We start from the raw sequence: 56,623 nt of genomic DNA, 5'->3' as shown, positions 1-56,623 counted from the left end.
AGCGCATGAGCGTCGCGACCATCCAGACCATCGACACCCCCGACGGCGCGTTCACGATCCTCGCCGACGACGCGCAGCGCGTGCTCGCGTCGGGGTGGACCGACGACGTGGAGCGCCTCCTCGGCCGGCTCCGGGCGGGCGACCGGCCGACGGCCGTGACCGAGGGGGTGACGGATGCCGCGGCCGCCGTCGTCGCGTACTACGACGGCGACCTCTCTGCGATCGACGACGTCCCGGTCGCGCAGCACGGCACGGCCATGCAGCTCGCGGGCTGGGACGCCCTGCGCCGGATCGAGCCGGGGCGACCGCTCACCTATGCGGAGTTCGCGACCGTCCTGGGCTCGCCCAGTGCCGTTCGGGCGGCGGCTTCGATCTGCGCGCGCAACGCACCCGCGCTGTTCGTGCCATGCCACCGCGTGCTGCGCACCGGGGGAGCGCTCGGCGGATTCGCGTGGGGGCTCGACGTGAAGCAGCGTCTGCTCGCCCGCGAGGCGGGTGTACCCGCGCTCATCGGCTGACACGCGCGCCGGTCGCCACCGCCGTCGACCTCGGGAGACAGCGGCCGCCGCCGCGCACCGCTGTCGATGGCGACCTCCGTCGGAAAACGCTTGTTGCATCCAGCGAACTCCCAGGTATAGGCTGGAGGGCTGTCGCGCTCGCCGGGCCGCGGCAGTCCCGCTCCGCTCTCACCAAGGAGGATGCCATGCACCAGGCCGCCATCGCCGCGAAGACCGTCTTCGTCCTCCGCATCGCCGGGCCGAAGCGCCTCCGCGCACAGGGGTAACAGCTCCCGTCCGCATTCCGGCGATTCCTCCGGCTCCGGCATACCGCCGCCTTCCGGAGCGTTCCCTTCACCGGGGCTCCGTCGCGCCTCGCGCACCATCCCGACCCGACGCCGGGTCATCGCACCACCTCCCACAAGGATCATGACCACCACCGCCCTCCCCGACGAGACCACTCCGTCGAAACGGTCCGAAACGTCCACCCCGAAGGCGCTCGCTCGGCTGCTGCCGTTCGCGAAGCCGGTGCTTCCGCGACTGGCGATGGGCGCGGCCAGCGCTCTCGCCGCCAGCCTGCTCGCGCTCTCCATCCCGCTCATCCTCGAGGCCATCGTCGCCGGTCCCATCGCATCCGGCGACATGAGCCAGATCATCTGGGGCTCCGCGCTCATCCTCGTCCTGGGTCTCGCTGAGGCCGTCATGGTGTGGCTGCGTCGCTGGTTCGTGCTCGGACCGGCCACCAAGGTCGAGTACGAGATCCGCCAGACGTTCTACTCCCGGCTGCAGCGGTTGCCGGTGTCGTTCCACGACAAGTGGCAGTCGGGCCAGCTGCTCAGCCGCATGATGCAGGACATCAGTATGCTGCGCCGCTGGATGGCGTTCGGCATCGTGCTGCTGGTCGTCAATGCCCTCACGATCCTGGTCGGCTCGCTGCTGATCTTCCGGTGGCACTGGCTGCTCGGCACGATCTTCCTCGTCACGAGCGCGCCGCTCTGGTACGCCGGTTATCGCTTCGAGAAGACCTACGGCTCGCTGGCGCGTCAGAGTCAGGATCAGGCCGGCGACCTCGCGACCTCGGTCGAGGAGAGCGTGCACGGCATCCGCGTGCTCAAGGCCTTCGGCCGCGGCAAGCACGCGCTGCAGAAGTTCACCCGTCAGGCTGAGACGCTGCGCGAGACCGAGCTGAGCAAGGCGCGCGCGGTCGGCTGGATCTGGTTCTGGCTCGTGCTGCTGCCCGACATCGCCTTCGCGCTGTGCCTGGGCGCGGGCGTGTACCTCACCGCGGTCGACCAGCTGTCGGCGGCCGAGCTCGTCGCGTTCTTCGCGATGGCGACGGTGCTGCGCTGGCCGATGGAGTCGATCGGCTTCCTGTTCTCCTTCACGCTCGATGCGCGGACAGCCACCGACCGCATCTTCGAGGTGTTCGACGAAGAGAACGCGATCGTCGATCCCGAGTCGCCGAGCACCATCGTCCACCCGCGGGGAGAACTCGCTTTCGAGGGTGTGCACTTCCGCTACCAGGACGCCGCCGCCCACGAGCGCGATCTGCTCGACGGCATCGACCTCGTCCTGCGGCCCGGTGAGACGATGGCCCTCGTCGGCCTGACCGGCTCGGGCAAGACCACGCTCACGACGCTCCCCGCGCGCCTGTACGACGTCACCCAGGGTCGCGTCACGCTCGACGGCGTCGATGTGCGCGACCTGACGCTCGGCGAGCTGCGCCGGCACGTCGGCATGGCCTTCGAGGACGCCACGCTCTTCTCGCAGTCGGTGCGCGACAACGTGCTGCTCGGTCGCGAGGACCTCACCCCGGGCAGCCCCGAGGCCGAGGTCGTCGTGCGTGAGGCGCTGCAGGTCGCCCAGGCCGGCTTCGTCGACGACCTGCCGGATGGCGTCGACACGGTCATCGGCGAGGAGGGCCTGTCCCTCTCCGGCGGTCAGCGCCAGCGCCTGGCGCTCGCCCGGGCGGTCGCGGCACGCCCCGCCGTGCTCGTGCTCGACGACCCCCTGTCGGCGCTCGACGTCGACACCGAGGCGCTCGTCGAGGACGCGCTCCGCGAGGTGCTGCACGCGACGACCGCCCTCGTGGTCGCCCACCGCCCGTCGACCGTCACGCTGGCCGACCGCGTCGCCCTGCTCGAAGCCGGGCGCATCACCGCGGTCGGCACGCACTCCGAGCTGCTGCGCGAGAGCGAGCACTACCGACATGTGATCTCGAGTCTCGAGGTCGAGGAAGCCCGCCTGCGGGAGAGGGAGGTGAACCTGTGAGCACCACCACCGTCACCGGAACCAGCGGTGAAGACCGCTCCGACTACACCAAGCTCGAGAGCAGGGCGATCCGCAAGCGGTCGCTGCGCCTCCTCGGCTCGCTCGTCACGCCCGTACGGCGTGATCTGTGGCTCGCCGGCGTCGTGCTCGTCGTGTCGACCATCTTCCGGGTCGCGGGTCCGGCCCTCATCGCGTACGGCATCAACCAGGCGCTGCCCACGGCCGTCGAGCAGATGAACTGGCTGCCGACGATCGGCGTCGTCGTGGTGTACCTCGTCACGGGCATGGCCGGTGCGGCGCTCATCGGCTGGTACGTCGTCGTGGCCGCCCGGCTCACTCAGGCGATCATGCTCGATCTGCGCAAGCGGATCTTCCTGCACACCCAGCGGCTCAGCCTCGAGTTCCACGAGTCGTACACCTCCGGCCGGATCATCTCGCGCCAGACGAGTGACCTCGACTCGATCCGCGAACTGCTCGACGGCGGCCTCAACGAGCTCGTGTCGGGCATCCTCTACGGCGGGTTCACGCTCATCGCCCTGCTGATGATCGACTGGCAGTCCGGCGTCATCCTCGCGGTGATGGGCATCCCGCTGTACCTCCTGATGCGCTGGTTCTACACCCGCTCGCAGGTGGTGTACCGCGAGTCCCGCGTCGTCAGCGCGAAGGTCATCGTGAAGTTCGTCGAGACCATGACGGGCATCCGCGCAGTGAAGGCGTTCCGCAAGGAGAGCCGCAACGACGAGGAGTTCGGCCAGCAGGCGAGCGACTACCGCGACGTGAACATGCGGTCGATCCGCTTGTTCGGCACGTTCGAGCCGGGCCTCATGGCGGTCGCCTCCGTCACGGTGGCTCTCGTCCTGCTGTGGGGCGCGTTCCGCGTCGTGGACGGCACGCTCCTTCTCGGCACGCTGCTGGCGGCGGTGGTCTACGTGCGCAACTTCTTCTCGCCGCTGCAGGAGGTCGCGTTCTTCCTGAACTCGTACCAGTCCGCGACGGCCGCGCTCGAGAAGGTTTCGGGCGTGCTCGAGGAGCAGCCCACGGTGCCCGACCCGGTGCAGCCGGTCGACCTGTGGAATGCGCGCGGCCACGTGCGGTTCGACGACGTGCTGTTCGGCTACTCGAACGACCGCGTCATCCTGCCGGACTTCTCGCTCGACATCCCCGCCGGCCAGACGATCGCGCTCGTCGGCACCACCGGCGCCGGCAAGTCGACCCTCGCCAAGCTCGTGTCGCGGTTCTACGACCCGACGCGCGGCTCGGTGACGCTCGACGGCGTGGACCTGCGGTCGCTGCACCCGAAGGACCTCCGCCGCGCGATCGTCATGGTCACGCAGGAGGCCTACCTGTTCAGTGGCACCGTCGCCGACAACATCGCCCTCGGCAAGCCCGATGCGACGCTCGACGAGATCCAGGCGGCGGCGCGAGCGGTCGGAGCGGATGCCTTCATCCAGGCGCTGCCCGACGGCTACGCCACCGATGTCAACAAGCGCGGTGGGCGCGTGTCGGCGGGACAGCGCCAGCTGATCTCGTTCGCGCGGGCGTTCCTCGCCGACCCCGCTGTCCTCATCCTCGACGAGGCGACCGCCTCGCTCGACATCCCGAGCGAGCGCCAGATCCAGGACGCCCTGCAGACGCTGCTTGCCGACCGCACGGCGATCATCATCGCCCACCGTCTGTCGACGGTCGCGATCGCCGATCGCGTGCTCGTCATGGAGCACGGACGGATCATCGAGGACGACGCGCCCGAGGCGCTCATCGGCGGCGACGGCCGCTTCGCCAAGCTGCACGCGGCGTGGCGCGAGTCGCTGGTCTGACGACCGCACACGGATGCCCCGGCCCGCCTTCGTGCGGCCGGGGCATCCGTCGTCTCAGTGACCCGCGGACGAGACGAAGGAGGCGAGTGGATGCCGCGGCTCGAGCTCGGCGAGGGCGAGTGCCCCGTCGATGCCCTGCCCGAGCGGCGCGACGAACCGTGCATCGTGCTGGCCGGCGCGCAGGCTGTCCTCGAAGGCGGCGCGCAGCAGCGGGGATCCGAACACGCCGCCGACCGCACACACCGCGGGGTGGTGGGTGTCGCCGACGCGGTGCAGCGCAGTCGACACGCTGAACGCCAATTCGTGCGCCGCACGTCGCAGGATGTCCTGCGACACCGCATCGCCGCGCTCGGCGAGCTGCGCCGTCGACGCGGCGAACGACGCGACGGTGCTCACACGATCGGCTGACGACTGCAGGTCGATGTACGCCTCGGACAGGTCGGGCCACCGCGCCGCAGCGACGTCACGCAGGGCGGTCGCGGGGCCGCGGCCATCGTACGCGCGCATGACGGCGTCGAGGGCCTCACGCCCGATCCAGTACCCGCTGCCGGCATCGCCCATCACGTGCCCCCAGCCGTCCACTCGAGCGACCCGGTCCGCGCCCACGGCCAGCGTGACGACTCCCGTCCCGGCCGCCACGACCGCGCCGCGGCCCGGACCCAGTGCGCCGAGGTACGACGTGGTGGAGTCGTGGGCGAGCAGCACCTCTCCGGCGCCGGCGTCGGCGACGAGCGACCGCAGGGAGGCGGCATCCGCTTCTCTCGAAGTGAGTCCCGAGACGCCGGCGGCCACGACGAGACGTTCGCCGGGCTGCCATCTCTCGACCGCCTCCCGCACGGCGGCGGCGAGCTGCGGCAGCAGCGGCTCGTGCGTGCGGATGCCCGGGAGCAGCGCGTCCTCGATCACGGACCCGGCCCGAAGCCGGAGCTTCATGCCCGTCTGCCCGGCATCGATCGCCAGTACAGTCCTCGCCGTCACTGCGCCCCTCCCGTCGCCGGATCCTCGCCCACCCTAGCGACCGAGCGACCGCGCGAAGGAGCGGAGCTGAAGGCGACGGAGCCTCGAAGGGGGAGGGGTACTCGAGGCCCCGCCGCCGGTCTCAGGAGCCCGGGCGGGCTGTGTCGCTGCTGCTGTATTCGGGTAGAGCGCGAGGGTCGATCAGAGACGGATCTCTGCGATTACTTCACCGTACTCGGTCTCGCCGACGGGAGTGAAGCCCACACGCTGGAAGAATGCCTCAGGTCCGCCTTCTCCGGCCTCGTAGATGACGGCCACGCGGTCCAGACCCCTGTTGCGCGCCTCTTCGAGGAGCTGCTCAACGGCGAAGCGCCCGACACCGCGACCCTGATCGTCGGCGTCGACGTTGATGCGCCACAGCACGGACCGGAAGTGCTCGACGGGGGAGTCGGGGTCGAAGTTCGCACTGACGAAGGCGACGACCTCGTCGCCGTCCAGCACCACGCGCTGCCACGTCGTCTGGGGGTTCACCACGGTGGCGGCGATGCCGTAGCTGACAGGAGCGAGGAACTGTTCCTGGCCGGGCTTGAGCGACAGATTGTTGACCGCCACGATCGTGGTGGCGGAGAGTTCGACGAGTCGCAGATCAGCCATACGCACAGGCTAGCCCGGATGACGCCGCCAGGCATCGTCGACCGGTCTTGTTCACGTGCGCTTTACAAAGGGATATATCTCGATGTCGAGATACTTTGCCCTTGCGATAGGCTGGAAAGACCACTGAACGGAGACGCACCCGGTGACCGATTCGACCATCATCTACACCTACACCGACGAGGCTCCGGCGCTTGCCACAGCCTCGTTCCTGCCGATTGTGAAGGCCGTCACGAGCCAGGCGGGGGTGGACGTCGAGATCCGAGACATCTCGCTCGCCGGACGCGTGCTCGCCGCCTTCCCGCAGAAGCTGACGACCGAGCAGCAGGTGGGTGACGCACTGGCCGAACTGGGCGGACTCGCGACGCTTCCCGAGGCGAACATCATCAAGCTGCCGAACATCTCGGCTTCGATCCCGCAGCTCAAGGCGGCCATCGCCGAGCTGCAGTCCCAGGGGTACGACATCCCCGACTACCCCGACGAGCCCGAGACCGTCGAGGAGAAGGACGTCCGCGCCCGCTACGACCGCATCAAGGGCTCCGCCGTCAACCCCGTGCTCCGCGAGGGCAACAGCGACCGCCGTGCCCCACTGTCGGTGAAGAACTACGCGCGCAAGCATCCGCACCGCAACAAGGCGTTCGCCGAGGGCTCCCAGACCCGTGTCGCCACGCTCGGGCACGACGACTTCAAGTCGAACGAGAAGTCCACGGTCATCCTCGCCGACGACGTGCTCTCGATCCGGCACGTCGCGGCCGACGGCACCACGACCGAGTTGAAGAGCGGCCTCAAGGTGCTGCCGGGCGAGATCATCGACGCCACCTTCCTCTCGGCCGCTGCGCTCGATGCCTTCCTCGCCGAGACGCTCGCCGCCGCGAAGGCCGACGACGTGCTCTACTCGGTGCACCTCAAGGCCACGATGATGAAGGTCAGCGACCCGATCATCTTCGGCCACGTCGTCAAGGCGTACTTCGCCGATGTGTTCGCGACGTACGGCGACACGATCGCCGAGGCGGGCCTCACCCCCAATGACGGTCTCGGTGCGATCCTCGCCGGTCTCCCGTCCGTCGAGGGCGGCGACGCCATCGCGGCCGCCATCCAGGCCGACCTCGAGCGCGGCCCCCGCCTCTCGTACGTCAACTCCGATAAGGGCATCACCAACCTCCACGTGCCGTCCGACGTCATCGTCGACGCCTCGATGCCCGCCCTCATCCGCAACGGCGGCAAGCTGTGGGGCGCCGACGGCGGCGAGGCCGACACTCTCGCGGTCATCCCCGACTCGTCCTACGCCGGCGTCTACCAGACGGTCATCGAGGACGTCATCGCCCACGGACCGCTCGACCCCGCCCGGATCGGCACGGTCCCGAACGTCGGGCTCATGGCGCAGGCGGCCGAGGAGTACGGCAGCCACGACAAGACGTTCGAGATCGCGGCGCCCGGCGTGGTGCAGGTGGTCGACAGCGCCGGCGACGTGCTGATCGAGCACGACGTCGAGGCGGGCGACATCTGGCGCGCCACGCAGACGAAGGACATCGCGGTGCGCGACTGGGTGAAGCTCGCCGTCACGCGCGCCCGCGCGACCGGCGCTCCCGCCGTGTTCTGGCTCGATGAGAGCCGCTCGCACGATGCCGCCCTCATCGCCAAGGTCGACGAGTACCTCGCAGATCACGACACCGACGGCCTCACGATCGAGATCCTCGCCCCCGCGGCGGCGACGCAGTACTCGCTCGACCGCCTGCGCAAGGGCGAAGACACCATCTCGGTCACGGGCAACGTGCTGCGCGACTACCTCACCGATCTCTTCCCGATCCTCGAGGTCGGCACGAGCGCCAAGATGCTCTCGATCGTTCCGCTGCTCGCCGGCGGCGGGCTGTTCGAGACAGGTGCCGGCGGCTCCGCGCCCAAGCACGTGCAGCAGTTGCTCGAGGAGAACTACCTGCGGTGGGACTCGCTCGGCGAGTTCTTCGCGCTCGCTGCCTCGCTCGAGCACCTCGCGACCACGACCGGAAACGTGCGCGCGCAGGTCCTCGCCGACACGCTCGACGCCGCCACCGGCACGTTCCTCGAGAACGACAAGTCACCGGGCCGTGCCCTGGGCACGATCGACAACCGCGGCAGCCACTTCTACCTGACCCTGTACTGGGCTCAGGAGCTGGCGTCGCAGAAGGCCGACCCTGCTCTCGCCGCCTCCTTCGGGCCGGTCGCCGAGGCTCTCGCGGCCCGTGAGGACGACATCGTCGCCGAGCTGATCGCCGTGCAGGGAGCGCCCGCCGACATCGGCGGCTACTACCGTCCCGACACCGCGCTGGTCGAGTCGGTCATGCGCCCGTCCAAGACGTTCAACGAGATCATCGACGCGCTCGGCTGATCAAGACGAAGAGAAGAGCGGATGCCTCGGCGCGGGGCATCCGCTCTTCTGTTCCCGGCCGCGGCCGAAACGCGTGTGATCAGGCGTGCACCCACACCTCGGTGCCGGTGACCGTCCAGTCGTAGATGAACTTCGCGTCGGCGTCCCACATGTTCACGCAGCCGTGGCTCTGCTGGAACCCGAGCGCGGAGCGGAAGGCCGAGGCGCCGTGGAAGGCGATGTCGGGAGCGAACCACGTGATCCAGGGCACATCCTCGGTGCAGTAGCTGTTGACCGCTTCCGGGTTGTAGCACAGCGCGCCCATGTCCTGGATGCGCGTGTACGCGTTCACGGTGAAATGCCCGGTCGGCGTCGGGGTGGCGTTCATGCCCGAAGAGATCGTGTAGGTGCCGATGACCTTGTCGTTCTCGTAGAGGTACGTGGTCTGCGCGCTCAGGTCGACTTCGACGCGGCGCTCGAGCGCCGTGGTCTTGAACTCGGTCTCGGTGATGGGCAGTTCGTACGCCCCGTTGCCGGCGGCGAGCTGGGCGGCGAAGTCGTCGGCGATCGTCGAGGTGTCGCCGAGCGTGCGGCCGGTGACGCCCTCCGACATCGCGCGGAGCACCTCTCCGGCGGAGTTGGTGATGACGGTGGCGTCCACCACCGCGCGGTCGACCTGCTCCGGCAGGCCGGCGACGATCTCTTCGATCGCGGCGGCGTCGGCCGAGATGTCGAAGGTGCCGCGCTCTCCGGGCGTCACCGTGAGCCACGAGGCGGCGACCTCGCGGGCGATGGGCACCGTGCGCTCGCTGCCGACGTAGAAACCCGCGGTGGTGAGGATGCCGTTGAGGCGAGCCGCGGCGGCGTCGGCGACGTACGTCGGGGTGGTCGCCTGGACGGGTGCGGAGACGGCCTCGAACTCGACGCGCGTCTCACCGGCCTCGAAGGCGTCCTGCAGCGCGGCGCGCAGCGCGGCGATGTCGATGCCCGTGCCGGGCTCGGCGGGCGTCGTCACGTACGACACCGATGAGGCGTCGTAGGCGAGGGTCGCGTCGACCGGCTCGGTGTAGAGCTCGGGGGCGGCTGCGCGCAAGACGGAGGTGGCGGTCTCGTCATCGATGCGGACGGGCGCGTCGAGGGACTCCGGGAACCACGCCGTGACGTTCCACAGCGGGTTGGCGGCGAACGCCTCGGCGACGAGGCCGCTCGCGTCGACCGAAGCGCCGAGGTCGGCGCCGGTCACCTCGGCACCGCCGCCCTCGCCCACGAGGACGATCGTGGTGTCTGCGAGGCGCTGGTTGACGACGTCGGCGGCGACGGCCTGCGGGAGGAGACCGACCTGGACTCCGGCCACAGAGGTGCCGGGTGCGATGAGCGTGACCGAGGCGATCGTGAGCGCGACGACGGCGGCACCGGCGCCGAGGCCGATCCACAGCGGCTTGCGGCTCTTCTTGGGAGCGGGCTCCATCGGCGCCCACGCATACGCGGGAGTGGACGGTCCGCCGCCCACCGGATCGGAGTGGGCGGGCGCGTCGTCGGCGATGGGGGAGACGGCCTCCGTCGGGGCGGCCGCGTCAGGGGCGACGTCGGTCGCGGCGACGGAGGCGAGCACGGTCGTCGTCTCGTCGGCGGGCTGTTCGTCGGCGGCGGCGGTCCCGTCGTGGTCGGCGCGGTCATCGGTCTCGTCCGCGACAGGATGTTCGGACTCGTCCGCGTCCGCGTCCGCGTCGGCTTCGGTCTCGTCGGCGAGGTCATCGGTCTCGTCGGCGACCGGACCCTCGGTCTCGTCGGCGTCGGCGTCGGCGTCGTCGAGATCGGTCTCGTCGATGTCGGCCGTGTCGGCGTCGGTGAGCGCGGCGTCGTCGATGACCGCGCTGTCGTCAGCCTGCGCGTTTTCGGCCCCTGACTTGGTCGCCAGATCCGTCACGTCTTCACCCCCCGGTTGTGAGCAACGTTGCCCCCATGGTAGATGACGCGCCTGTGCGGGCGGGCAACGACCTGGTCACGGTGTCACGCGCCGCGACGGCGGGTCACTCGGTCGGTGTGCACAGCTCCTGGAACCGCGCACCGGTCTCCTGGAAGCCTTCACCGAGCTCCTCGAGCTCGCCGACCTTCGAGGTGTCGCCTTCGACGATCGCCGACATGAGGTCTGCCACCTGGCCGAACATCGACTGCAGCTCGGGCAGGATCGCCTTGACCTCCGCGTTCGTCACCTGGTCGGACGCCTCGGCGAGGCTCTGCACGGCGGCGTCCATGGCCTCGACGACGGCGTCCGGGTCGTTCGGGTCCATGTTCTCGAACTGCGCCGAGGCGTCGGTCATGATGTCGTTCACGAGGTCGCAGGCCTCGGACGTGGTCTGAGTCCCGCCGTCGGAGCCACCCGACGAGGCGGGCGTGCCGGCTGCACCGCCGGAGCCGGTGCAGCCCGTGAGACCCAGGAGGGCGACGGCGGCAACGGTGAGCGCGGCGAAGCGATGGGAAAGGGGCGTCGTACGCATCGTCCCACTGTAGGTGACGGCATCCGAGCCGGGGAGGCACGCACAGCCGACTCCCTGGCAGGGGTGTAACAGTTTTGTAAACACGCCGCCCAAATACCTCTCCAGGGTTGCGGATCGTTTGTTCGTAAGGTCTACTAACAAACATGTCTGCATCGGAAGTGCAGCGCGGCTCTTCCACTCTCGAGTCGCCGCACCCTTCAGGAAACGCCACCGGGCGCGGCTTCGGCTCGCACCGGGCCCTGCGCCAGGGCGGCAAGGTGCTCCCCGAGCACGCCCGCGGCCACAACCGGTCGCTCGTGCTGCAGACTCTCTTCCACCAGGGCGCCATGAGCCGCGCCGACCTCTCCCGAGAGACCGGCCTCACCCGCGTGACGATCTCCGACCTCGTCGCCGAGCTCATCGCCGACGGGTTCGTCGCAGAGATGGGCGTGCGGGAGGCATCGGGTCCGGGCAAGCCGGCGATCCTCGTCGATCTCGACCGTGACGGTCACCGCATCGTCGGCATCGACCTCTCGGGGAGCGACACCATCATCGGCGCGGTGCTCACCCTCGACGGCGACATCGTGTTCCGCCGTGAGGTCGCACTGCCGCAGGCCGACGACGTCGTGTCGACGGTCGTCGAGCTCGCGCGCGTGCTCGTCGCCGAGTCGCACGCTCCGGTCCTCGGCATCGGCGTCGGCACCCCCGGTGTCGTCGACGACCGCGGCGTCATCCTCACCGCCCCGAACTTCGGCTGGGCGGGTTTCGACCTCGAGGGTGCCCTCCAGAGCGCGCTCGGACTCCCGGTGCTCGTCGCCAACGACGCGAACGCCGCGGTCCTCGCCGAGTACACCTTCGGCGGTGCCGGTGACGACGTGCTGCTCGTCAAGGTCGGCCGCGGTGTCGGCTCCGGCCTCCTGGCCGGCGGTCAGCCCATGCGCGGCGGCCGCTTCGCCGCGGGCGAGATCGGTCACGTCACCGTCGGCACCGACGGCGGCCCGGTCTGCGGCTGCGGCAAGGTCGGCTGCCTCGAGGCATGGCTGTCGGTCCCCTCGCTGACGTCGCGGCTGGCCGCGGCATCCGCTCCCGAAGATCGGGAAGGCATCCTGCGCGACGCGGGGGAGCGCCTCGGCATTGCGCTGGCACCCGTGGTCGGCGTGCTCGACCTGTCGGAGATCGTGCTCTCCGGCCCCATCGAACTTCTCGACGGACCCCTCGCGGAAGCGACCGTCGAGACCCTGCGCACCCGAACGCTGGCGCACGTCCACGACAGCGTCCGCGTGCGGATGACGGAGCAAGGCCAGGACATCGTCCTGCGCGGCGCGGCCGTCATGGTCCTGTCAGGACAACTCGGGGTCTCCTAGCGCAAAGGCTGCGCTGCCGGGGTCTGACTCCGGAGCCCCAGAACCAAATCCCCCCTGGATGGGTCACCCGGCCCGTCATCACCACCAAGAGAACCAAAGGAAGACACCATGAACAAGAAGCTCGGAGCCCTCGCGCTCGTCGGCGCTTCGGCTGTCGTTCTGGCCGGATGCGCGGGCGGCGGCGGCGCTGCTGCCCCCAGCGAGGCCGCGACCGGCGACCTGACCGTGTGGCTGGTCGGCACCGACACGCCGCAGACGGCCCGCGACTACCTCAAGGAGACCTTCGAGGAGGAGAACGACGGCTGGACCCTCACCATCGAGGAGAAGACCTGGGCCGACGTCTCAGACACGTACGAGGCGGCGCTGTCGTCCAATGACGCTCCGGATGTCGTCGAGGTCGGCAACACGCAGGCGATCGGCTTCGCCGACAAGGGCCTGTTCCTCGACATCTCCGACATGGAGGATGCGCTGGGCGGCGACGACCTGCTGCCGGGTCTCGTCGAGGCCGGCACCTACGACGACTCGCTGTGGGCCGCGCCGTACTACGCCGGTGGCCGCGTCGTCTTCTACACGCCTCAGATCGTCGGCGACACCCTCCCCGCCACGCTCGAGGAGTACGTCGAGAAGGGGGCGGAGCTGACCACCGCGACCGTCTCGGGCATCTACGCTCCGGGCCGTGACTGGTACAACGCGCTTCCGTACGTCTGGGCCAACGGCGGCGAGATCGCCGTCCAGGACGGCGATGTGTGGGACGCCCAGTTCGGCAGCCCCGAGAGCGTCAAGGGCCTCGAGATGCTGCAGGACGTCTACGAGAACGCCACCGTCGCCCCGGTCGACGGCAACGAGCGTCTCGGCAACATCGCCTTCTGCGCGGGCGAGGTCGGCTTCTTGTCGACCCCGGCGTGGGCGGAGGGCAACCTGACGGGCGCCTGGCCGTGGGGTGACGAGGCGGCGGGCGAAGAGGTGTCCAACGGATGCCCCGACACCTACGCGAAGGACCTCGGCGCGTTCGCGCTGCCGGGCCTCGAGGAGGGCGAGACCGCCCCGATCTTCGCCGGCGGGTCCAACGTCGCGATCGCGTTCAAGAGCGACGCGCAGACCAAGGCCAAGGCCGCGCTCGAGATCATGCTCTCCACGGGCTACCAGGAGCTGCTCGCCGAGCAGGGCCTCGTTCCGGGAATCATCTCGGCCGCGTCGGCTCTGCCCGACACGGACTCCGCCAAGGCCCAGGCCGAGGCGCTGGCGAACTCGAAGTTCACCCCGGCGAGCCCGAACTGGGGCGAGGTCGAGGCTGCGCTGATCATCCCCGACGCGCTCGTGCGCATCGCGCAGGGTGAGGACGTCCAGACCGTCGCCGACGAGCTCGACACGCAGATCGAGGACATCCTCAACAAGTAAGTGCCCCCGGAGGTGAGGGGTCCCGGTTCCGACCGGGCCGGGACCCCTTCACCCGGACCGAGCACTCGGCCAGACTCAGGTCGCGGACCTGCGCCTGACCCGGAGATCGGTCCTCTCCGCAGACATCTTTCACGCTCCGCCGGACACCTCGTCGTGCCCGGCCGCATACCCAAGAGAGGAGACGACATGAGCGACACCGCCACCGCGGTCCGGCCCGCCGAACGGCGGCGCACCGGCCCTCGCCCGCCCGTCTCACGGGAGAAGGCGCGCGCCCGCCGCGATGCGCGCAGCGCCTGGACGCTGCTCGCCCCCTCCCTGATCATCCTCGGCGTGATGGTCGCCTACCCGGCCGTGCTCATGGTCATCCAGTCGTTCACCGACTACACCGTGCGCAACAAGGTGCAGGGCACGATGCCGAACTTCGTCGGCTTCGAGAACTACCTCGACCTGTTCACGCAGTCGGACTTCCCCGCCGTGCTCATCCGCAGCCTGGCGCTCATGGTCGTCATGACCGTGCTCATCATGGTGTTCGGCGTCCTCATCGCCGTCCTGATGACCCGGCTCAGCCGTGCGTGGCGGATCGTCGTCTCCGTCGGGCTGCTGCTCGCCTGGGCCATGCCTCCGCTGACGGCGACGGTCGTGTGGGGATGGATCTTCGACACCCAGTACGGACTGGTCAACTGGGCGCTGAACACGATCACGGGAACCGACGACTGGACCAACCACCCCTGGCTGCTCAACCCGTACTCGTTCTTCTTCGTCCTCACGATCATCGTGGTGTGGCAGGGTGTGCCGTTCGTCGCCTTCACGACCTACGCCGGCCTCGGCCAGGTCCCCGCCGAGGTGCTCGAGGCCTCGTCGCTCGACGGCGCGAACGGGTGGAAGCGCTTCTGGAACATCGTGTTCCCGTACCTGCGCAGCGTGCTGACCGTGGTGCTGGTGCTGCAGATCATCTGGAATCTGCGCATCTTCACCCAGGTGTACGCGCTGCAGAGCCGAGGCGGCATCGCGCGCGAGACCAACGTGCTCGGCACCTACCTGTTCCGCCAGGGTCCCGGCGAAGTCGCATTCACCGCAGCCATCGGCGTCGTCATGGTCGTCCTGCTGCTCGTCCTCTCGTGGGGATACGTGCGCACCACCCTCAAGGAGGAGGAACTGTGAGCACCCAGGTCAGCACCGGCACTCAGCTCAGCACCGTCGGCGTCGACGAGGTGCTCGGCGAGGTCGGCAACGCGAAGACGCCGAGGCGCGGCTCGATCGACGCGCGGCGGCCGTCGCCGAAGCGCATCGTCACGCGCACGTTCCTCAACATCGCGGCTCTCATCGTCTTCGTGATGTCCGTGTTCCCCGTGTACTACATGGTGAACCTCTCGTTCACGCCGAACTCGAAGATCATCAGCCGCAACCCGAGTCTGTTCCCCTTCGACTTCACGTTCAGCAACTACCGCTCCGCGTGGGGCCGCGAGGCCGCCCCCGGGCAGACCGACTTCGCCCACGCGCTGCCGACGACGCTCATGATCACGGCCGGCGTCCTGGTGGTGACGCTGCTGTTCGCCTTCCTCGCGTCGATCGCGCTCGCCCGATTCAAGTTCCGCGGTCGCTGGACGTTCATCGTCGCCGTTCTGGTGGTGCAGATGATCCCCGGCGAGGCGATGATGTTCACGATCTACGGCATGATCGACGACTGGCGCCTGATGAACACGCTGCTGGGCCTCGGGATCGTCTACGTCGCCATGGTCGTGCCCTTCACCATCTGGACGCTGCGCGGCTTCGTCGCGGGCGTGCCTGCCGACCTGGAAGAGGCGGCGATGATCGACGGGTGCACCAAGTCGCAGGCGTTCTGGAAGGTCACCTTCCCGCTGCTCGCCCCGGGGCTGGTCGCCACGGGCATCTTCGCCTTCATCCAGGCGTGGAACGAGTTCACCATGGCCCTCCTGTTCCTGCGTGGTTACAACCTGACGCTGATGCCCTGGCTCAACGCCTTCCAGTCGTCCTCGGTCGGCGGCGCCGTCAACTGGGGCGCCGTGATGGCGGGCTCGACGATGATCGCGATCCCGGTCGTCATCTTCTTCCTCATCGTGCAGGGCCGCATGACCGGCGGTCTCGTGTCGGGGGCGGTAAAGGGCTGATGCGCGCTGTGAACCACACCCTCTCCCGCCGGGAGACGGGGCGATGAAGGTCGGGCTCGATGTCGGAGGAACCAAGACCGACGCGGTGGCGGTCGACGACTCGGGCGCGATCGCGGGTCGCGTCCGCCTGGCGACGGGATGGGGACCGGATGCCGTCACCGGCACCGTCCTCGACGCAGTGAGCGCCCTGGGGCGCGAGGCCGGCGTGGACGTCTCGGCGATCTGCTCGGTCGGCATCGGCATCCCGGGTCAGATCGAGCCGGGCACCGGACGTGTCGTGCACGCCGTGAACCTCGGCGTCGAGGAGCTCGACCTCGTCGCGGCGACCCAGTCGCGCCTCGGCGTGCCGGTCGGCGTCGAGAACGACGTCAAGGCAGCCGCACTCGGCGCGTTCGCGCTGCACGGCGGCTCGGGGTCGATGGCCTACCTCAATCTCGGCACCGGCATCGCGGCGGGCATCGTCAGCGAGGGCGTGCTGTGGCGCGGTGCGCGCGGCACGGCCGGCGAGGTCGGCCACATCTCGGTCGACCCGAACGGGCCGCTCTGCCGCTGCGGTCAGCGCGGCTGCATCGAAGCGCTCGCCGGCGGCGGTTCGATCGCCGAGCGCTGGGGCCACGCCGCGGCGCTGCCGGTGCGCGATGTGTTCGACGCCGCCGACGCCGGAGACGCCCGGGCGCGCGAGCTGCGTGCGGGCCTGGCCCGGGGCGTGGCGGCGGCCGTGCGCGTGCTCGTGCTCACCGCCGACGTCGACGCCGTCGTGCTGGGCGGCGGCGTCACGGCGCTCGGCCCACGGCTGATGGCGGATGTCGCGGCCGAGCTCGCAGCGAGTGCCGAGGCATCCCCGTTCATGCGCTCCCTGCGTCTTCAGGAGCGCGTCGAGCTGCTGCCCGCGGGTTCTCCCGCCGCCGCACTGGGCGCGGCGCTCATCGGTGCCGCCCGCGACCCGGAGGGGGCGCTCACGCGTGGCTGAGATCATCATCGTCCGAGACCCGGATGAGGCCGGCGCGATCGCCGCCGACGAGATCGTGCGCCTCATCCGCGCGAATCCGCGCGCGGTGCTCGGCCTCGCCACCGGGTCCACGCCGCTCCCCGTGTACGAAGCGCTGCGCCCGCGTGTCGCCGGCCTCGACGTCTCGCGGGTGCGCGGCTTCGCCCTCGACGAGTACGTCGGCCTCGACCCCGCCCACCCCGAGAGCTACCGCTCGGTGATCTCGCGCGAAGTCGTCGAGCCGCTCGGCCTCGACCCGGCGCTCGTGCGCGTGCCGGACGGGTCGCTCGACGGCATCGAGCACGCCGGCGACGACTACGAGCGTGCGATCACCGAGGCGGGCGGGGTGGACCTGCAGCTCCTCGGCATCGGCACCGACGGCCACATCGGCTTCAACGAGCCCGGCTCGTCGTTCGCGTCCCTCACGCGGGTGAAGACGCTCACCGAGCAGACGCGCGAAGACAACGCGCGGTTCTTCGACCGCGTCGACGACGTCCCCCGGCACTGCATCACCCAGGGGCTCGGCACCATCATGCGCGCGCGTCACCTCGTGCTGCTCGCGTTCGGCGAGGGCAAGGCCGAGGCCGTCGCCGGTGCGGTCGAAGGCGCGGTGACGGCATCCCTTCCCGGGTCGGCGATCCAGCTGCACCCGCACGCCACGGTGCTCGTCGACGAGGCCGCGGCGAGCAGGCTCGCCCACGCCGACTACTACCGCTACGCATACGCCAACAAGCCCGCGTGGCAGGGTCTCTGACCGGCGCAGCGATCGCCGGACGCCTGCGAGGGTTCAGTCCGCGAAGACCTTGCCCGGGTTCAGGATGCCGAGCGGGTCGAACTGGCGCGTGATCCGTCGCTGCAGGTCCCACTGATCTTCGCCGAGCTCGTCGACGAGCCAGCGCCGTTTGAGCACCCCGACGCCGTGCTCGCCGGTCAGCGTACCGCCCAGGCGCAGCGCCGCACGGAAGAGATCGTCGGCGGCTGCCCAGATGTGAGCGGGTGCCTCGATGACTCCGAACTCGTCGGGCACGGCGTCGAAGATGAAGTTCGGGTGCAGGTTGCCGTCTCCGGCGTGCGCGACGGTCGGGATGACGACGCCGTGCTCGCGCTCCACCCGGGCGATCTCGTCGAACATCGCGGGCAGCGCGCTGCGCGGCACCGAGACGTCTTCGATCAGGGCGGTGCCGAGGGTCTCCATCGCGGGGTGCATCGACCGGCGGATCGCCAGCAGGCGCTCGCCCTCCGCACGGTCGTGTGAGACGGCGACGGTGCCGCCGGCCGCCGTCAGGACCTCTGCGATGCGCTCCGCCTCCAGGCCTGCGGCAGGACCGTCCGTCTGGATCGTCAGCTGCGCCGCACCGGGGGTCGGCGGCTCGAGCGACAGCAGTCGGTGGACGGCCGCAAGGGACGCGGCATCCATCAGCTCCATGATCGCCGGCTGCACACCTGAGGCGGTCACGGCGGCGGATGCCTCAGCCGCGGCGCGCACGCCCGGGAAGGTCGCGGCGATCGTGCGCACCTCGCCGGGGACGAGCCGGCGCAGCTTCAGGGTGGCCCCCACGACGACGCCGAGCGTGCCCTCGGAGCCGATGACGAGCGACGTCAGGTCGAGACCGGTGACGCCCTTGACCGTGCGGTGACCGAGGTGGAGCAGACGGCCATCGGCGAGGACGAGGTCGACCCCCAGTACGGCGTCGCGCACGACCCCGTACTTCGCGCACAGCAGACCCCCGGCGCCCGTCGCGATGTTGCCGCCGACGGTCGAGGTGGCGCGGCTGGCGGGGTCGGGAGCCCACCACAGCCCGTGCTCGGCGAGCGCTGTGTTGAGGTCGGCGTTGACGACGCCCGGCTCGACGACCGCGAGCAGGTCGTCGGGACGCACCTCGAGGATGCGGTCCATACGGCGCACGGAGAGGGCGATCTCACCCGCCCCGGCGTTCGCGCCGCCGGCGAGGCCGGTTCCGGCTGCGCGCGTGACGACCGGCGTGCGGGTCGCGCTCGCGATGCGGAGCGTCTGCTGCACGTCTGCGACCGAGGTGGCGTGCACGACGGCGAGAGGGGTTCCGGATGCCGCGTGCCCCGACTTGTCGGCGCGGACGGCGGCCAGCGACGCGGGGGAGGTGTCGACGCGCTCGCCGAGGACGGCGCGCAGCTGCGCGACGACATCGGCCGGCGTGCTCACGCGAACCGGCGCCGGCCTGCGATCACGCCGATGGTCACCGCGACGATGCCGAAGCCGAGCCCGATCCAGGCCTGGTCCATGCTCCACCACGCGATGGTCGCCGACGCGTAGACGAGCAGCTCGACGAGCGCGCGGACGAACGGGTGCACCGCGAACACGGCGCGGGGGGAGACGAAGAGCGCCCAGACGACGATCGCCAGCACGGGCGCACCGATGCCGGCCACGATGTTCCAGGGGAACGGCCAGGACGCGAAGCCCCAGATCGCAAGTGTGGCAAAGGCGAAGAGTTCGCACAGGAAGGCGAGGATGTCGATCGCCGACAGCGGTGCCCGCGTGCCGGGGGCAGGCTCGGCGGAGGACGCGGGGCGGGCGGAGTCGGACATGACGTCCAGTTTAGGCGCCGCCGGTCACCCGTTCAGGCGCGAGGAGTGCGTCAGAACAGGTCGCTCAGCCGGGTGCTGACCGGAGTACCGACACGAGCGCCGTCGACATAACGGAGCTCGAGGCGAGCGTCGGCGGCGAGCTCGGCCGCGGACGGCGCGATGGTGAGAACAGCGGTGCCGCCGTCGAGCAGCGCCGTCGCCCGGACCGTGCCGCGGATCCGAGCCTGCACGGTGGCGCCCGCTGCGCCGCCCACCATCACGTCGATCGACGTCGATCCGTCCGTCGTCGACACCGAGCTCGACACGATCGACGGCGATCCGTCGGGCACGCCCGCGGACGACTCGACGCCACCCGCGCCGCCGTTGCCGTTGGCGCCGCCGTTGCCCACGCTGCCGCTCTGGGGCGTGCCGTTGTTCACGCCGCCGTTGTTGGTGCCGCCGTTGTTGGTCCCGCCGTTGTTGGTCCCGCCGTTGCCATTGGTGCCGCTGTTGGTGCCGCCACTGCCCGTCGTGCCGTTGTTCACGCCACCGGAGTTGGTGCCGCCGTTGCCGTTGGTGCCGTTGTTGGTCCCGCCGTTGTTGGTGCCCCCATTGCCGTTGGTGCCGTTGTTGGTGCCGCCGCTGGTGACGCCTGCGGTGCCATCGGCGACGTGCGTGTCGATGCGTGCGTCGCCCGTGGCGCCGCTCCCGCCCTCCTCGGCCGGGGTGCTCCCGTTCTGCGGGTCGGCGGCGGTGTCTATCGTCTCCGCGGGGGCGACCGGGATGTCGGAGGGGGCCGGTCCACCCGGCGCGGCGACCGGGACCGTCGCCGCCGCGATCATCTCGAGCGGCGTGAGCGGATCCTGGACCACCGTCTGCACCGCCGATGCGGGCTCGGCCTCGGCCGGAGCAGGGTCGCTCGCGCCCGGCAGCGCGACCGCCGCCGCGACGGTCCCGGCGACGATGAGTCCGGCTGCGGCGATTCCGGCCACGCCTGCAGCGCTGAGGAGCCCGCCGGTGGCGGCGGCTGTGACCGTCGCCGCAGCGCTCGCGGCGCCGACGCCGCTCGCCGCAGCCACACCGGCCGCACCGGCGGTCGCCGCCGAGCCCACGCCGACGGCGGAGCCTGCACCGACGGCCGATCCTGCGCCCGCGAGACCGGACGAGCCGACGACCGTCGATCCCGCTGCCGAGGTTCCGACACCGACAGCCCCGGCGCCCGCGCCTGCGGTGGCCGATCCTGCAGCGCCCGCGCCTGCGGTGACGGCGCCCTGCATCACCGACGACGGCATGGCGGCGAGGGCGACGATCGGCGCACCACCCTGCAGGGTCGCGAGATAGCCGGCGGTTCCGGCGACCCCGACGGTGAGGGGGATGAGCACGAGGGCGAGACGGCTCGATACCTCTTTGGCCTCGCTCGCGACGATCGCACAGCGCGCGCAGCTCGCGAGATGCCCCTCGATGCGGGCGCGGTCACGGCGTCCGACGTTGTTGCGCGAGTAGGCGCCGAGGCGCTCGATCGACCACGCGCAGTCCGAGCCGTCGGCGACCGAGCGCAGATGCGCCTGGACCCATGCCTCCCGCAGGCCCTCGCGGGCGCGGAAGGTCAACTGCGCCACGGCGGTGGGCTTCATGCCGAGCAGGGGCGCGATCTCGGCCGGCTTCATGCCCTCGATCTCGGAGTACCAGAGCACCTCCTGCCATCGCGTCGGGAGGCTGCGGAAGGCCTGGTGCGTGAGCCCACGGTCGAGCGACGCCGCCGTCGCCTCGTCGGTCGTCGTCGGGTCTTCGAGCGTCTCGAGGTCGTCGATGGCGGTCTCGCGCCGGGTGCGGCCCCAGCCTGCGGCGGTGTTGCGGATGCTGGTGAAGAGGTAGGCCCGGAAGGACCCCGTCGGCCCGCCACCGCGCAGGATCGACTGGTAGATCTTCGTGTACGCCTCTTGCACGAGGTCATCGGGATCCGTCGTGGGTGAGACGCTGCGGGCTACTGAGATGCCCGAGCGGTAGTGGCGGCGCCAGAGTTCGCCGAACGCGATCGCGTCGCCGGACCGGCTGCGCAGCACGAGGTCCGCGTCACCGGCGAGCGCCGGCTCGCCGATCGTCGATTCGTCGTGATCGATCACCGTCTCCCCCGATCGGCTGCGCGGCTCAGACCGCTCCCCAGTGGCGATCCAGCCGAAGCGGGCCGATGGTGATCGGTCCGCCCCACCATTCTGACCGTGATCGGCCGGTTTGACCAGATCAATCCTCGATTCGTGCGGTCGGCGGACGACACGTGCGGATCCCGTCCGGGGAATTTCTCCGAACCTGCGTAATAGAACGCCCGACAGCCCGTCTCATCTACAAGACATCGTTGCTCGCCGATCGTGGGGATCACGGTGAGCATCGGCGAAGGACGGGACACCGTCCGTGTCGCCGGAGGCGGGGCTCGGTGGGAACTCGGGGGAGGGACCACCGAACCCCGCCCTATCCGGACCTGTGTGGCCATTGCCCGAATGGCGACCGGTCACACCACACAGCTCCGTCCGCCGCGCGACGCCCCGGGTTGCGCGGCGGGCGGATCCGCTCAGGCAGCGGCGCCCGCCACCCAGACGCGCTGCACGTGCAGGTCGTCGTCGAGCAGGACGGCGTCGGCGATGCCGCCGACGGCGAGCGTTCCGAGATCCGCGCGTCCGACGGCCCGCGCCGGTGTAGACGTCAGCGCGCGCACCGCCGCCGGCAGGGCTACCCCCGCAGCGACGACGCGCCGCAGCGCGTCGTCCTGCGTGAGGGTCGACCCGGCGATCGCTCCGCCGGCTGCCAGCCGGGCCACACCCTGATCGGCGACGACCTCGAGGCCGCCCAGTTCGTACCGCCCGTCACCGGCTCCCGCCGCGGCCATCGCGTCGGTCACGAGCGCGACGCGATCGCCGGCCGCCGCGAACACCACCGCGATCAGGTCGAGGTCGACGTGCGTGCCGTCGGCGATGAGCTCGAGGATCACGCGTCCGTCGCGCATCGCGGCGACGACCGGCCCGGGCGCCCGATGGTGGATCGGCCGCATCGCGTTGAACGCGTGGGTGAGGATCGTCGCACCGGCGTCGAAGGCGCGATGCGCGGCGTCCGCGTCGGCGTCGGTGTGCCCGACAGCCACAGCGACACCCGCGTCGACGAGCCGGGCGATCGCGCGATCGGCGCCCGGCAGCTCCGGAGCCACGGTGACCTGGCGGATCGTGCCACGGCCCGCCTCGAGCAGTCGATCGACGGATGCTGCGTCCGGCGCCCGCAGCAGGTCTTGCGCGTGCGCCCCCTTGTGGCCTGCGTCGAGGAACGGCCCCTCCAGGTGCGAGCCGAGGATCGTCGGGTCGGCCGAAGCGAGATCGGCGACCATCGCGGCGCGTGCGGCGAGGTCATCGAGCGATGCGGTGACGAGCGAGATGACGGCCCGCGTCGTGCCGTGCGCCAGATGAAGGGCCCGCGCGGTCCGGATGGCGTCGGGGCCGTCGTCGTAGCTCACGCCGGCTCCGCCGTGGCCGTGGATGTCGACGAACCCGGGGACGAGGCATCCGCCACCGCCGTCGATGAGTTCGTCGGCCGCCGGTCGCTCGCGGCCGACCCCGCTCGCTCGCACTCGGCCGCCGTCGAACAGGACCCACGCGTCGTCCGTGACGCGTCCGTCGTCGACGAGCCGCACGGAATGGACGAGTGCGCTCACTCCGTCGCCCAGTCGATCTCGCCGCTCGGGTGGAACCCGATGCCGAGGCTGGTCCACAGCGGGCCGAGCGCGCCGACGCGAGCACGGAACGACTCCCAGGTACGGAGGTCGCTCGCACCCGTCGCGGGCGACCAGGCTGCTTCGGCTGCGGCGGCGACGCGAGGGAATGCCATCGTCTCGATGTCGTCGAGCGTGCGGATCGTCTCGCTCCACATCGGCGCCTCGACGCCGAGGATGTCGCTGTCGTCGATGCCGTCGATCGTCGTGGACGGCTCCCACTCGTACGCGCGCTGCACGCTCGTCGGACCGTTCGCCCACGTGAGGCCCAGCGTCGGACCCGTCGGGTACTGCATGTCGAGGTAGATCGCGTCGGCGGGGGAGAGGATCAGCTGACCGCCGTTGCGGACGAAACCGCGCGCCTTCTCGTCCATCCCGTCGGTGGGCTTCACGAATCCCCAGTACTGGCCCACTGTCGCCTCGGCGAGATCGGGGGCGTCCCCGGCCTCGTGCCAGGCGACCGGCGTCTTGCCCAGGTCGGCGATGATGGCGCTCACCCTGGCCACGAACAGCGCGAAGTCCTCGTCGGAGGTGCCGAGCGCCTCATCGCCGCCGAGGTGGAGATACGGCCCGGGCGTCAGGCCCGCGAGCTCGCCGAAGACGTCGGCGGCGAAGTCGTACGTCGCCTCGTCGTGGATCTTGAGCGACGAGAAGCCGACCGCGATGCCTCGGTACGGCCGGCCGGTCTCGGGCAGCTCGGAGCCCTCCTCGCGCATGTGCTCGGCGATCACCGGCTCTTCGACGAGCTCGGGATACGCGAGGCCGACCGCATGGGTGTGTCCCGGCATGTCGATCTCGGGCACGACGATCATGTGGCGGGATGCCGCGTACGCGACGATCTCGCGGTAGTCGTCGTGGGTGTAGAAGCCGCCCGGGTCGCCGCCGACCGCGGTGCTCGACGCCAGCTCGGTGAGCTTCGGGCGCGAGTGCAGCTGGATGCGCCACCCCTGGTCGTCGCTGAGGTGCAGGTGCAGCGCGTTCAGCTTCAGCCCGGCCGCGTGGTCGATGTACGCCTTGACGGTGTCGACGGGGTGGAAGTGGCGGGCGACGTCGAGCATGACGCCGCGGTAGGCGAAGCGAGGTGCGTCGTCGATCGCGACAGCCGGAACGATCCAGTCGTCGCCGTCGCGTGCGATGAGCTGCCCGAGGGTCTGCACCCCGTAGAAGAGGCCGGCGGGGTCGGCGCCGGTGACGGTGACGGATGCCTCGTCCGCGACGAGCCGGTAGGACTCGGCTGCGCCGCTCCGCTCGATCGCCAGGGTCACCGTCGGTCCGTCGCCGTTGCCGTCGCCGGCGAGGGTCCGGCCGGTGCGGGCCTCGACGAGCGCGGAGAGGGCGGCCGCGGCATCCGCTTCGCCTTCGATCCGCACGGAAGCGGTGAGCCGGAAGGGCGCGCCGGCCCTCGGATCGAGCGAGGCGGGGGCGGGGACGACGGCGGGGATCGACACAGTGTCTCCATTCTGGGCGGCGGGCGCGCAGCCTGCCAGGATCGCCATGACGACAGCGGCCATGGCTGCGGTCCGTCCTCGGCGACGATTCATGTAAAGAGTCCTAACAAAAGGGTGAGGCCAGCCTACCGTTCCGGCGTCCCGCCTCCAAGATGCGCCTCTCCCGGGCGAGCGGATGCCGCATGTCATCGACGGTCGCCAGGGGAGTGCCCGACCGGGGCATCCGTTATGCTCGGTGTGTCGCGACTGGCGTTGAGGTGGACCACCACCGGGGAGCGACCGACTACGGCATTCGACCGCGCGCCTGGGCCGATGTGAGTTTCGATAAGCGCGCGCTCCGCGGGCTACTCAACCGCTGTTCACTGCCGCAGTCAGGAGATCTTCATGACCGATCAGTACTTCAACGCCCCGCTCGCCGAGGTCGACCCCGAGATCGCACAGGTGCTCGAGCGTGAGCTCGAACGCCAGCGCGGCTACCTCGAGATGATCGCCTCCGAGAACTTCGTGCCCGTCTCGGTCCTGCAGTCGCAGGGCTCGGTGCTCACGAACAAGTACGCCGAGGGCTACCCCGGCCGTCGCTACTACGGCGGCTGCGAAGAGGTCGATGTCGCCGAGGAGCTGGCCATCGCCCGTGCGAAGGAGCTGTTCGGCGCCGAGTTCGCCAACGTCCAGCCGCACTCGGGTGCGACGGCGAACGCCGCCGTGCTGCACGCCATCGCGCGCCCGGGCGACACCCTGCTCGGTCTCTCGCTCGATCAGGGCGGTCACCTCACGCACGGCATGAAGATCAATTTCTCGGGTCGTCTCTACGACATCGTCGCGTACGGTGTCGACCCCGAGACCTCGACCATCGACATGGACGAGGTGCGTCGCCTCGCCGTCGAGCACAAGCCCAAGGTCATCATCGCGGGCTGGTCGGCGTACCCCCGTCAGCTCGACTTCGCCGCGTTCCGCGCGATCGCCGACGAGGTCGGCGCGCTGCTGTGGGTCGACATGGCGCACTTCGCCGGTCTCGTCGCCGCAGGTCTGCACCCGAACCCGGTGCCGCACGCCCACGTCGTCTCGTCGACCGTGCACAAGACCATCGGCGGCCCGCGCTCGGGCTTCATCCTGACCAACGACGCCGACATCGCGAAGAAGATCAACTCGGCCGTCTTCCCGGGTCAGCAGGGCGGCCCGCTGATGCACGTCATCGCGGCCAAGGCCACGGCGTTCAAGCTCGCCGGCACCCCGGAGTTCACGGAGCGCCAGGAGCGCGTGCTGCGCGGTGCGCACATCATCGCCGAGCGTCTCTCGCAGCAGGACGTGGCGGATGCCGGCATCACGGTGCGCTCGGGCGGCACGGACGTGCACCTCGTGCTCGTCGACCTGCGCAACGCCGAGATCGACGGCAAGCAGGCCGAGGACCTCCTCCACGAGATCCACATCACCGTCAATCGCAACGCGGTGCCCAACGACCCGCGTCCGCCGATGGTCACGTCGGGCCTGCGCATCGGCACGCCCGCGCTCGCGACCCGCGGCTTCGGCGACGCCGAGTTCACCGAGGTCGCAGATGTCATCGCCCTCGCGCTGCTGCCCGGTGCCGACGTCGAGGCGCTGCGCGCACGCGTCGCGGCGCTGACCGCGGCCTTCCCGCTGTACCCCGGCCTGCAGCAGTAGCCCCCCGCGTTCCGGCGTCTCGCGCCGAAACGTCGCGATCACGACGAGACCGCGCGCGAAAGACGACGTCTGGTCGCCGATGCGCCGTCTCGGCGAAGGAAGGACTGAGCATGACTGCCACCACCCTCGACGGCAAGGCCGCGGCGGCCGAGATCAAGGCCGAGCTGGCCGAGCGGGTCGCCGCGCTCACGGCGCGGGGCATCACGCCCGGCATCGCGACGGTGCTCGTGGGCGCAGACCCGGCCTCGCAGCTGTACGTCGGCATGAAGCACCGCGAGTCCGAGTCGATCGGCATGAACTCGATCCAGCGCGAGCTGCCCGCCGACGCGACGCAGGCCGAGGTCGAGGCGCTGATCGACGAGCTCAACGCCGATCCCGAGTGCCACGGCTACATCGTGCAGCTGCCGCTGCCGAAGCACCTCGACACCGACGCGGTCCTCGAGCGCATCGATCCCGACAAGGACGCCGACGGCCTGCATCCGACCAATCTCGGCCGGCTGGTGCTCAACGTGAACACGCCCATCACGTCGCCGCTGCCCTGCACCCCGCGCGGCGTCATCGAGCTGCTCCTGCGCAACGGCTACGACCTGAACGGCAAGGACGTGGTCGTCGTCGGCCGCGGCGTCACGATCGGCCGTTCGATCGGCCTGCTCCTCACGCGCCGCGAGTACAACGCCACGGTCACGCTCACGCACACGGGCACCGCCGACCTGTCGCACCACCTGCGCCAGGCCGACGTGATCGTCGCGGCGGCGGGCGTCAAGCACATCGTGCGCGCCGAAGACGTCAAGCCGGGCGCCGCCGTGCTCGATGTCGGCGTGACGCGCGAGATCGACCCCGAGACGGGCAAGTCGAAGGTGTACGGGGATGTCGCGCCCGATGTCGCCGACGTCGCCGGCTTCCTCTCGCCGAACCCCGGCGGCGTGGGCCCGATGACCGTCGCGCTGCTGATGACGAACGTGGTCGAGGCCGCGGAGCGGCTCTCGAGCTGACCGGCTCTCCGCCCCGGAGGGTTTACGCCGCGCCGCGATCGGTGGCAGGTTGAGGGGATGAGCATCGCGGAGCAGTCGTGCTGATCTACTCGATGGGCGTCTCGGCGGACGGATTCATCACCGACCGCGACGGCGGCATCGACTGGGGCGGTCCCGACGAGGAGCAGTTCGCCTTCCACATCGAGGAGATCCGCGGCCTCGGCGGGTGCCTGTTCGGGCGGCGGCTGTACGAGACGATGCTCGTCTGGGAGACGGACCCGTCGATCCGCGACAGTGAGGCCACCGACGAGTTCGCCGACCTGTGGTCCGCCATCCCCAAGGTGGTCTTCAGCCGCACGCTCGATCGGGTCGAAGGCAACGCGAGGCTCGCCGAGGGGTCGCTCGCCGAGGAGGCGGCGCGGATGGCCGGCGCGACGGACAAGGACGTCGAGATCGGCGGTGCGGACCTCGCGTCATCCGCGATCGAGCAGGGCGTGATCGACGAGTTCCAGATGTTCCGCTATCCCGTCATCCTGGGTGGCGGAACGCCGTTCCTCCCGCCCGTCGAGCACCGCATCGCGCTCAAGCTGGTCGAGACCCGGACCTTCGGCGGACGCGTCGTGTTCGAACGGTACCGCCGCATCCAGGACGCGTGAGACGTGCCCGATCTCGACGACATCCGCCGCACGGCCGCGCGACTGCCCGGCAGCGAGGAGCGCATGATGACGGGCGGGGTCGCGTGGTTCGTCCGCCGCAAGGTCTTCGCGTGGGAGTGCCACCCGTGGCCGAGCATCCCCGAGGACATGCGCGAGATCATCGCGGCGGAGCTGGTGGTCGGCGTAAAGGTCGTCGATCGGGTGGACGCGGTCGCCCTCGTCGAGATGGAGCCCGAGGTCTTCCTGCGCACGACGACGGCGTGGAACGAGCCCAAGGTCGCCTTCCGCATGGCGGGCATCGACCCCGCACATCTCGAAGAGCTCATCACCGAGGCGTGGCGCACCCAGGCGCCGAGGTACCTGCGACGCGAGTTCGACGAGCGCTCGCCCGCCGGGCGTCACGGCTGACGACACCGGACCGGGTCGTGGACACGCCGTCCGCGTGGAAGAGTGGCCGGATGCCCTCGCCCCAGGCCCTCACCGAAGCCGATCGCCGGCTCGTCGCGGCGTGGGCGGCGGACTGCGCGGAGCGCGTGCTGCCGCTGTTCGAGGCGGAGGCACCGGATGATGACCGCCCGCGCGACGCCGTCGCCCGGGCGCGCGCCTTCGCGCGGGGCGACCTCACCGCGGCCGGCGAGATCGCGCGGCGGTTCGTGGCCGGTCGGGCCGCACACGCGGTGACCTCCCGGCAGGCGGTCGCCGCCGCGCGCGCAGCGGCCCAGGCCGCCGGGGTCGCGCACATGGGCGCGCATGCACTCGGCGCCGCTGCGTACGCCGCACGAGCAGCCGGGGCGGCCGCGCCCGACGCCACCGCGGCAGAGCTGCAGTGGCAACTCGACCATCTGCGCGCCGACGTCGCCGCCGCGCTCCGGCGGCTTCCGCCGCTCGGCAACGACTCCGCCGGTCCGCTCGGCCCCGGGCTGCTGGCCTCGGGCGACCTCGGCGCGCACATCCGGGCGCTTCAGGCCGGGATCGCGCAGCTCGGCGATCGATGAGAACGGATGCCGCGGCATCCGTTCAGCTCGTGCTCGGCCACGCGATGGCGTCAGCGCGCCGACGCCGTGTGGTCCTCGACGTCGGGCTCTGCTCGCGCGATGTCGGCGATCTGCTCCTCGGGGCGCGGCGCGATCGTCTCGTCGTACGCCAGCTCGGGAATGCTGACCTCCTCCGGCCCCGGCACATGGTCGGGTGAGGGGTGCTCACGCTGAGACACGGTGATCCCTTCGTCTCTGCGGTCTCGGTGTTCTCAGCATGCGCTCGGCCGCCGACCCGTTCAACCCGGTTGACACGGACCGTCGCCACCGCGGCGGCCGGCCGTGCTGCGCGGGCACCGAGCGGGTGCCCGAGGCCCGGATCCACGACCACCCCGCGCGTGTCGTCGCGCAGGCCTATGCTCGGATCGACGACGTCTCGGAGGGACGGACGTGACAGGCAGCATCACCATCCTCACCGGCCCGGCGGGTGCGGGGAAGACCACCGTGGCACGGACCGTGGCCGCGATGCGCCCGCGTGCGGTGCACCTGCACACCGACGACTTCTGGGGGTTCATCGTCTCGGGCGGCATCCTGCCGTACCTGCCGGATGCGGATCGGCAGAACCACACCGTGCTCGAGGCCATCGCGGCTGCCGCGTTCGCCTATGCGAAGGGCGGCTATGAGGTCGTCGCCGACGGCGTCGTCGGACCCTGGATGCTCGACCACTACACGCGGGCGGCTGCGGCTCACCCCGGCATCCCGCTGCGGTACGTGGTCCTGCGGCCCGACCTCGAGGTCACGCTGCATCGCGCCCTGGCGCGCACGGCGCCCGACGCCCTGACCGACGGCGACGTGGTCGCCGACCTCTGGCACAGGTTCTCGCAGCTGGGTGATCTCGAGGCGCACGTCATCGACACGTCGTCGCTCGATCTCGGTGAGACTGCGCAGGCGGTGGAGGCGGCCATGGCGTCGCCCGACTTCCTGGTCTGAACCTCTCTGCTCCGAACCGCCACCGCTCACCCCGTCGCGCGCGCTCGCGCCTCGGCGGCGGCGAGTGCGGCCGTCGCGCCGTCGGTCGGCGCGATCGCGACCAGCCCGCGGTACAGGGTCACGAGCGCGTCCACGTCGAGCTCGCCGGTGCGCGCGCGGTCGCAGTGCACCGCCTGAATCGCCGCCTCGAGCTGGAACCGCCCCAGCGGGCGCCCGAGCGCCGACGCCCGCCGCAGCAGCGCCGCGCCCTCGGCGATCATCGCTCGGTCCCACGCGGCCGGATCCTGCTCATCGAGCGGGGGCCACGGCACGGTCGCCCGCGCAGCGGCGCGGGATTGCGAGTAGGTGAGCAGCGCGGCGAGGCCCCACGCCTCGGGCTCGTCGTCGAGCAGGCTCGCGGTGAGGACGGCGAGCCACCGCGCCTCGTCGGCGAGCGACTCCCTCGGCTCGTCGCCCTGATCGAGCCAGTCGAGGGCGTAGGCGCCGTAGATCGCCTCGAGCACAGCGGGCAGTCGAGTCGGCATGTCGGCCCGCGTGGGCACGGCGAACGGGATGCCGGCGTCGCGGATGCGACGCTTCGCCCGCACCAGGCGCTGCGCCATCGTCGCCGGCGGCACCCCGAAGGCGCGCGCCACGTCCGAGGCCTCGAACCCGAGCACGGCCTGGAGCATGAGGGGCGGGCGCACGGCAGGGTCGATTGCGGGATGTGCACACGCGAAGAGCAGCTCGAGCCGCTTGTCGGGAATCTCGTCTCGTCGCTCCACGGCGACGGCCGCGTCGAGGGCGCGCTCGTCGGCGAGCGCCGCTGCGACGACCTCATCCAGCGGCACGCCGGTGCGGTGGGCAGCCGAGCCGAGGGCGTCGCGCAATCGGTTGCGGGCCACAGTGAGCAGCCATCCTTCCGGATTGGCGGGGATGCCGGCATCCGGCCACGTCTTCAGGGCGCGCTCGAACGCATCGGCGAGGGCGTCCTCGGCGAGGGCGACGTCCCTCGTGCCCGCGGCGACCAGCGCCAGGAGGTGGCCGTACGACGTGCGGGCCGCGCGCTCAGCGGCGGACCGCACGTCGGAGCCGGACATCAGTCCGCGAAGGGCGTCCAGGCGCCGTCGACGAAGCGCGTCGCCGTGGGCCGGATCTCGACGGTGCCCCACCCGATCGACGGGGCTTTGGCTGCCCAGCCGATCGCCGCGTCGAGGTCGTCGACCTCGATCACGAACGTGCCGCCGAGCTGCTCCTTGGTGTCGGCGAACGGCCCGTCCTGCACGCGCAGCGTGCCGTCGGGTGCGGTGACCGACGTGGTCACCGCCGACGGCTGCAGCACCTCGGCGGAGCGGAGCACGCCGGCCGCGTCGATCGCCTTGGCGTACTCGTCGAACTCGCGCATGCCTTCGGCCCAGGCATCCGGGCCCATGTCGTCCGCGGTCATCTCGGGATAGTGGAGAAGGAGCGTGTAGCGCATGATGTCGTCCTTTCGTCAGTGCTGCGACACCACGATGACGATCGAGCGTGCCGCCGATCGACAGCCCTGCGGATCCCCGTCAGCCCTTGCCCAGCTCGTCGAGCATGCGCCGCTGCTCGTCGGTGAGACCGTCGTGGAGCTCGCGGCGCCCGGCCGCCTCTTCGGGGCTCGGCATGCGGGGGGCGTCGGCGGCGGGCGCGGTCGTCGCCCGTCCGCCGGAGGCCTTGTCGTAGAGGGCGCCCGCGTGAGCCTCCACCTTGTCATCGACCGCGTCGTAGATCGCCCAGCCGATGAGGAGGATCACCGGCGGGAGCACGTAGCCCCAGAAGGCGCCGACGAACCCGCCGCCGATCGAGACGCCCGAGAGCCAGACGGTCACCATCCAGACGAGGAACGCCACTGCGAACGCGAGGAGGAACTCGACGACCTTCTCACCCGCCTTGGTGCGCTGGTTCGCCGACCTGGCCGCCATCGAGCGGAACCAGCCGTGGACGGCGGGCTTGATCCAGATGGCGAGTGCGGTCAGCACGATGCCCGCCCACAGCGCCGACCATCCCACGCGCGCGGGCGTCAGGAATCCGATGACGAGCAGCACGACGATGTTGAAGACCAGCAGCGACGCGAACCGGACGATCCACTTCTTCATGGGATCACTGTGCCACGCCGGGACGCCCCAGCGGGAGGCGGCTCACCAGATGGAGACGAGCTGCGTGATGTCGTCAGCGGGAAGCGCGTCCACCGTGGCCGTCACCTCGACCTCGACGAGGTCGGCGCGGCCCGACATGACGGTCAGGAACGCCGTGTCTGCGGCATCCCGCCCCGTCGCGATCCGCACGAGGGACGAGCGCGGTGCGAGGGTCGTCGCGTCGATCGCACGCCAGGCGCCGTCGATCCATGCCTCGGCGACCGCGTGGAAGTCCATCGGAGAGACGCCGGGGGCGTAAACCGCGACGCTGCGCGCGGGGATGCCGAGCCCTCGCAGCAGCGCGACGGACAGGTGCGCGTAGTCGCGGCACACGCCCTGCCGGGCGAGGAGCGTGCGCGTCGCGCCGTCGGTGGGCAGCGACGATCCCGAGACGTAACGCAGCCGCGTGCCGACCCACGACGAGACCGACGCGAGCAGCTCGGCCGGGTCGGTGATGCCCTGGAACTCGCCGGACGCGGTGGGGGCGAGGGCGTCGGACTCGGCGTATCGGCTCGGCCGGCTGTACACGAGGAGGTCGGCCTCGGTGGCGTCCGCGGTCGGCGCGTTGCCGTCGACGCGGGCGGTGTACCGGGCAGTGAGGCGGCCAACCCCCGACGTCAGCCGGTGCAGCCGCGTGCCGTGCGCGTCGGAGACGACATGCCAGTCGAGTGACTGGCCGTCGAGCGTGGCCGTGAACTCCTCGTGCGCCGGCGCGTACTGGTCGGCCACCGCGATCGCGAACACCAGGTCGGCGGGCTCGGTCACGTCGAGGACGATCCGGCTCGAGACATCCCTCTGCATGTCCTCACCCTGACACGCGCGGAGGCCCGATGCAGGGACTTGACAGACCGGATGCTCCGCCCGCGGCTCGTCGGCGGGGAATCGGGCCGGCGTCAGTACGACGCGCGCTCGCCGGTGCCGGCGCCGTCGACCCAGCGCGCGGCGAGTGCCTCCGAGCCGCGCGCGAGAACCGCCACGTCGGCGCCGACGAGGATGAAGCCCGCTCCCGCGTCGACGTACGCCTGTGCTGCTCCGGGATCGAACGCGTTCACGCCGACCGGCTTGCCGGCGCCGCGCACCGCCTCGAACGCACGCAGGACCGCGCCGGTGACGTCGGGATGCGTCTGCCGGCCCAGCAGGCCCATCGACGCGGCGAGGTCGCTCGGTCCGACGAAGACGCCGTCGATGCCGTCCACCGCGGCGATCTCGGCCGCGGCCGTCGCGCCCTCGACGGTCTCCACCTGCACGAACAGCGAGATGTGGTCGTCGGCGTTCTCGAGATAGCCGTCGACCCGGTTCCAGCGCGCCGAGCGGGCGAGCGCCGAACCGACGCCCCGGCGGCCACGCGGCGGGTAGCGCACGGCCTCGACGACCTGTGCCGCCTCGTCGGCGGACGACACCATCGGCACGAGGATGTTCTGCGCGCCGAGGTCGAGCACCTGCTTGATCGCGACTACGTCGCCGATCGGCACGCGCACGAGCGGGGTCACCGGGTAGGCCGCCACCGCCTGCAGCTGTGCGAGCACCGACTCGAGCCCGTTCGGGGAGTGCTCCATGTCGATCAGCAGCCAGTCGAGGCCGGACCCCGCGCAGATCTCGGCGACCAGCGGCGACCCCGAGCACACCCACATGCCCGCGAGCGTACGGTCGGCGCCCGCGAGCGCATCGCGGAAGGTGGGGCTCAGACGGAGCGACATGATCCCCCGCTTTCGGAACGCGCGCCGGTCACGTCTGCGGACGTCATACGAATCTGCACGACACCACTCCCATCGGTCCGTAGTCGCACAGCACGCTATCGCCCCGCGACACCCACATGGGGCGCGTGAACGAACCGGCGAGGATGATCTCGCCCGCTTCGAGCCGCGCGCCGTGCTGATGGAACTTGTTCGCGAGCCACGCCACGCCCGTCGCTGGGTGGCCGAGCACGCCCGCGGCGACCCCTGTCTCCTCGATCTCGCCGTTGCGGCTGAGCACGCCCGGAACCCAGCGCAGATCGATCTCGTCGGGGCGCCTGTGCACGTCGCCGAGCACCATCGCGCCGTACGCGGCGTTGTCGGCGATCGTGTCGACGATCGTGCGGCCCTCGAGCTCGATGTGCGAGTTGAGGATCTCGAGCGCCGGCACCGCGTAGTCGATCGCGGCCAGCGCCTCCTCGAGGGTGCAGTCAGGACCCTCGAGCGGCGTGGCGAGCACGAACGCCAGCTCGACCTCGATCCGCACGTTCGAGAACAGGTCGACGGGGATCTCGGCACCCGACGCGTACACCGTGTCGTCGAACATGACGCCGTAGTCGGGCTCGGTGATGCCCGTCGCCTGCTGCATCGCCTTCGAGGTGAGACCGATCTTGCGGCCCACCAGCCGGCGCCCGGCCGCGATGTTCTGGTCTCGCCACACGCCCTGGATCGCGTACGAGTCCTCGACCGTCGCCCCCGGGTAGCGCGCCGTGATCCTCGGGATCACGCCGTGCGTGCGGTCGGCGTCGGCGAGCTCGGCCGCGATGTGCGCGATGTCGTCTGGGTGCAGCATCCGATCTCCTTCTCGTGTTCAGCGCCCCTGCTCACGTGCCCCCTGCTCACCTGTCGCAACGGGTCGCGCAGGTCGGCACTTGGTGACAGGTGAGCAGGGGAGTCGGGGTCTAGAGCTGGTGGCCGAGCTTGTACTCGCCCTGCTTGTACTCGGGCATCGACTCGGCGCCCTCGTCGCGGCGCGTGTACGAGAAGCCGTCGGCGCCGATCGTCACCGCCATCTCCGACGAGTCGGTGCGGGCGACGACCGGCTGCGGGTTGCCGTCGAGGTCGAGCACGAGGGATGCCTCGGTGTACCAGGAGGGCACGACGGGGTTGCCCCACCAGTCGCGGCGCTGGTTGTCGTGGACGTCCCACGTGATGACGGGGTTGTCGGGGTCGCCGGTGTAGTAGTCCTGCGTGTAGATCTCCACGCGGTGGCCGTCGGGGTCGCGCAGGTACAGGTAGAACGCATTCGAGACGCCGTGGCGGCCCGGGCCGCGCTCGATGGCGTCGGAGCGGCGGAGCGCGCCGAGCTTGTCGCAGATCGCGAGGATGTTGTGCTTCTCGTGCGTGGCGAAGGCGACGTGGTGCATGCGCGGGCCGTCGCCGCCGGTCATGGCGGTGTCGTGCACGGTGGGCTTGCGGCGCATCCACGCGGCGTAGACGGTGCCCTCGTCGTCCTGGATGTCCTCGGTCACGCGGAAGCCCAGGTCCTGCATGAACTTCACCGCGCGCGGCACGTCGGGACTGACCTGGTTGAAGTGGTCGAGACGCACCAGCTCACCCGGCTTGTGCAGGTCGTAGCGCCAGGCGAGACGCTCGACGTGCTCGGTCTGGTGGAAGAACTCGTACGGGAACCCCAGCGGATCGGTCACGCGCACCGAGTCGCCGATGCCCTTGGTGAAGCCCTCCGCGCGGCGCTCGACGCGGCATCCGAGCTCCTCGTAGAAGGCGACCGCCCTGTCGAGGTCCTCCGGCGTGCGCACGCGGTACGAGAACGCGGCGACGGCGGCGATCGGGCCCTCGCGCAGCACGAGGTTGTGGTGGATGAACTCCTCGGTGGAGCGGAGGTAGATGGCCTCGTCGTCTTCCTCGGTCACGTACAGCCCGAGCACGTCGACGTAGAACTCGCGCGACGCGGCCAGGTCGGTGACCACGAGCTCCATGTAGGCGCAGCGCAGGATGTCGGGCGCGGGAGCCGACGGCGTCGGCACCGGGTTGTCGGTCTCGATCGGCGCCTCCTGGGAGACGTAGAAACCGGAGGAGGTGAGGGTCATGTCGTCACGGTTGGTCATGGCTCGTCCTTGTTGCCTTTGATGCGAATCTGTGGGGGTGGAGCGGATGCCGCGGCCAGGTGCAGACCGATGGCCGCGGCATCCGGGTCAGTGGGCGCTGCCGCCGGCCTTGCCGAAGGTCGGGTTGTGCACCTCGCCGAGCGTGATGTGCACGGCCTGCTGGTCGGTGTAGAAGTCGATCGAGCGGTAGCCGCCCTCGTGACCGAGGCCCGACGCCTTCACGCCGCCGAACGGGGTGCGGAGGTCCCGCACGTTGTTCGAGTTGAGCCAGACCATTCCCGCCTCGACGGCCTGCGCGAAGTTGTGCGCACGCTTGAGGTCGTTGGTCCACACGTAGGCGGCGAGACCGTACTTCGTGTTGTTGGCGAGCTCCAGCGCCTCCTCGTCGGTTTCGAAGGGGGTGATCGCGACGACCGGGCCGAAGATCTCCTCCTGGAAGATCCGCGCGTCGGGGGAGACGTCGGCGAACACCGTCGGGGCGACGAAATTGCCGGATTCGAACCCCTCGGGCCGGCCGCCGCCGGCGACGAGGCGTCCTTCGGACTTGCCGATCTCGACGTAGCCCATGACCTTCTCATAGTGCTCGGGGTGTACGAGCGCACCGACCTCGGTCTCGGGGTCATGGGGGTACCCGACCTTCACGCGCTTCGCCTGCGCGGCATAGCGCTCGACGAACTCGTCGTAGATGTCACGCTGCACGAGGATGCGGGAGCCGGCGGTGCAGCGCTCGCCGTTCAGCGAGAAGACGCCGAAGATCGTCGCGTCGACCGCGGCCTCGAGGTCGGCGTCGGCGAAGACGATCGCCGGGCTCTTGCCGCCGAGCTCCATCGACAGGCCCTTGAGGAACGGCGCCGCGTTGCCGAAGATGATCTGCCCCGTGCGGCTCTCGCCGGTGAACGAGATGAGCGGCACGTCGGGGTGCTTGACCAGAGCGTCGCCGGCGTCCTCGCCGAGGCCGTTGACGAGGTTGAACACGCCCTGCGGCAGGCCGGCCTCCTCGAAGATGCCGGCCCAGAGCGACGCCGACAGCGGCGTGAACTCGGCGGGCTTGAGCACCACGGTGTTTCCGGTCGCCAGCGCCGGGCCGAGCTTCCACGACTCGAGCATGAACGGCGTGTTCCACGGGGTGATCAGTCCCGCGACGCCGATCGGCTTGCGGTTGACGTAGTTGATCTGGCGGCCCGGCACCTTGAAGGTGTCATCGGCTTGGGCCACGATCAGGTCGGCGAAGAACCGGAAGTTCTCGGCCGCGCGGCGAGCCTGGCCGAGCGCCTGCGTGATCGGCAGGCCCGAGTCGAACGACTCGAGCTCGGCGAGGCGCGCGTCGCGCGACTCGACGATGTCGGCGATGCGGTGGAGCACGCGCGAGCGCTCGCGGGGGAGCATCTTCGGCCAGGGACCCTCGGTGAACGCGCGGCGCGCGGCGGCGACGGCGCGCTCGATGTCGGCCTTCTTGCCGGCCGCGGCCTTCACGTAGACCTCGTTCGTGACGGGCTCGAGCACGTCGAACGTGTCGCCGTCGATCGAGTCCACGAACTCGCCGTCGATGTAGTGCTGGATGCGCTCGGGCAGGTCTGCGGGCACGTGGCGCGCGGTGGTTGCAGTCTCGGTCATCTGCTTCTCCTTCGTGGAGGTCGGAAAGGGCGCAGTGGGGTGTGCGCCCTCGGGTCAGAAAGCGGGGAGGCTGAGGGCCTCGTCGGGGTGCTCGTGGATCATGTAGGCGTCGAGCGTGGCCGAGCGATGACGGCGGGCCGCCTTCTCGATCTCGCCCAGCGGGGCGCCGGCTTCGATGAGCGCGAGGATGTTCTCGTGCTCGCGCACCGACTCCTGCGCGCGGCCCGGGACGAAGCTGAAGGTCGACTCGCGCAGGTGGCCGAGCTTGGCCCACTCCGCGTTGACGAGCTCGAGCATGCGGGGGTTCGCGCACTTGGTGAACAGCGCCGAGTGGAACTCCTGGTTGAGCGCCGTGAAGCGGCGCGGATCGAAATGCTGCAGCGTCTCGATCATCTGCTCGTTCACGGCGCGCGCGTGCCGGATGTCGTCGGCGGTGAGCGCGCGGGCCGACAGCGCCGTCGCGGCGCCCTCGAGGATCGACAGCGCCTGCATGCTGAAGCGGTACTGCGAGTCGTCGACCATCGACACCCGCGCGCCCACGTTGCGCTCGAAGGTCACCAGGCCCTCGGCCTCGAGCTGCCGGACGGCCTCCCGCACCGGCACGACGCTCATCTGCAGGTCGTCGGCGAGCGAGCTGAGCACGAGGCGGTAGCCGGGGGTGAACTCCTGCTGGGAGATGCGCTCCTTGATCCAGGTGTACGCCCGCTGCGACTTGCTCTGCGCCGCCTGGGTGCCCTGCGTCTCGGTGCTCATGTGGCCTTCCCCTTGCGGTCGGCGTCGTAGCGCGCGCGCCACTCGGCGTTCAGGGGGAACAGACCGTCGACCGGATGCCCTTCGGCCACGCGCTGCGCGATCCAGGCATCCTCGTCCTCCTGCGCGATGGCCGCGTCGACGACCTCCTCGACGATGCCCGCCGGGATCACGATGACGCCGTCCGCGTCGCCGACGATCACATCGCCGGGCTGCACGGTGGCACCGCCGCACGCGATCGTGGCATCGACGTCCCACGGCACGTGCTTGCGGCCGAGGACGGCGGGGTGCGCGCCGACGGTGAAGATCGGAAGGCCGACCGCGGTCACGGCGGCCGCGTCGCGGACGCCGCCGTCGGTCACGATGCCGGCCGCACCACGCGCGTGGGCGCGGATCGCGAGCACGTCGCCGAGCGTTCCCGATCCGGCTTCGCCGCGCGCCTCGATGACGATGACCTCTCCCTCGCCGACCGCGTCGAACGCGCGCTTCTGGGCGTTGTAGCCGCCGCCGTGGCTCGTGAAGAGGTCTTCGCGGTTCGGGACGAAGCGGAGCGTGCGGGCTGTGCCGACGAGCTTGGCTTCGGGATGCAGCGGCCGGACGCCGTCGATGTGCACGTTGTTCAGGCCACGCTTGCGCAGCTGGCCCGACAGACCCGCGACGGGCACGGACTCGAGCTTCGCGCGCAGTTCGCTGCTCAGAGCCGGGGATCCGGCGGAGACGGGAGACTCGGCGTCAGAACCCCCTGTGGTCGACTGCTCTCCTGAGCCGGAGGCGTCCGCGGGAAGGCCGGCGGCCTCGCGCGAGCCCCACGCCTCGGTGCGCTGCACGTCGTCGACCGCGGGGAGTGACCCGAGGTCGCCGTCGAACCCCGCCGCGCCCTGCGCGACCGTGGTCACCAGGCGGCCGGACGACGGGCCGCCGGGCACGTCGACCTCGACCTCGACGACGTCGCCGGGGACGGCGACCGACGAGCCCGCGGGCGTGCCCGTGAGGATCACGTCGCCCGGCTCGAGCGTGAAATGCTGCGACAGGTCGGCCACGAGCTGGGCGAGGGGGAAGATCATGCCGGCGGACGAGTCGTCCTGGGCGATCTCGCCGTTGAGCCAGGTGCGCACCCGCAGGGCGGTCGGGTCGATCGTGCGGGCGTCGATGAGTCCAGGGCCGATCGGCGTGTAGCCGTCGCCGCCCTTCGAGCGGACGTTCGAGCCCTTGTCGTTCGCCCGCAGGTCGTAGAGGCCGAAGTCGTTGGCGGCGGTGACCCACCCGACGTGGCTCCAGGCCTCCGCCAGGCTGACCCGGCGGGCGGGCGTGTCGATCACGAGCGCGATCTCGCCCTCGAAGGCGAGGAGCTCGGTGCCGGCGGGACGCTCGATCGTCGCTCCGGACGGGGCGACCGAGCTGGAGGGCTTGAAGAAATAGGAGGGATGCTGCGGCCGACGACCCCGTTGGTCGGCGCGCGAGGCATAGCTCAGGTGGATGGCGACGATCTTGCCGGGCCGGGTCGGCAATGCCCGGAAACGGGCGTCGGATGCGGCATCCGCTGTGCTTTCCTGCATCGGGAGCGTCCTCACTCTTGCGTCGTATCCGAAATCGTATACGATAGGTCGGCATCCGGCAACACCTCCACGGAACCAGCGCCGGTGACGAAGTCGTCAGTACAGACACAGGAGTCAGCTCATGAGCACACCCCCATCCGGAGCAGGGTTCACGCCCACCGGAACCATTGCGAGCTCGGCGGATCGCCGCCGGGTCGTCTTCGCGACCGTCGTCGGAACCACGGTCGAGTGGTACGACTTCTTCATCTACGCGTTCGCGGCCGGTCTCGTCTTCGCCGAGCTCTTCTTCGCCCCGGCGGGCGAAGGGTTCGCGCAGATCCTCTCGTTCATCACGGTGGGAATCAGCTTCCTCTTCCGTCCGCTCGGCGCATTCCTGGCCGGGCACTTCGGCGACAAGTACGGCCGCAAGGTCGTCCTGATGTGGACGCTGATCCTCATGGGCGCGGCCACCACGCTCGTCGGCCTGCTGCCCACGTACGCCGCGATCGGCATCGCCGCCCCCATCCTGCTGATCCTCCTGCGCGTGCTGCAGGGCATCTCGGCCGGCGGCGAGTGGGGCGGAGCGGTGCTCATGGCCGTCGAGCACGCCCCGAAGGCCCGACGCGGGATCTTCGGCGCGTCGCCGCAGGTGGGCGTGCCGATCGGTCTGCTGCTGGCATCGGCCGTCATGGCCCTGGTCGCTCTGCCGGGCGACGAGTGGTTCAAGGAGTGGGGATGGCGCATCCCGTTCCTCCTGAGCGTCGTGCTGATCCTCGTCGGCTACTACGTGCGCCGTCGCGTGGAGGAGAGCCCGGTGTTCGCCGAGCTCGCCGAGCGCAAGGAGAAGGCGCAGATGCCGATCGTGCAGCTGTTCAAGAAGCACACGCTGCTCGTGATCATCGCCGCGCTCGTCTTCGCCGGCAACAACGCGGTCGGCTACATGACCACCGGCGGCTACATCCAGCGGTACGCCACCGATCCCGAGGGGCCCGTCGCCCTCGCCACCGCCCCCGTGCTGTGGGCCGTGACCGGCTCGGCCGTCACCTGGCTGATCGCGACCTTCATCGCGGGGTGGATCAGCGACCGGATCGGCCGCCGCACGACGTACATCATCGGCTGGATCCTGCAGCTGGCGGGCGTCTTCCTGCTCTTCCCGCTCGTCAACACCGCGAACGTCGGCCTGCTGTTCCTGGGTCTCGCGGTCCTGACGATCGGCCTCGGCTTCACCTACGGACCGCAGGCGGCGCTGTACAGCGAGCTGTTCCCGGCATCCATCCGCTTCTCGGGCGTCTCGATCTCGTACGCGATCGGCGCGATCGTCGGCGGTGCGTTCGCGCCCACCATCGCGCAGGCACTGGTGCAGGCGACGGGATCCACCGTCTCGGTCACCTGGTACCTCGCGGGCATGACGATCGTGGGCCTCATCGCGACGCTGCTGCTGCGTGACCGGTCCGGCATCCCGCTGGGCCCGGACCACGAGGAGGAGCAGGCGAAGAGCCCGATCTACGGGCTCTCGCACGCCTGAGGACTGTCTGACCGGATGCCGCGGCCCGGCCCCTCGCGACGGGGGGTTCGGGCCGCGGCATCCGTCGTCTCACGCGGGCAGAGGCGAGCCGACCCCGAGGACTCCGAGGCCCTCGGTGTCGACGCGTTCCGCTCACCTGTCACGACTCGCCGCCTCGCCCGGCGTTTCGTGACAGGTGAGCAGAACCCGTTCCGCTCACCTGTCACGACTCGCCGCCTCGCCCGGCGTTTCGTGACAGGTGAGCAGTGGTGTGGCGGTGGGTCGCCTCTCCGCCCAACCGCGGCGAAGCGCGGTTCAGCGGGTCAGCAGACGCAGATCGGCACGGTTGAGTTCGCGGCCCGTGCCCTCGACCGCGGCGATGTGCGTTTTGCGAGGCGCAGGGCGCGCAGTTCGGCGCGGTTGAGGCGCCAGGTCGAGTGAGTCGGATGCCGCGGCTCAGCGCGTGCGCATGCCGTCGAGCGCGACCGCCACGACGTCGTGCGCCAGGCGTGCGCTGTCGACCGGACCGCCGGGGCGGTACCACTCCACGAGGGAGTTGACCATGCCGAAGATGAGGCGCGTCGCGACCGGGCCGTCGATGTCGTCGCGCACCTGGCCGGCGGCCTGCGCCCCCTCGACGAGCGCGGTCACGCGGTGGTCGAACGCCCGTCGACGTTCCAGGGCGGCGCGCTCGACGTCGCTGTTGCCGCGTACCCGCAGCAGCAGTGTCACGTAGGGGAGCCGGTCGACGAGCACCCGCACGGCGCCGCGCAGCACCGCGTCCAGCCGCTCGGCGGCGGACCCCTGCTCGGCGGCGGGCTCGTCGAGCACGCCCTCGAGCCCGCTCAGCGCCTCGTCGAGGGCGAGCGCGAGCAGCTGCTCCTTCGAATCGAAGTGGTGGTACAGCGCCGACTTCGTCAGGCCCAGTCGGGTCGCGAGATCGGCGACCGAGGTCGCGTCGTACCCCTGCTCGTTGAAGAGGGCGACCGCGATCTCCAGCACCTGCGCACGGTCGTAGCCGGGACGACCGCGGCGCGGGGGTGCGCTGTTCGCTGAGTCGACGTCGAGGGCGGGCATTGCTCCAGTGTCGCACGCGGGATTGGATTACTGAACGATCGGTTAGGTATCATCTGTACCGGTGCCGCGCCGATGCGGCCGCGGAGGGATGACGATGTCCGACGCCTACCTGGTCGGTGGAGTCCGCACGCCCGTCGGTCGCTACGGCGGCGCGCTCGCCGGCGTCCGCCCCGACGATCTCGCCGCACTCGTCGTCGGCGAGGCGGTCGCGCGCGCCGGACTGCCTCGTGAAGCTGTCGACGAGGTCATCCTGGGCGCGGCGAACCAGGCCGGCGAAGACAACCGCAACGTCGCGCGCCTCGCCGCGCTGCTCGCGGGGCTCCCCGATGAGGTCCCGGGCATCACCGTGAACCGGCTGTGCGCCTCGGGCATGTCGGCGATCGCGCTCGCCGCGCAGGCGATCCGCGCCGGCGACGCCGATGCCCTGGTCGCCGGGGGCGTGGAGTCGATGACCCGCGCGCCCTGGGTGCAGGCCAAGCCCGACCGCGCCTGGGCGAAGCCCGGAGAGGCGTTCGACACGTCGATCGGCTGGCGCTTCACCAACCCGCGCCTGAAGGCCCGCGACAAGGCCACCTTCTCGATGCCCGAGACCGCCGAAGAGGTCGCCCGCGTCGACGGGATCTCCCGAGCGGATGCCGACGCCTTCGCCCTGCGCAGCCACCGGCGTGCGCTCGCCGCGATCGACGCGGGCCGGTTCGCCGACGAGATCGTCGCGGTTCCGACCCGCGCAGGCGATGTGGACACAGACGAAGGACCCCGGCGCGACACGTCGCTCGAGGTCCTGGCCGGCTTGCGTCCGGTGGTCGCCGGTGGTGAGGTCGTCACGGCCGGCAACGCCAGCTCGCTCAATGACGGTGCATCCGCGATCGTCGTTGCGTCCGAGCAGGCGATCGAGCGCCACGGGCTGCGCCCGCGTGCACGGGTCGTCGCCGCGGCTACCGCGGCCCTCGCGCCCGAGATCATGGGACTCGGACCGGTGCCCGCGACCGAGAAGGCGCTCGCGAAGGCAGGGCTCTCGGTCTCCGACATCGGCGCGGTCGAGCTCAACGAGGCCTTCGCGTCGCAGTCGCTCGCGTCGATGCGGCGGCTCGGGCTGGACCCGGCCATCGTCAACGCCGACGGCGGGGCGATCGCGCTCGGCCACCCGCTGGGCTCCAGCGGCAGCCGCCTGCTCGTGACCCTGCTCGGCCGGATGGAGCGCGAGGACGCGCGGTACGGGCTGGCCACGATGTGCGTCGGCGTCGGACAGGGCACCGCGATGATCGTGGAGCGGGTGGATGCCTGAGCCGCTGCGCATCGAGAGCGCCGACGACCGGGTCGTCGCGACGCTGGCGCGCCCCGAGGTGCGCAACGCGATCGATCAGGCGATGGTCGACGCCTTGCACGAGCTGTGCGCGCAGCTCGAGGCGACGCCGCGCACGCTCATCCTCATCGGCGCGGACGGGGTCTTCGCCTCGGGCGCCGACATCGCCCAGCTCCGCGAGCGCCGTGCCGCGGATGCCCGCCGCGGCATCAACACCCGCGCGTTCCAGCGGATCCGCGCGCTGTCGATGCCGGTGATCGCGGCGATCGACGGCTACGCCCTCGGCGGCGGCGCCGAGCTCGCGTACGCGGCCGACCTGCGGATCGGCACACCGCGGCTGAAGATCGGCAGCCCTGAGACCGGGCTCGGCATCATCGCCGCGGCGGGCGCGACCTGGCGCCTGCCGCAGATCGTGGGAGAGGCGCGCGCCGCCGAGCTGCTGCTCACCGGCCGCATCCTCGACGCCGGCGAGGCGCTCGCCTGGGGCGTGGTCTCCTCGCTTCATGAGCCCGACGAGCTGCTGGCCGCAGCACATGCGATGGCCGACCGCATCGCGGCCAACGACCCTCTCGCGACGCGCCACACCAAGGCGGCGCTCACCGCTGCGCCGGACGCCCATCCCGCGCTCGAGCTCGAGCTGCAGGCCGAGCTCTTCGAGAGCCCCGAGAAGGAGCGACGCATGACCGCATTCCTCGAGAGGCGCAAGCGATGACCGAGCACGACTCGCCCGGGACGACGCCGGTCCCCGCGCGCGTCGGCGTGATCGGCGGCGGCCGCATGGGGGCGGGCATCGCGCACGCGTTCGCCCTCGCCGGCGCCGACGTTGTCGTCGTCGAACGCGACGAGCACGCGGCGGGCGCGGCATCCGCTCGCGTTCTCGAGGCGGTACGGCGCAGCATCGACCGCGGTGCGACCGCGCGCCCGTTCGAGGTCCTCGAGGCCGCGCTCGAGACGGCGACGGATGCCGCGGCGCTCGCCGGCTGCGGACTCGTGGTCGAGGCCGTTCCTGAAGACCGCGAACTCAAGGCCGCCGCCCTCGGGCGGGCCGAGCGCGTCGTCGACGAGAGCGCCGTCCTCGCCACGAACACGTCGTCCATCTCGATCGACGACCTCGCCGCCGGCCTCGAGCGTCCGGGCCGGTTCATCGGCCTGCACTTCTTCAATCCCGTGCCGGCGTCGCAGCTCGTCGAGGTCGTCGTCGGGTCGGCGACCGACGACGCGGTGGTCGATGCGGCGAAAGACTGGGCGGCGGCGATCGGCAAGACGCCCGTCGTGGTGCGCGATGCCCCGGGCTTCGCCTCCAGCAGGCTCGGCCTCGCGCTCGGGCTCGAGGCCATCCGCATGGTCGAGGAGGGCGTCGCCTCCGCGGCCGACATCGACGCGGCGATGGAGCTCGGGTACCGGCATCCCGTCGGCCCCCTGCGCACGACCGATCTGGTCGGCCTCGACGTGCGCCTCGGCATCGCCGAAGAGCTGCACGCGCGACTGGGCGACCGGTTCGCGCCCCCCGAACTGCTGCGGCGCATGGTCGCCGCTGGACAGCTGGGCCGAAAGACCGGCCGCGGTTTCTACGAATGGAGCGAGTGATGACCGAGATCCTTCCCAGCTATGTGCGCGGCGAGTGGTGGACGCCGGCGGATGCCTCGTCCGCCGTCACCGTCGCCGACGCGTCGACCGGCGAGGCGATCACCCGGGTCAGCACCGAGGGCCTCGATCTCGCCGGTGTGCTCGAGTACGCGCGAACCGTCGGGCAGCGGAGCCTCGGCGTGCTGACCTTCCATCAGCGTGCGCTGCTGCTGAAGCAGTTCGCCCTTGCGCTGACCGAGCGCAAGCACGAGCTCTACGACCTCTCGAAGCGTGCGGGCGCCACCGCACGCGACTCGGGCGGCGACGTCGACGGCGGCATCGGCGTGCTCTTCACCTACTCCTCGAAGGGTCGCCGCGAGCTGCCCAACGGGCAGGTCTACCTCGACGGCCCGGTCGAGCCGCTGTCGAAGGACGGTTCATTCCTCGGACGGCATGTATACACGCGGCTTCCCGGGGTCGCGGTGCAGATCAACGCCTTCAACTTCCCGATGTGGGGTGCGCTCGAGAAGTTCGCGCCCGCGTTCCTGGCCGGCGTGCCCAGCGTGGTCAAGCCGGCGACGCCCACCGCGTACGTCGCCGAGGCCTGGGTGCGCATCCTCGTCGACACCGGGCTTCTGCCGGAGGGCTCGCTCCAGCTCGTGAGCGGGGGCGTGCCCGGGCTGTTCGATCACCTGCGACTCGGCGACCTCGTCGGGTTCACCGGCAGCGCGTCGACGGCGGAGCGCCTGCGCTCGCACGCGAACGTCCAGACCGGAGGAGTCCGGTTCACGAACGAGACCGACTCGATCAACGCGAGCGTGCTCGGACCCGACGCCGTCGCCGGCACCCCCGAGTTCGACGCGTACGTCAAGCAGCTGATGGTCGAGCTGACCACGAAGGCCGGTCAGAAGTGCACGGCCATCCGGCGCGCGATCGTGCCGGAGGGCGCGGTCGACGACCTCGTCGAGGCGGTCCGCACGAAGGTGGCCGAGCGGGTCGTGCTCGGCGATCCGCACGCGGCCGACGTGACGATGGGTCCGCTGGTGTCTGTGGCGCAGCGCGATGAGGTGCTGCGCGCCGTGGGCGCGCTCGAAGCCGCCGGGGGCCGTGTGCTGCTCGGCTCGACCGACGCGCCGCAGGTCGTGCGCGCCGACGGGTCGGTCGGCCCCGCACCGGACGGCGCGTTCGTCGAGCCGCTGCTGATCGGGTTCGCGGATGCCTCGGCCGATGCCGTGCACGAGATCGAGGCGTTCGGTCCGGTAGCCAGCGTGCTGACCTATCGCACCGTCGACGAGGCCGCCGACCTCGTCGCCCGCGGCGGCGGATCGCTGGTCACGAGCGTGGCCACGAACGACCCGGCGGTCGCGACGACGCTGCTGACGCGCGTCGCTGCGTTCAACGGGCGCCTCCTCTTCCTCGATCGCGCCGATGCGCGCACGTCGACGGGTCACGGCGCGCCCGTACCGCACCTCGTGCATGGTGGTCCTGGCCGTGCCGGCGGCGGCGAGGAGCTCGGCGGCATCCGCGCGGTCCTCCACCACATGCAGCGCACCGCCGTGCAGGGCTCGCCCGAGATGCTGACGGCGCTGACCGGCGTGTGGCATCAGGGCGCAGCATCCCGAACCGACCGTCATCCGTTCCGCAAGTCGCTCGCCGAACTCGCGATCGGCGACCAGCTCGTCTCGGCCACGCGCGTCGTGACGCTCGACGACATCGAGACGTTCGCGAACTTCACGGGCGACCTGTTCTACGCCCACATGGACGAGGAGGCTGCGGCCGCCAACCCGTTCTTCCCCGGACGCGTGGCGCACGGATACCTCCTCGTGTCGTGGGCCGCGGGCCTGTTCGTCGACCCCGAGCCGGGTCCGGTGCTGGCGAACTACGGCCTGGAGAACCTCCGCTTCATGACGCCGGTGTCGCCGGGCGACGAAATCCGCGTGGTGCTCACCGCGAAGCAGATCACCCCGCGCGAGACCGACGAGTACGGCGAGGTGCGGTGGGATGCCGTCATCCACAACCAGTCCGACGAGATCGTCGCGACCTACGACGTGCTGACTCTGGTGGCGAAGGAGACGGATGCCGCGCCCGGCGCCGCCGGCACGCCCGCGCCCGCCGAGGTCGGGGCGTGATGCTCTCCGTCGCGGCGCGCGGCCGGAATCGGCATCCGCTGTCTCCGGTCTCCGCCGCGGAGGCGGGTCTCGACCGCGTGAAGAGGACGCCGTGACCGAGCCCGCCGAGCACTTCGCCGGCCAGCGCCGCATGCTGCAGCGCGACCGCGCTTCGGCGGCCCTGGGCATGGTCGTCGAACGCGACGAGCCGGGGGAGGCCGTGGTGTCGATGCGCGTGCGCGCCGACATGACGAACGGCTTCGCGATCACGCATGGCGGCATGGTGTTCGCACTCGCCGACACCGCCTTCGCCATGGCGTGCAACGAGGACGACGAGGTCACGGTCGCCGCGGGTGCCGACATCGTCTTCCTCAAGGCGACGCGAGAGGGGCAGACGCTCACCGCGCACGCGCGCCGGCGCGCGGCATCCGGCCGGAGCGGTCTGTACGACGTGACGGTCACCGACGAGACCGGGGACGTGGTCGCCGAGTTCCGCGGGCGCTCGTTCACCACCCGCCGGGAGCATCCCGGGGACTGACCGTAGTAGACTTACTGAACGAATGGTCTGTAATTGAGGAGTCGATGATGACGACCGCACCCGCCCTTCGAGGGGCACGCGAACCGGTGACGGATGGACCTGACGAGGCTGCCGAGCAGGCCACGTTCGACGCGCTCATCGCGGCCGAGCAGCGCATCGAGCCGCGCGACTGGATGCCCGAGGCGTACCGCAAGACGCTCATCCGGCAGATCTCGCAGCACGCCCATTCCGAGATCATCGGCATGCAGCCGGAGGGCAACTGGATCACGCGGGCACCGAGCCTCAAGCGCAAGGCGATCCTGATGGCGAAGGTGCAGGACGAAGCGGGCCACGGGCTCTACCTGTACTCCGCCGCGCAGACCCTCGGCATCACCCGCGACGAGATGACCGAGCAGCTCATCGCCGGCAAGGCGAAGTACTCGTCGATCTTCAACTACCCGACCCCGACGTGGGCCGACATGGGCGCGATCGGCTGGCTCGTCGACGGCGCCGCGATCTGCAACCAGGTGCCGCTGTGCCGCGCGTCGTACGGGCCCTACGGCCGGGCGATGGTGCGCATCTGCAAGGAGGAGTCGTTCCATCAGCGGCAGGGCTTCGAGATCCTGCTCGCGCTCATGCAGGGCACCCCGGCGCAGCGACAGATGGCTCAGGATGCCGTGAACCGCTGGTACTGGCCGAGTCTCATGATGTTCGGCCCGCCCGACGACGAGTCGCCCAACTCCGCGCAGTCGATGGAGTGGAAGATCAAGCGCTTCTCGAACGACGAGCTCCGACAGCGGTTCGTCGGGATGCTGGTGCCCCAGGCGGCGGTGCTGGGTGTCACGCTGCCCGATCCCGAGCTGCGCTGGGACGAGGACGCCCAGCGCTGGCACATGAGCGAGATCGACTGGACCGAGTTCCACGAGGTGCTGCGTGGGCGCGGGCCGATGAACGCCGAGCGCCTGCGCAACCGCCGGAACGCGCACGAGGACGGCGCATGGGTGCGCGAGGCCGCAGCGGAGTACGCCCGCCGACAGGCCGCCCGCGCGGAAGGGAAGGTGGCGTGATGGCTGCTCCGGGATACTCCGACCGCGAGACCTGGCCGCTGTGGGAGGTCTTCGTGCGCGCGAGCCGAGGCCTGAGCCACGTGCACGCCGGCTCGCTGCACGCGCCCGACGCCGAGCTCGCCCTGCGCAACGCGCGCGACCTGTACACGCGTCGCGGCGAGGGCACCTCGGTCTGGGTCGTGCCCGCCGACGCGATCACGACGAGCGACCCCGATTCGAAGGGCGCCTTCTTCGAGAGCCCCGCCGGCAAGAACTACCGGCACGCGGTGTACTACACGGCGTCCGAGGGGGTGCCGCACCTGTGACCACGGAGACGATCCACGATGCCCCGCACGGCGACGTCAGCGTCGACCGCGTCGAGCTCTCCGCCGAGCTCGCGGGCGAGGGCGGCCGTGCGGCGACCGCCGACATCGCCGAGTACGCGCTCCGCCTCGGCGACGACGCGCTGATCCTGTCGCAGCAGCTCGGCGCCTGGATCGCGCGCGCACCCGAGCTCGAGGAGGACGTCGCACTCGGCAACATCGCGCTCGACCTGCTCGGGCACGCGCGCTCGTTCCTTCGCTACGCCGGCACCTATGACGGCCGCACCGAAGACGACCTCGCGTACTGGCGCGACGAGCCCCAGTTCCGCTGCGCATGGCTCTTCGAGCAGCCGAACGGAGACTTCGCACAGACGATCGCGCGGCAGTTCGCGGCATCCGTCTACCAGTTCGAGCTCTACAGCGCGCTCGCCGGATCCAGCGACGACACCCTCGCGGCGATCGCGGCCAAGGCCGTGAAGGAGGTCGAGTACCACCGCGACCACGCAGTGCAGTGGACCCTGCGCCTGGCCGGCGGCACCGAGGAGTCGCGTGCGCGCATGATCCGCGCCGTGGGCGACGTATGGCCGTACGTCGACGAGCTCTTCCGCGACGACCCGCTGATCGAGCGGCTCGGGTCGGCTGCCGTGCGTCCTTCCGGCCTGCGCCCTGCCTTCGACGCTGTCGTGGGTGCAGTGTTCGCCGAAGCGGAGCTCGACATGCCGCAGGGGTTCGTGAGCGCGGGCGGCGGCCGCGAAGGCCGGCACTTCACGACGCTCGGATACATCCTGGCCGAGATGCAGGTGCTCGCGCGGCAGCACCCGGGGGCGACATGGTGACGCTCAGCGACCTGCAGTCCCGCGATGCCGTGACGGCGGAGTCCGCGCGCGCCTGGCGCATCGCCGCGGCCGTGCCCGATCCGGAGGTGCCGGTGCTCACCGTCGAGGATCTCGGGGTGCTGCGCGACGTGTCCGTCGACGGCGACCGGGTGACGGTGACCATCACGCCGACGTACTCGGGGTGCCCGGCCGTCGACACCATCCGCGACGACATCGTGCTCGCCCTCACCGAGGCCGGGTTCACCGACGTCGACGTGCGACTGACCCTCACTCCCGCGTGGACCACCGACTGGATGAGCGACGAGGGCCGCGACAAGCTGCGGTCCTACGGCATCGCGCCGCCCACGGGCAAGGCGTCGGTCGGCGGGCCGATCCGGCTGCAGCTCGCGGTGAAGTGCCCGCGGTGCGGCTCGCTCGACACGCGTGAGCTCGCGCGCTTCGGGTCGACGTCGTGCAAGGCGCTCTACGAGTGCAGGGCGTGCCTCGAGCCCTTCGACCACTTCAAGGTGCACTGATGGCCGCCGAGAACATCGGCGCGCGCGAGCGTGAGCGCATCGCCGCGGCCCTGCTGACGAGCGCCGTCGGGGGTCCGCGCGAGGCGAAGCGCCGTGCCCGCTTCCACACGCTGCGCGTCGCGGCGGTGCGGCCGCTCACCGACGCCGCGGTCGAGGTGACGTTCACCGTGCCGGAAGAGTCGCGCGGTGACTTCGACTACCTCGCCGGGCAGCACGTCGCCCTGCGCACCATGCTCGACGGCCACGAGGTGCGGCGCTCCTACTCGCTGTGCCGCGCGGTCGACACCGGCGGCGGAGGGGACGGTCCGCTCACGATCAGCGTCGCCATCAAGCGCGACCAGGGCGGGCGGTTCTCGACGTGGGCGCAGAGCGAGCTGAAGCCCGGCGACCGCATCGACGTCATGAGCCCGCAGGGCACGTTCACGTCGTCACTCGCCGACCTCGACGGCGCGCATGTCGCGGGCATCGCCGCGGGTTCGGGCATCACCCCGCTCATGGCACTCGCCGCGACGGTGCTCGCACGCTCCGAGACCTCGCGTTTCACGCTCGTGTACACGAACCGCTCGACCACCGACGTGATGTTCCTCGAGGACCTCGCCGACCTCAAGGACCGCTACCCCTCGCGGCTCGCGCTGCATCACGTGCTCTCGCGCGAGCAGCGGGCGGCGCCGCTGCTCTCGGGACGCATCGACGAGGAGAGGCTCCGTCGCATCCTCGACGCGCTCGTGCTTCCCGACACCGTCGACGAATGGTTCCTGTGCGGCCCGTTCGAGCTCGTCCAGCTGTGCCGCGACACGCTCGCCGACATCGGCGTGGCCCCCGAGCACGTCCGCTACGAGCTGTTCACGACCGGCGAGGGCGGCCGGGCCGAGGCGCCGTCCGGACGCCCGATCGAGGTCAAGGCCGACGAGCCCGTGCATCGCATCGAGGTCACGCTCGACGGCCAGTCGGCCACGATCGAGAGCCCCGTCTCCGCGCACGAGTCGATCCTCAACGCCGCCCTGCGGGTGCGTCCCGACGCACCGTTCGCCTGTGCGGGCGGCGTCTGCGGCACCTGCCGGGCCCTGCTGCGCGAGGGGTCCGTGACGATGACCGAGAACTATGCGCTCGAGCCCGACGAGCTCGAGCGCGGCTACATCCTCACCTGCCAGTCCCACCCCACGACCGACCGCGTCGTGGTCGACTACGACGTCTGAGAGAGGTTCCCGTGATCACCAGCTCCGTCGACGAGGGCGTCGCCGAGATCGTGCTCGACGCCCCCGAGAAGCTCAACGCCCTGTCGCTGGAGGCGATCGGGGAGTTGGATGCCGCGTACGCCGAGGCCGAGGCATCCGGCGCCCGCGCTCTCGTGCTGCGCGGCGAAGGGCGCGCGTTCTGCGCCGGGCGCGACATCGCCGGTGTCGATCCGGCGACCGACGACGTGGGGGAGTACCTCGGCTCGGTCGAGGCGCTGATGCGGCGGATGGCCGCGTTCCCGGCGCCGACGTTCGCGGCCGTGCAGGGGGCGTGCCTGGGCGTCGGACTCGGGCTCGCGATCGCGACGGACGTGGTCTACGTCGCCGAGACCGCGAAGGTCGGGTCGCCGTTCGCGAACCTCGGCGCGCTGCTCGACTCAGGTGGTCATGCGCTGCTGTACGAGCGCCTCGGGGCGCACCGCGCGCTCGACCTCATCTACACCGGCGAGCTGCTGACCGGAGCCGAGGCCGTGGCGGCGGGGCTCTTCAGCCGCAGCATCGCCGCCGACGAGCTGCTCGACTTCACGCGCGAGCGCGCCGCGCGGGCGGCGTCCGGACCGACGCAGGCGTTCCTCGCGTCGAAGCGCCTGATCGACAAGCTGCGCGACGAACGGCTGTGGCGCGTCGTCGCCGACGAGACGCGCGGGCAGGCCGAGCTGCGCGACACCGCCGACTACCGCGAGGGGTTCGCGGCGTTCCAGCAGAAGCGCAAGCCCACCTTCACCGGAGCGTGACCCCGGGCGCCGCCCGGTCGTCGAGCGGTCGTCGAGCGGTCGTAGCGAGGCGAAACGCACGCCTTTCGCGAGCAGATCTGCATGTCCGTCAAGAACCCCGTTTCTTGACGCCCGACGACGGGGCAAGGACGCGGGAACACTGCACAGCGACAGGTATTTTTGATCGTCGGTGTCACGAACACCCCGCACCCCCGCGACACGCGCTCCCAACGAAAGGCATCACGTGGTCGACGCACAGCAGACCGAGGACTGGGCAACGCGAGAAGAGCTCGCGGAGCAGATGATCCCGATCATCGGCCGGCTCTATCGCAAGGGCGTGGTCACCTCGCTGCACGGGCACCGCATCATCAACCTGTCGACCACAGGCCTCCTCGGCGTCCACGAGCGGGTGAGCCAGCTCGGCCACGACGAGCTCGACCCCGCTGAGACGCTCGCCGTGCTCACCGAGCTCGAGGCGCTCGCGCCGGGCGCGGCGTCGATCGACGTCGGCCGTCTCGCGACCATCGCGCGCGGGCGCTCCGAGTCGCTCGCCGAGCAGCTCGCCGCAGAGCTCGCCGACGTGCGGGGCGACAGCGGCGCGAGCCCGGCCGGTGCAGACGTCGTGCTCTACGGCTTCGGCCGCATCGGACGCCTGCTCGCCCGCATCCTGATCTCCCACGCGGGCGGCGGCAGCGGCCTGCGGCTGCGCGCGATCGTGGTGCGCAAGGGCGGCGCGAACGACCTGCAGAAGCGCGCCAGCCTGCTGCAGCGCGATTCGGTCCACGGTCCGTTCGCCGGCTCCGTCTCGGTGGACGAGGACGCGCAGCAGATCATCGCCAACGGCACGCGCATCCAGGTCGTGTACGCGGACGACCCCGCAGCCGTCGACTACACCGCGTACGGCATCCACGATGCGATCGTCGTCGACAACACCGGCCGCTGGCGCGACGAGGCGGGGCTGTCGCAGCACCTGCAGGCGAGCGGTGTGGCACGGGCGCTGCTCACGGCACCCGGCAAGAGCCCGCTGAAGAACATCGTCCACGGCATCAACGACGACGCCATCACGCCCGACGACCGCATCCTGTCGGCGGCGTCGTGCACGACGAACGCCATCACGCCGGTGCTCGCTGCGATCGACGAGGCCTACGGGGTCGTGCGGGGCCACGTCGAGACCGTGCACTCGTTCACCAACGACCAGAACCTCATCGACAACTTCCACCGCGGCGATCGTCGAGGTCGGTCGGCGGTGCTCAACATGGTGATCACCGAGACCGGCGCCGCCACGGCGGTCGCCAAGGCCCTGCCGCAGCTGGAGGGCAAGCTGACCGGCAGCTCGATCCGCGTGCCCACGCCCGACGTGTCGCTGGCCGTGCTGCACCTGACACTGGAGCGCCCGGCGACCAAAGACCAGGCGAACGACTACCTGCGGCGGGTGTCGCTGCACTCGAAGCTGCGCCAGCAGATCGACTACGTCGAGTCGCCCGAGGTGGTCTCGACCGACTTCGTCGGGTCGCATCGCGCCGGCATCGTCGACGGCCTGGCGACCATCGCCACCGGCGACAACCTCATCCTGTACGTCTGGTACGACAACGAGTTCGGGTACTCGTGCCAGGTGATCCGGGTGCTCGAGAAGATGGCCGGCGCGCACCCGGTGGTCCGTCCCGCGCGCCGCGAGGTCACGCTCGGGGCGTAGGCCCGGAAGGTCGCCCCCCCCGGTCGCTGCCCGACGCTTTTGACCGGTCAGCCGTGGGTTTGCGGGGACACCGTCAGGCGACACGCCGGCGCGGGTGCCGCGGGGCTGCCGCCGCTGCGGCGTGTCTCCTGAGTCCCGCGCGCCGGGCGGGGTGCCCGAGCCGGGGAGGTCGAGTTTCCGGTCGTTGAGCGAGGGCGCGGAGCGACCGAGACGAAACGCGGCCGGGTCGTCAAGCCGTCGGGCAGACACGCCGCCGCGGTGCGTCTGAGCGGGCGCCGGGGCCTGTTCTGCCCGACGCTTTGACCCGGGTGGTCGCGGGTCCGCCGCACGGCGGAGTGGTTCCTCGATCGGCACGCTTGCCGGCGAGGGAACGTCTCGTCTCGCTTCGCTCGCTCAACGACCCGCGCGGGGTGGGGGCGTTTCGTCTCGCTGCGCTCGCTCAACGACCCGCGGCGGGCGGGCGGGTCAGGAGTTCACGCGGATGATCTCCTGCTGGTACGGCGCGATGACGCTGCCCGAGATGCGGCAGTCGAGCACCAGGAAGCGGCGGGTCGCCGTATCCTCGGCCGTCCACGACCTGAGGCGCTCCAGGTCGGCCATTGTGCGCACGACGACGCCCTCGGCGCCGACGCCGGCGGCCAGCGCGGCGAAGTCGACCTCGGGGATGAGCATCGGCTCCTTGGCGAGGCCCTTGAGCCCGTAGAGGTTGACCTCGGCGCCGTAGGCGGCGTCGTTCCACACCACGGCCATGCCGCGGCCGCCTGCGACCCGGACCGCCGACTCGAGGTCGGAGAGAGCCATGAGCCCGCCGCCGTCGCCCGTCGTGAGCACCACGATCGACTCGGGCCTCGCGAGCGCGGCACCCGGCACCGACGGCCAGCCGAGGCCGATCGACTGGAACGCCGTGCCGACCATCATCATGCGGTCGGGCGACGCGACCGGCCAGAACATGTTCGCCCAGCCGATGAAATGCCCGCCGTCCGAGACGACGACGCGGTCCTCGGGCAGGAGCTCCCCGATGCGCGCCGCCACAGAGCGAGGGTCGAGGCGTCCGTCCGAGGCGGCGCCCTCCCCTGTGTCGTAGCCGCGGGCCGCGGCGACGTCGACCGATTCGCGCCACCCGCTGCCCTCCGCGCGCAACTCGCGCACGGCCGTCACGAGCCGGCGGGCGACGGTCGCGGCATCCCCCCGCACGAATCCGCCCACGTGCGGATGCGTCGCCGCGGGCGTGACGTCGACCTGGAAGACGCGCGTTCCTGGGGCGAACAGGTCGCCGAAACGCATGGTGAACTGGTTGAGCGAGGCGCCGAAGACCACGGCCACGTCGGCCTCGCGCACGAGTTCCATCGCGCCCTCGGCGCCGAATCCGCCCGTCACTCCGAGGTCGAACTCGTCGCGGGGGAACACACCGCGCCCGAGCGCCGTCGAGGCGGTGAGGGCCCCGGTGAGGTCGGCGAGCTCGCCGAGTGCTTCGCCGGCACCGGAGATCCATGCCCCGCGCCCGGCAAGCAGGAAGGGCCGTTCCGCGCCGGCGAGGGCCGCCGCGATGTCGGCGACGGCGCCCTCGGCGAAGGGGCCGGTGGGGGCCAGCGGTCCGGGGAGGCGCGGCTCGGGCGCCTCGGGCACGGGTCCGGCATCGCGCGCGGCGACGTCGTACGGGATCGCGAGCACGGTGGGCACGCGGTAGGTCAGGGCATGCTCGATCGCGATGACGGTCGTCGCCGCGGCATCCGCTCGTCCGACCGTGTAGGTGCGCGCGCCGACGGCCGACGCCATGGCGATCTGGTCGACGTCCCACGGGCGCGGACCCGAGGTGGGCTCGTCGCCGACCACGAGCACCAGGGGCACGTGCGCCTGCACGGCTTCGGCCAGCGCGGTGAGGGTGTTGGTGAAGCCGGCGCCGTAGGTCGCCGTCGCGGCAGCGAGCCTGCCCGAGGCGCGGTGGAAGGCGTCGGCGGCGACGACCCCGCCGGCTTCGTGCCGCACGGCGGTGAATGAGACGGCGGTCGAGCTCTCGAGGGCATCGAGGAAGTAGGCGTTGCCGTTGCCCATGACGCCGAAGACGTGGTCGATGTGGCGGGCGAGGGTGAGCGCGACGTGCGCAGAGACGGTCGGCATGAGGGAACTCCTGCAAGACGGGACGGTGGGAGGCCGTATGTGTCTCGCGCGTTCGCGCTGCGTGCCCATTTTTCGAGCACCGACGGACTCGTTCCCGCCGGACGACTTCGAGTATAGGACTCCGCGCGGGGCATGATGGAGGCCATGAGGACCATCCAGCTGCGCCGGTACACGCTCGTCGACGGGGAGTACGACGCCTTCGTCGCGTGGTGGGAAGGCTGCATGCCGCGGGTGCGTCCGGCCGCCGGGTTCCAGATCGAGTTCGCCTATGGACTGCCCGCGTCGAACGAGTTCGTCTGGGCGGTCAGCGCCGAGGGCGACGAGGAGGCCTTCGTCGCGCTCGA

53 protein-coding genes and 1 riboswitch (2 of these 54 only partly in view) are annotated in these 56,623 nt (G+C 70.9%); of the genes, 31 read left to right on the top strand and 22 right to left on the bottom strand.

Annotated features, from left to right (window positions below; translation table 11 throughout):
- The 4 genes from H9622_RS08505 to H9622_RS08490 all read left to right on the top strand — a co-directional run.
- On the top strand, positions 1-9 hold the 3' portion of the coding sequence (locus H9622_RS08505) for an AlkA N-terminal domain-containing protein (protein WP_191765958.1). The gene continues 1,515 nt to the left of window position 1, outside the view; only the last 9 of its 1,524 coding nucleotides appear in the window; its start codon lies beyond the left edge, outside the window; the stop codon is at positions 7-9.
- Positions 6-518, top strand: coding sequence for a methylated-DNA--[protein]-cysteine S-methyltransferase (locus tag H9622_RS08500; RefSeq protein ID WP_191765957.1), 513 nt, complete (start codon positions 6-8; stop codon positions 516-518). The genes H9622_RS08505 and H9622_RS08500 overlap by 4 nt, the downstream gene beginning before the upstream one ends.
- 408 nt (positions 519-926) lie before the next feature.
- Positions 927-2,768 (top strand): ABC transporter ATP-binding protein, encoded by a 1,842-nt coding sequence (locus tag H9622_RS08495; RefSeq protein ID WP_191765956.1) that lies wholly within the window; start codon positions 927-929, stop codon positions 2,766-2,768.
- Positions 2,765-4,582: an ABC transporter ATP-binding protein gene (locus tag H9622_RS08490; RefSeq protein WP_191765955.1), complete on the top strand. Its 1,818-nt coding sequence runs from the start codon at positions 2,765-2,767 to the stop codon at positions 4,580-4,582. Before H9622_RS08495 ends, H9622_RS08490 begins: the two co-directional genes overlap by 4 nt.
- A gap of 54 nt (positions 4,583-4,636) precedes the next feature.
- Here the strand turns inward: H9622_RS08490 and H9622_RS08485 are convergent, their stop codons facing one another.
- Positions 4,637-5,515, bottom strand: coding sequence for an N-acetylglucosamine kinase (locus H9622_RS08485; protein ID WP_225221832.1), 879 nt, complete (start codon positions 5,513-5,515; stop codon positions 4,637-4,639).
- Positions 5,516-5,740: 225 nt separating this feature from the next.
- Complete coding sequence (locus tag H9622_RS08480) at positions 5,741-6,193, bottom strand: GNAT family N-acetyltransferase (RefSeq protein WP_191765953.1); 453 nt, start codon at positions 6,191-6,193, stop codon at positions 5,741-5,743.
- A 142-nt stretch (positions 6,194-6,335) separates the two neighbouring features.
- Between H9622_RS08480 and H9622_RS08475 the strand changes: the two genes are divergently transcribed.
- Positions 6,336-8,555, top strand: coding sequence for an NADP-dependent isocitrate dehydrogenase (locus tag H9622_RS08475; RefSeq protein WP_191765952.1), 2,220 nt, complete (start codon positions 6,336-6,338; stop codon positions 8,553-8,555).
- Positions 8,556-8,634: 79 nt separating this feature from the next.
- Here H9622_RS08475 and H9622_RS08470 read toward each other — a convergent pair whose 3' ends face one another.
- Positions 8,635-10,461: a L,D-transpeptidase family protein gene (locus H9622_RS08470; protein ID WP_191765951.1), complete on the bottom strand. Its 1,827-nt coding sequence runs from the start codon at positions 10,459-10,461 to the stop codon at positions 8,635-8,637.
- 103 nt (positions 10,462-10,564) lie between these two features.
- On the bottom strand, positions 10,565-11,032 hold the full coding sequence (locus H9622_RS08465) for a hypothetical protein (protein ID WP_191765950.1): 468 nt from the start codon (positions 11,030-11,032) through the stop codon (positions 10,565-10,567).
- A gap of 143 nt (positions 11,033-11,175) precedes the next feature.
- On the opposite strand from H9622_RS08465, the gene H9622_RS08460 reads away from it, so the two are divergent.
- From H9622_RS08460 to H9622_RS08435, 6 genes are all read left to right on the top strand, one after another.
- A complete protein-coding gene (locus H9622_RS08460) occupies positions 11,176-12,375 on the top strand; it encodes an ROK family transcriptional regulator (protein ID WP_191765949.1) in 1,200 nt (399 codons plus the stop codon).
- 108 nt (positions 12,376-12,483) lie between these two features.
- Positions 12,484-13,773 (top strand): extracellular solute-binding protein, encoded by a 1,290-nt coding sequence (locus tag H9622_RS08455; RefSeq protein ID WP_191765948.1) that lies wholly within the window; start codon positions 12,484-12,486, stop codon positions 13,771-13,773.
- 186 nt (positions 13,774-13,959) lie between these two features.
- On the top strand, positions 13,960-14,934 hold the full coding sequence (locus H9622_RS08450) for a carbohydrate ABC transporter permease (RefSeq protein ID WP_191765947.1): 975 nt from the start codon (positions 13,960-13,962) through the stop codon (positions 14,932-14,934).
- Positions 14,931-15,902, top strand: coding sequence for a carbohydrate ABC transporter permease (locus H9622_RS08445; protein WP_191765946.1), 972 nt, complete (start codon positions 14,931-14,933; stop codon positions 15,900-15,902). Before H9622_RS08450 ends, H9622_RS08445 begins: the two co-directional genes overlap by 4 nt.
- 43 nt (positions 15,903-15,945) lie before the next feature.
- Positions 15,946-16,872: an ROK family protein gene (locus H9622_RS08440; RefSeq protein WP_191765945.1), complete on the top strand. Its 927-nt coding sequence runs from the start codon at positions 15,946-15,948 to the stop codon at positions 16,870-16,872.
- A complete protein-coding gene (locus tag H9622_RS08435; RefSeq protein ID WP_191765944.1) occupies positions 16,865-17,644 on the top strand; it encodes a glucosamine-6-phosphate deaminase in 780 nt (259 codons plus the stop codon). Before H9622_RS08440 ends, H9622_RS08435 begins: the two co-directional genes overlap by 8 nt.
- 33 nt (positions 17,645-17,677) lie before the next feature.
- Here the strand turns inward: H9622_RS08435 and H9622_RS08430 are convergent, their stop codons facing one another.
- The 5 genes from H9622_RS08430 to H9622_RS08410 form a co-directional block, all read right to left on the bottom strand.
- Positions 17,678-19,069, bottom strand: coding sequence for an FAD-binding oxidoreductase (locus H9622_RS08430; RefSeq protein ID WP_191765943.1), 1,392 nt, complete (start codon positions 19,067-19,069; stop codon positions 17,678-17,680).
- A complete protein-coding gene (locus tag H9622_RS08425; RefSeq protein ID WP_191765942.1) occupies positions 19,066-19,452 on the bottom strand; it encodes a YrdB family protein in 387 nt (128 codons plus the stop codon). The genes H9622_RS08430 and H9622_RS08425 overlap by 4 nt, the downstream gene beginning before the upstream one ends.
- 50 nt (positions 19,453-19,502) lie before the next feature.
- Positions 19,503-21,554 (bottom strand): sigma-70 family RNA polymerase sigma factor, encoded by a 2,052-nt coding sequence (locus H9622_RS08420; protein ID WP_191765941.1) that lies wholly within the window; start codon positions 21,552-21,554, stop codon positions 19,503-19,505.
- Positions 21,555-21,997: 443 nt separating this feature from the next.
- Positions 21,998-23,125 (bottom strand): N-acetylglucosamine-6-phosphate deacetylase, encoded by a 1,128-nt coding sequence (gene nagA / locus H9622_RS08415; protein ID WP_191765940.1) that lies wholly within the window; start codon positions 23,123-23,125, stop codon positions 21,998-22,000.
- The gene (locus tag H9622_RS08410; RefSeq protein ID WP_191766138.1) at positions 23,122-24,630 is read right to left on the bottom strand and encodes a family 20 glycosylhydrolase; all 1,509 of its coding nucleotides are present in this window, start codon (positions 24,628-24,630) and stop codon (positions 23,122-23,124) included. The genes nagA and H9622_RS08410 overlap by 4 nt, the downstream gene beginning before the upstream one ends.
- Positions 24,631-24,862: 232 nt before the next feature.
- A riboswitch (ZMP/ZTP riboswitch) is annotated at positions 24,863-24,947 on the top strand.
- Between the two features lie 67 nt (positions 24,948-25,014).
- Between H9622_RS08410 and glyA the strand changes: the two genes are divergently transcribed.
- The 5 genes from glyA to H9622_RS08385 all read left to right on the top strand — a co-directional run bounded on the left by glyA (position 25,015) and on the right by H9622_RS08385 (position 28,911).
- On the top strand, positions 25,015-26,289 hold the full coding sequence (glyA, locus tag H9622_RS08405; RefSeq protein WP_191765939.1) for a serine hydroxymethyltransferase: 1,275 nt from the start codon (positions 25,015-25,017) through the stop codon (positions 26,287-26,289).
- A 110-nt stretch (positions 26,290-26,399) separates the two neighbouring features.
- The gene (locus H9622_RS08400) at positions 26,400-27,281 is read left to right on the top strand and encodes a bifunctional methylenetetrahydrofolate dehydrogenase/methenyltetrahydrofolate cyclohydrolase (protein ID WP_191765938.1); all 882 of its coding nucleotides are present in this window, start codon (positions 26,400-26,402) and stop codon (positions 27,279-27,281) included.
- Between the two features lie 77 nt (positions 27,282-27,358).
- Entirely contained in the window at positions 27,359-27,916 is a 558-nt protein-coding gene (locus tag H9622_RS08395; protein WP_191765937.1) for a dihydrofolate reductase family protein, read from the top strand.
- Between the two features lie 3 nt (positions 27,917-27,919).
- Positions 27,920-28,324, top strand: a complete 405-nt coding sequence (locus H9622_RS08390) for an MmcQ/YjbR family DNA-binding protein (protein ID WP_191765936.1) — start codon at positions 27,920-27,922, stop codon at positions 28,322-28,324.
- Positions 28,325-28,374: 50 nt separating this feature from the next.
- Positions 28,375-28,911, top strand: coding sequence for a putative immunity protein (locus tag H9622_RS08385; RefSeq protein ID WP_191765935.1), 537 nt, complete (start codon positions 28,375-28,377; stop codon positions 28,909-28,911).
- A 50-nt stretch (positions 28,912-28,961) separates the two neighbouring features.
- Here the strand turns inward: H9622_RS08385 and H9622_RS08380 are convergent, their stop codons facing one another.
- Positions 28,962-29,129, bottom strand: a complete 168-nt coding sequence (locus tag H9622_RS08380) for a hypothetical protein (RefSeq protein ID WP_191765934.1) — start codon at positions 29,127-29,129, stop codon at positions 28,962-28,964.
- 211 nt (positions 29,130-29,340) lie between these two features.
- On the opposite strand from H9622_RS08380, the gene H9622_RS08375 reads away from it, so the two are divergent.
- Complete coding sequence (locus H9622_RS08375) at positions 29,341-29,880, top strand: AAA family ATPase (RefSeq protein ID WP_191765933.1); 540 nt, start codon at positions 29,341-29,343, stop codon at positions 29,878-29,880.
- A gap of 26 nt (positions 29,881-29,906) precedes the next feature.
- Here the strand turns inward: H9622_RS08375 and H9622_RS08370 are convergent, their stop codons facing one another.
- The 10 genes from H9622_RS08370 to H9622_RS08325 form a co-directional block, all read right to left on the bottom strand.
- Complete coding sequence (locus tag H9622_RS08370) at positions 29,907-30,959, bottom strand: RNA polymerase sigma factor (RefSeq protein WP_191765932.1); 1,053 nt, start codon at positions 30,957-30,959, stop codon at positions 29,907-29,909.
- Entirely contained in the window at positions 30,959-31,339 is a 381-nt protein-coding gene (locus tag H9622_RS08365) for a YciI family protein (RefSeq protein ID WP_191765931.1), read from the bottom strand. Before H9622_RS08365 ends, H9622_RS08370 begins: the two co-directional genes overlap by 1 nt.
- Before the next feature lie 79 nt (positions 31,340-31,418).
- On the bottom strand, positions 31,419-31,985 hold the full coding sequence (locus H9622_RS08360) for a hypothetical protein (protein WP_191765930.1): 567 nt from the start codon (positions 31,983-31,985) through the stop codon (positions 31,419-31,421).
- A 42-nt stretch (positions 31,986-32,027) separates the two neighbouring features.
- Positions 32,028-32,825 (bottom strand): transglutaminase-like domain-containing protein, encoded by a 798-nt coding sequence (locus H9622_RS08355; RefSeq protein WP_191765929.1) that lies wholly within the window; start codon positions 32,823-32,825, stop codon positions 32,028-32,030.
- A 92-nt stretch (positions 32,826-32,917) separates the two neighbouring features.
- Entirely contained in the window at positions 32,918-33,721 is an 804-nt protein-coding gene (locus tag H9622_RS08350) for an HpcH/HpaI aldolase family protein (RefSeq protein WP_191765928.1), read from the bottom strand.
- Between the two features lie 43 nt (positions 33,722-33,764).
- Positions 33,765-34,550: a 2-keto-4-pentenoate hydratase gene (locus tag H9622_RS08345; protein WP_191765927.1), complete on the bottom strand. Its 786-nt coding sequence runs from the start codon at positions 34,548-34,550 to the stop codon at positions 33,765-33,767.
- 109 nt (positions 34,551-34,659) lie between these two features.
- A complete protein-coding gene (hpaD, locus tag H9622_RS08340) occupies positions 34,660-35,826 on the bottom strand; it encodes a 3,4-dihydroxyphenylacetate 2,3-dioxygenase (protein ID WP_191765926.1) in 1,167 nt (388 codons plus the stop codon).
- Between the two features lie 87 nt (positions 35,827-35,913).
- Complete coding sequence (gene hpaE, locus H9622_RS08335) at positions 35,914-37,440, bottom strand: 5-carboxymethyl-2-hydroxymuconate semialdehyde dehydrogenase (protein WP_191765925.1); 1,527 nt, start codon at positions 37,438-37,440, stop codon at positions 35,914-35,916.
- A 54-nt stretch (positions 37,441-37,494) separates the two neighbouring features.
- Entirely contained in the window at positions 37,495-38,193 is a 699-nt protein-coding gene (locus H9622_RS08330) for a GntR family transcriptional regulator (RefSeq protein WP_191765924.1), read from the bottom strand.
- Positions 38,190-39,746 (bottom strand): fumarylacetoacetate hydrolase family protein, encoded by a 1,557-nt coding sequence (locus H9622_RS08325; protein ID WP_191765923.1) that lies wholly within the window; start codon positions 39,744-39,746, stop codon positions 38,190-38,192. Before H9622_RS08325 ends, H9622_RS08330 begins: the two co-directional genes overlap by 4 nt.
- Before the next feature lie 121 nt (positions 39,747-39,867).
- Here H9622_RS08325 and H9622_RS08320 point away from each other — a divergent pair, with 121 nt between their 5' ends.
- A complete protein-coding gene (locus H9622_RS08320; protein ID WP_191765922.1) occupies positions 39,868-41,250 on the top strand; it encodes an MFS transporter in 1,383 nt (460 codons plus the stop codon).
- 435 nt (positions 41,251-41,685) lie between these two features.
- Here H9622_RS08320 and H9622_RS08315 read toward each other — a convergent pair whose 3' ends face one another.
- Entirely contained in the window at positions 41,686-42,306 is a 621-nt protein-coding gene (locus H9622_RS08315; RefSeq protein ID WP_191765921.1) for a TetR/AcrR family transcriptional regulator, read from the bottom strand.
- Positions 42,307-42,400: 94 nt separating this feature from the next.
- Here H9622_RS08315 and H9622_RS08310 point away from each other — a divergent pair, with 94 nt between their 5' ends.
- From H9622_RS08310 to H9622_RS08255, 12 genes are all read left to right on the top strand, one after another.
- A complete protein-coding gene (locus H9622_RS08310) occupies positions 42,401-43,591 on the top strand; it encodes a thiolase family protein (RefSeq protein ID WP_191765920.1) in 1,191 nt (396 codons plus the stop codon).
- Positions 43,584-44,321, top strand: coding sequence for an enoyl-CoA hydratase/isomerase family protein (locus H9622_RS08305; RefSeq protein ID WP_191765919.1), 738 nt, complete (start codon positions 43,584-43,586; stop codon positions 44,319-44,321). Before H9622_RS08310 ends, H9622_RS08305 begins: the two co-directional genes overlap by 8 nt.
- A complete protein-coding gene (locus tag H9622_RS08300; RefSeq protein WP_191765918.1) occupies positions 44,318-45,196 on the top strand; it encodes a 3-hydroxyacyl-CoA dehydrogenase family protein in 879 nt (292 codons plus the stop codon). Before H9622_RS08305 ends, H9622_RS08300 begins: the two co-directional genes overlap by 4 nt.
- Positions 45,196-47,304: a phenylacetic acid degradation bifunctional protein PaaZ gene (gene paaZ, locus H9622_RS08295; RefSeq protein WP_191765917.1), complete on the top strand. Its 2,109-nt coding sequence runs from the start codon at positions 45,196-45,198 to the stop codon at positions 47,302-47,304. The genes H9622_RS08300 and paaZ overlap by 1 nt, the downstream gene beginning before the upstream one ends.
- A gap of 130 nt (positions 47,305-47,434) precedes the next feature.
- Positions 47,435-47,821 (top strand): hydroxyphenylacetyl-CoA thioesterase PaaI, encoded by a 387-nt coding sequence (paaI, locus tag H9622_RS08290; protein WP_191766137.1) that lies wholly within the window; start codon positions 47,435-47,437, stop codon positions 47,819-47,821.
- Positions 47,822-47,868: 47 nt separating this feature from the next.
- A complete protein-coding gene (gene paaA / locus H9622_RS08285) occupies positions 47,869-48,867 on the top strand; it encodes a 1,2-phenylacetyl-CoA epoxidase subunit PaaA (RefSeq protein ID WP_191765916.1) in 999 nt (332 codons plus the stop codon).
- Positions 48,867-49,172 carry a 1,2-phenylacetyl-CoA epoxidase subunit PaaB gene (gene paaB / locus H9622_RS08280; RefSeq protein ID WP_191765915.1) on the top strand — a complete coding sequence of 102 codons (306 nt, stop codon included), beginning with the start codon at positions 48,867-48,869 and terminating at the stop codon, positions 49,170-49,172. The genes paaA and paaB overlap by 1 nt, the downstream gene beginning before the upstream one ends.
- The gene (gene paaC, locus H9622_RS08275; protein WP_191765914.1) at positions 49,169-50,005 is read left to right on the top strand and encodes a 1,2-phenylacetyl-CoA epoxidase subunit PaaC; all 837 of its coding nucleotides are present in this window, start codon (positions 49,169-49,171) and stop codon (positions 50,003-50,005) included. The genes paaB and paaC overlap by 4 nt, the downstream gene beginning before the upstream one ends.
- Positions 49,999-50,520 (top strand): 1,2-phenylacetyl-CoA epoxidase subunit PaaD, encoded by a 522-nt coding sequence (paaD, locus tag H9622_RS08270; RefSeq protein WP_191765913.1) that lies wholly within the window; start codon positions 49,999-50,001, stop codon positions 50,518-50,520. Before paaC ends, paaD begins: the two co-directional genes overlap by 7 nt.
- Positions 50,520-51,716, top strand: a complete 1,197-nt coding sequence (paaE, locus tag H9622_RS08265; protein ID WP_191765912.1) for a 1,2-phenylacetyl-CoA epoxidase subunit PaaE — start codon at positions 50,520-50,522, stop codon at positions 51,714-51,716. Before paaD ends, paaE begins: the two co-directional genes overlap by 1 nt.
- An 11-nt stretch (positions 51,717-51,727) precedes the next feature.
- Entirely contained in the window at positions 51,728-52,489 is a 762-nt protein-coding gene (locus H9622_RS08260) for an enoyl-CoA hydratase/isomerase family protein (protein WP_191765911.1), read from the top strand.
- A gap of 280 nt (positions 52,490-52,769) precedes the next feature.
- Entirely contained in the window at positions 52,770-54,161 is a 1,392-nt protein-coding gene (locus H9622_RS08255; protein ID WP_225221894.1) for a glyceraldehyde-3-phosphate dehydrogenase, read from the top strand.
- 465 nt (positions 54,162-54,626) lie between these two features.
- On the opposite strand, the gene H9622_RS08250 is transcribed toward H9622_RS08255, so the two are convergent.
- Complete coding sequence (locus H9622_RS08250) at positions 54,627-56,279, bottom strand: thiamine pyrophosphate-binding protein (RefSeq protein ID WP_191765909.1); 1,653 nt, start codon at positions 56,277-56,279, stop codon at positions 54,627-54,629.
- A 144-nt stretch (positions 56,280-56,423) separates the two neighbouring features.
- Between H9622_RS08250 and H9622_RS08245 the strand changes: the two genes are divergently transcribed.
- Positions 56,424-56,623: the 5' portion of a hypothetical protein gene (locus H9622_RS08245; RefSeq protein ID WP_191765908.1), read on the top strand. 103 nt of this gene lie beyond the right edge of the window; the window shows 200 of its 303 coding nt (coding positions 1-200); it begins with the start codon at positions 56,424-56,426; the stop codon falls past the right edge of the window.

The organism is Microbacterium gallinarum (assembly GCF_014837165.1).
Lineage (GTDB): Bacteria > Actinomycetota > Actinomycetes > Actinomycetales > Microbacteriaceae > Microbacterium > Microbacterium gallinarum.
Note: the sequence above shows the minus strand (reverse complement) of the source record. Positions and strands in the feature narration are given on the sequence as shown.

Bases quoted from the DNA above. Each gene is read 5' to 3' on its own strand.
- paaZ (WP_191765917.1), top strand. From the start codon at position 45,196: ATGACCGAGATCCTTCCCAGCTATGTGCGCGGCGAGTGGTGGACGCCG.
- H9622_RS08320 (WP_191765922.1), top strand. From the start codon at position 39,868: ATGAGCACACCCCCATCCGGAGCAGGGTTCACGCCCACCGGAACCATT.
- H9622_RS08450 (WP_191765947.1), top strand. From the start codon at position 13,960: ATGAGCGACACCGCCACCGCGGTCCGGCCCGCCGAACGGCGGCGCACC.
- paaE (WP_191765912.1), top strand. From the start codon at position 50,520: ATGGCCGCCGAGAACATCGGCGCGCGCGAGCGTGAGCGCATCGCCGCG.
- H9622_RS08480 (WP_191765953.1), bottom strand. From the start codon at position 6,193: ATGGCTGATCTGCGACTCGTCGAACTCTCCGCCACCACGATCGTGGCG.
- paaD (WP_191765913.1), top strand. From the start codon at position 49,999: ATGGTGACGCTCAGCGACCTGCAGTCCCGCGATGCCGTGACGGCGGAG.
- H9622_RS08370 (WP_191765932.1), bottom strand. From the start codon at position 30,959: ATGTCCGGCTCCGACGTGCGGTCCGCCGCTGAGCGCGCGGCCCGCACG.
- H9622_RS08440 (WP_191765945.1), top strand. From the start codon at position 15,946: ATGAAGGTCGGGCTCGATGTCGGAGGAACCAAGACCGACGCGGTGGCG.
- H9622_RS08500 (WP_191765957.1), top strand. From the start codon at position 6: ATGAGCGTCGCGACCATCCAGACCATCGACACCCCCGACGGCGCGTTC.
- H9622_RS08485 (WP_225221832.1), bottom strand. From the start codon at position 5,515: ATGAAGCTCCGGCTTCGGGCCGGGTCCGTGATCGAGGACGCGCTGCTC.
- H9622_RS08460 (WP_191765949.1), top strand. From the start codon at position 11,176: ATGTCTGCATCGGAAGTGCAGCGCGGCTCTTCCACTCTCGAGTCGCCG.
- paaI (WP_191766137.1), top strand. From the start codon at position 47,435: ATGCTGCAGCGCGACCGCGCTTCGGCGGCCCTGGGCATGGTCGTCGAA.
- H9622_RS08495 (WP_191765956.1), top strand. From the start codon at position 927: ATGACCACCACCGCCCTCCCCGACGAGACCACTCCGTCGAAACGGTCC.
- H9622_RS08355 (WP_191765929.1), bottom strand. From the start codon at position 32,825: ATGCAGAGGGATGTCTCGAGCCGGATCGTCCTCGACGTGACCGAGCCC.
- H9622_RS08345 (WP_191765927.1), bottom strand. From the start codon at position 34,550: ATGCTGCACCCAGACGACATCGCGCACATCGCGGCCGAGCTCGCCGAC.
- H9622_RS08425 (WP_191765942.1), bottom strand. From the start codon at position 19,452: ATGTCCGACTCCGCCCGCCCCGCGTCCTCCGCCGAGCCTGCCCCCGGC.
- H9622_RS08305 (WP_191765919.1), top strand. From the start codon at position 43,584: ATGCCTGAGCCGCTGCGCATCGAGAGCGCCGACGACCGGGTCGTCGCG.
- H9622_RS08330 (WP_191765924.1), bottom strand. From the start codon at position 38,193: ATGAGCACCGAGACGCAGGGCACCCAGGCGGCGCAGAGCAAGTCGCAG.
- H9622_RS08360 (WP_191765930.1), bottom strand. From the start codon at position 31,985: ATGAAGAAGTGGATCGTCCGGTTCGCGTCGCTGCTGGTCTTCAACATC.
- hpaE (WP_191765925.1), bottom strand. From the start codon at position 37,440: ATGACCGAGACTGCAACCACCGCGCGCCACGTGCCCGCAGACCTGCCC.
- H9622_RS08400 (WP_191765938.1), top strand. From the start codon at position 26,400: ATGACTGCCACCACCCTCGACGGCAAGGCCGCGGCGGCCGAGATCAAG.
- H9622_RS08365 (WP_191765931.1), bottom strand. From the start codon at position 31,339: ATGCGCTACACGCTCCTTCTCCACTATCCCGAGATGACCGCGGACGAC.
- H9622_RS08315 (WP_191765921.1), bottom strand. From the start codon at position 42,306: ATGCCCGCCCTCGACGTCGACTCAGCGAACAGCGCACCCCCGCGCCGC.
- H9622_RS08255 (WP_225221894.1), top strand. From the start codon at position 52,770: ATGATCCCGATCATCGGCCGGCTCTATCGCAAGGGCGTGGTCACCTCG.
- H9622_RS08350 (WP_191765928.1), bottom strand. From the start codon at position 33,721: ATGTCGCTCCGTCTGAGCCCCACCTTCCGCGATGCGCTCGCGGGCGCC.
- hpaD (WP_191765926.1), bottom strand. From the start codon at position 35,826: ATGACCAACCGTGACGACATGACCCTCACCTCCTCCGGTTTCTACGTC.
- H9622_RS08455 (WP_191765948.1), top strand. From the start codon at position 12,484: ATGAACAAGAAGCTCGGAGCCCTCGCGCTCGTCGGCGCTTCGGCTGTC.
- H9622_RS08325 (WP_191765923.1), bottom strand. From the start codon at position 39,746: ATGCAGGAAAGCACAGCGGATGCCGCATCCGACGCCCGTTTCCGGGCA.
- glyA (WP_191765939.1), top strand. From the start codon at position 25,015: ATGACCGATCAGTACTTCAACGCCCCGCTCGCCGAGGTCGACCCCGAG.
- H9622_RS08465 (WP_191765950.1), bottom strand. From the start codon at position 11,032: ATGCGTACGACGCCCCTTTCCCATCGCTTCGCCGCGCTCACCGTTGCC.
- H9622_RS08250 (WP_191765909.1), bottom strand. From the start codon at position 56,279: ATGCCGACCGTCTCTGCGCACGTCGCGCTCACCCTCGCCCGCCACATC.
- H9622_RS08310 (WP_191765920.1), top strand. From the start codon at position 42,401: ATGTCCGACGCCTACCTGGTCGGTGGAGTCCGCACGCCCGTCGGTCGC.
- paaA (WP_191765916.1), top strand. From the start codon at position 47,869: ATGACGACCGCACCCGCCCTTCGAGGGGCACGCGAACCGGTGACGGAT.
- H9622_RS08300 (WP_191765918.1), top strand. From the start codon at position 44,318: ATGACCGAGCACGACTCGCCCGGGACGACGCCGGTCCCCGCGCGCGTC.
- paaB (WP_191765915.1), top strand. From the start codon at position 48,867: ATGGCTGCTCCGGGATACTCCGACCGCGAGACCTGGCCGCTGTGGGAG.
- H9622_RS08385 (WP_191765935.1), top strand. From the start codon at position 28,375: ATGCCCTCGCCCCAGGCCCTCACCGAAGCCGATCGCCGGCTCGTCGCG.